Here is a 50,589-nt window from a genome sequence, read left to right on the forward strand (position 1 = left end):
CATCATCTCGCGATGGCGCAGCAACTCGCCGGCGCAATGAAGGGTTCGCCATGAACGCGATCCTGCCGCGGCCGGCCTATGAGGATTCCCTTATGCAGATTACTTTTTCCGACGACAAGCCGGTCTTCGACGGAGCGAATCTGACCGTGCGCTTCATGGCGCGGGTCGACGGCGAACCGGTCGTGTGCACGATTACCGCCGAGGCGCTAGAAGATCATTTCGGCGCCGATTCCGCTCTGGAAGCCGCGCTGATGTCGGCCTTCGACAAAGGCCGTCAGCGTATCCGTTCGGTTTGCGCTGAAGCACTCGACCAGAATGACGGTGAAGGCGTAGTGTTGCATAGCGGACTGTTCAGAGTGGAAGGCATGGAACCGGATCGCGGCACCACGGCGTAGGGCCGGCGCGTGCCGTCGCTCGCGCGCTGTGCAGCGCGGCGAAACGCGGCGGCATGGTCCGCAAACGCCATCCAACGATGCAAGGAGGCCTCATGTCGCTCATCGTCGCAGCACGCTTTACGACTTTCCCCGCCGCTGAAGACGCGGCGGCCAAGCTCTTCAACGCAGGGTTCGTCGAGGAAGACGTCACGCTGTTTTTCGTCAATCCACGCGGTCAGCACGCTCGTTATCCGATCGGCGGCGACACGGGCACCGATGCCGGTGCAAAGGATGCGCCCAAAGGCGCCGGAATGGGCGTCACGATCGGTGCGGTAGCGGGGGCCGTGGTGGGCGTGGGGATCTTCGCGGCTTTTTCCGCGCCGATCATCGTGTCGTTGATTGCCGCGGGCGTCGGCGCATATGTCGGCTCCCTGGTCGGGGCTATGTCGCGTACGCGCGACGCCGGCCACGCAGGGCATCGTTCGGCATTCCATGAAGAGACGCGCGATTCCGGTGTACTGGTTGCCGTGCACGTCTCGCCGGACAATCAGTTCGATGCCGCGCGCGTGCTGCGCGAAGCCGGCGGCACGGCGATCGAGCGCGCGAGCGGACGCTGGCAGCAGGGGCGCTGGGCCGACTTCGATCCGTTGAAAAAGCCGGTCCCGCTTGGCGAGTTCAGCGAGAAGAGTGCTTGAGCCGCTGGGTGATTAGTTGTAGTAGTTTTCGTTGCGGTAATTAGCAGAACGGCCCGACATCGATCGGGCCGTTCTTTTTGGGCGTGTCTGTCAACACTCAAATACTCAAGCAGTAGCCAAACATCGGTTCAAACCCAGATTTGCGGCGCACTGCGCTGCGGCTGGGGTGCGCGATCCACCTGACGTTTTTCGCGCGTCGGTTCGCAAGCTGCCGGCACCAATCCTTCATGCGTCACGCCACACGGAGGCGACATGGCCTGCGCGTTTGAAGCCGGCGTTTCCTGCGCCAGCACGTGTTCGCGAATCTGCATCACGGCCGCCGAGCTGATGATCGCGACGGCGGCCAGAAATTCTGCGCTCCTGATCTTCATGATGATTCTCCCTGTTGCTGTTGCCTGCCCATTGTTTTCAATCCGTTGGCACGTTTTGCAGTGTGTTGGTTGCTGCGTTGCACGCGTGCTGGGCGGAGCATATAAAGCAACCGCTGTGCCATCGAATGGAAGACCGCTGCACGGGGCTTTGCCGGCAATCACGGCGCATTGGAACGGGCAACATTTACGCGGATTGGCAAAGATTGGACGTGCGCGCCGATGCAGCGCGCAAACATCCATATTCATGTGCACCGGGCACGCCCCGTGCGAACAGATCCATGAACTCCGTCGCTGGAAGACGAGTGCCTCTCGTTTAGAGAAGCTCATCTCCATTGGCGGATTCCATGACTAACGAAACCCTTGGAGGTATTGAATGGCTACGAACGTTGTTTCCGTGCTGAACGATCTGGTCGAAACGTCGAAGGATGGCGAGAAGGGCTTTCGCAAGGCAGCCGAAGATGCGCACGACGCACAATTGAAAACGCTATTCCTGTCGCGTGCCGAGGACTGCTCGCGCGGCGCGCGTGAGTTGCAGGATGCGGTTCAGGCTTTGGGCGGCAAGCCCGAAACGGGTGGCAGCATGAGCGGCGCGCTGCATCGCGGCTGGGTCGACGTGAAGTCGGCCGTGACGGATCGCAGCGACCACGAAATTCTGGCCGAGTGCGAGAAGGGCGAGGACGTCGCGAAGAAGCGCTATCACGAAGCGCTCGAAAAGGAATTGCCGGCGGACGTGCGGGCGATCGTCGAGCGGCAGTATCAAGGTGTGCTGCAGAATCATGACCGCGTGCGTGATCTGCGCGATCAGTATGCGGCGGCGAAGCGTTAAAAGCAGGTCAGTGGCCGGCGCCCTGCGGGGCGCCGGTTGTTTGTTGCTCGTGTCCGATTGCAAGGGCTCTCTTCGCAAGGGTTCCATTCGAGAGCGAGCCGCACGTGAAAAAGCCATCCGCATTGCGGATGGCTTTTTCTCTGGCTTGCAGCAGTAGCATCGGAAAGCACCGACCGAAGTCGGCGCTCCCCGGACAGACCCGCCGCTGTTATTCGGCCGCGATCTTCAGATGGTTCTTCACGCTCGACACGCCCTTCACGGCTTCCACGACTTCGCCAGCCGCTGCCTTGTCGTCGGCCGAAGGCACCGTGCCCGTGAGCCACACCACGCCCTTGCGGGTCTTCACGTGGATATGCGTCGACTTGACGTTCTTCGCGGCCAGCAGGTCGGCCTTGGCCTTGGTGGTGATGGTGCCGTCGTCGACATGCTGGCCGATGGTTTCCGACGCCGCCGACGGAGCGCTGCTTTGCGCCATGGCGTTCGTCGCGTTCAGTGCGAAAGCGACACAAGCGATGCTACCTGCGGTCTTCAGAAGTTGGATGGTCTTCATGGTTTCTCCTTCGGGTGTTGATCAAAATTGCGGTCTTGTTGCCTGCGGTCGATCGCGGTCGAAACCGCTGATGACACGCGTGGGATCGTTGCCGCTACGGTTCCGTCAGGGCCCGTTATCGACACCGGCCGACGGCCGATGCATGCGTTTTTGCCTGAGCGTGGCTCCAGCGTCTCGCATGCATGGACCGGCGTCCGTCCACATAGTGCAAGCACGCAAGCGGTGTGCCCGGCATGGCGTCAAAAGCCTGGCGTCGCAGGAAAGCCGTTACAAGACAGGTATTTAGGCTGAGGAATAAGACGCAGCGATACGTCGACGTGAGGCTCGACGGCTCGCCGCGGCACGGACCGGAATTTGCCGGCTACTTGTAAAAAAGGCGCCGGGCGGCCTGCGCAATTGGCGGGCCTGAAAACACAAAGCGTAGAAAAAACAGGGGTTTGCGCGAGTTGGTACGACAGTTGCTCTAGACGGGCTACTCACCAATTTTCGGCTATCAACGGGACCTCACTACAATGCCTTCTATTGAACTACGCACAAGGCAGTCTCTCGCACTCACGCCACGTCTTCAGCAATCAGTGCGTCTGTTGCAGTTGTCGTCTCTGGAGTTCCAGCAGGAACTGCGCACCGCGCTCGACACCAATCCGTTCCTCGAGTACGACTCGTCGGAAACGGAAGACGTGGCGCTGGCAACCGCGACCTCCGGCGAAGACGGCGGCGCGCTGCCCGCCACCGACACGGTCGCGACCGCCGAACCCGATTCGCTGCCGGTTGAATCCGGCAACAACGACACACTGGAAAGCGCGGGCCAGGACGACATGCCCGGCGATTTCTCCGGCGACTACAGCAGCCGCAGTTCGACCCGCCAGAACGGCGACTCGGACAGCAGCGATCCCGCCGAATGGGCACGCTCGCAGCCGACCTTGCGCGAGCAGTTGCACGATTCGTTGCGCCTTTATCGACTCGACGACCGCGACCGCGCGGTGGCCCGCTTCATCATCGAAGCGCTCGACGACGACGGCTATCTGCGTCAGGAACTCTCCGATCTGGCGGACAGCGTCGATCTCGAACCCGAACTGACGGAAGAAGAATTGCTGGTGGCGCTGCGTCTCGTCCAATCACTCGATCGTCCGGGCCTGGGCGCGCGCTCGTTGTCCGAATGCCTCTCGCTGCAGTTGAATGCCTTGCCCGCCGACACGCCTGGGCGCGATGTCGCGCGGGAAGTCGTCGAGCATCATCTGGAACGGCTCGCGCGTCGCGAGCAAGCCGAACTGCAAAAGCAGATCGGCTGCAGCGCCGAGGAATTGCGCGTGGCCTGCGCGCTGGTGCGCAAGCTCGACCCGAAGCCGGGCAACAGCTACGGCCGCACCGAAGACAACTACGTGGTGCCGGACGTGATCGTACGTCAGGTCCGCAACAAGTGGGTCGTGACGATCAATCCGGCGGTGCAGCCGCGCGCTCGCATCCATCGCATGTATGCGGAACTGTTCGCGCAGTCGGCGGGCGCAAGCCGTTCGCCGCTCGCGCAGCAACTGCAGGAAGCGCGCTGGCTGATCCGGAACGCGCAGCAACGCTTCGATACGATTCAGCGCGTGGCTGAATGCATCGTCGCGCATCAGAAGGCCTTCTTCCAGTACGGCGAAATCGCGCTCAAGCCGATGGTGCTGCGCGATGTCGCCGACGAACTCGGTCTGCACGAATCCACCATCTCGCGCGCCACCGGCAACAAATATATGGCCACGCCGCGCGGTATTTTCGAGTTCAAGCATTTCTTCCCGCGCGAACTGGGCACGGAAAGCGGCGGCACCTGTTCGGCCGCAGCCGTGCGCGCGCTGCTCAAGGAAATGATCGCCGCGGAAAACACTCATGATCCGCTTTCGGACGTGACACTCGCCAAAATGCTCGCCGATCAGGGCGTGCTGGTGGCGCGCCGCACCGTGGCGAAATACCGGCATTTGATGAAGGTGCCGCCGGCGGAACTGCGCCGCCAGATTTAAACGCGCCGCGCCCCGCAAAAAAGGGGGCAGCGCCCGGGCGCCATGCGAGACTGTCTGTTCGCGTGGCGCTTTTTCGTATCTGGACGTTTCGCGCGCGCCCCTTTACATTGGCGGCTCCATAGGGAACGGGGCGCAGTCAATGAAGTACTCGAATCTGGTCGAACGCCTGCAAGGCCGGCGCACCTCCGCGTGGGAAATCCATCGTGTCGCGCAGCAGGCGGAGGCGAGAGGTGAAGACGTCATCGTGCTGAGCGTGGGCGACCCTGACTTTGCCACGCCCGCGCCGATCGTCGAACGTGCGATCGAGGCCTTGCGTGGCGGCGATACGCACTACAGTGCCGTTTCCGGCCGCGAGCCGGTGCGCGCGGCAATCGCCGCGGAACACACACGCATGACCGGCTGCGCCGCGAGCGCCGCCAACGTGATCCTGACCGCGGGAGCGCAGAACGGCGTGTTCGCCGCGTCGCTGTGCCTGCTGCAAGCGGGCGATGAAGTAATCGTCCCCGAGCCCATGTATCTGACCTACGAGGCCTGCGTGCGCGCGGCCGGCGCCACGCTCGTGACGGTGCCGGTCGATCCGGCGCGGGCATTTCACGTCGACTGCGACGCGTTCGAAGCCGCCGTTACGTCGCGCACCAAAGCCATCTTCTTCGCGACGCCGTGCAATCCGACCGGCGTGGTCATGCAACGCGCCGATCTCGAACTTATCGCGCGGCTCGCGTGCCGGCACGACCTATGGGTGCTCTCCGACGAGGTCTACGCGGAGCTGACGTTCGAACGCGAGCACGTGAGTATTGCTTCGCTGCCCGGCATGGCGGAGCGCACCGTGACGCTCGGCAGTCTGTCGAAATCGCATGCTATGGCCGGTTGGCGCGTCGGCTGGGCGATCGGTCCCACCGAGCTGATCGAGCACATGGGGCGGCTCGCGCTTGCCATGCTGTACGGCTTGCCCGGATTTATCCAGCAGGCCGCATTGACCGCTGTGCAGCACAAGGCGCGGATCGCCGCCGAGATGCGCGAGATCTACCGGCGCCGGCGCGACGTGGTGTTCGAGCGTTTGCATCGTGTGCCCGGGCTGCGATGTCTGCTGCCCGAGGCGGGCATGTTCATGATGGTCGATGTGAGCGGCACGGGCCTCGATACGGTCGACTTCACGTGGCAGCTGTTTCGCGCGCGTGGTGTGTCGCTGCTCGACGCGAGCGCTTTCGGCGAGACGGCGAATGGTTTCGTGCGGCTGGGTTTTGTCGTCGACGAAGCGCGTCTGATCGATGCGTGCGAACGTATCGCCGCATTCGTCGGCGGGTTGCCGGGTCGTTGAGTCTTTCGCCGACGTTTCGTTTGCTTTTCGATTGGCGTAACGCGGCGATGCGTCGTGGGAGGAATGCGTGTTCCCGCCAGTTTTCGATTGACGCCGCACATGCTTGCGTCAAAAATCGAGCGCCGAGTTCGTCTTCAGCTTTGACCTTAAGGACATCGGCGCCTATCGACTCCCGGTTGAAACCCCATGGGCCTTCGCTACATCTTCTGGTTGCGCCAATCCTTGATGGCAGGATCAATGGCGGCTGCGCTCGTGGCGATGGCGCTCGTGCTGCTCGCGCTCGCCACGTTCAGCACCATGTGCGCGGCGGCTGAACCAGACGACTCGCCGGAAGCCGCCGCGACCGCCGATACCGAGGCATCGGCGCCGGACGCGCCCCGCTTCGTGAGCGGCCAGCCCAATCAGCGCGCGGAGCCGAACGGCCAACCGCTGCAGGACTCGCACGCGGCGCAGACACGCGCGCCTCGGCAGTCGCGCCCGGCCGCGTCGGCGCAGAACGAAGCGTCGAGCAGCACGGCGCAGCGCAACGCGAAAGCGGAGCCGGCGGCGATTCCCGTACCGCCGGAAACCGCGTCGGTCACGCAGCATTCCATTCGGCTCGATGGCCGCAAGCTCGACTACACGGCCACCGCCGGCAACCTGCTGTTGCGCAACAAGACAGGACAGCCCAACGCGAGCGTTTTTTACGTCGCCTATACCGTCGCGAGTAAAACGCCGCGGACGCGGCCGGTGACGTTTCTGTTCAACGGCGGTCCAGGCGCCGGCACCGTCTTTCTGATGATCGGCTCATTCGGGCCGAAGCGGGTGCGCACCGCGAGTCCCGATATCACGCCGCCCGCACCGTATACGCTCGCCGACAATTCCGACAGCCTGCTCGATAGCACCGACCTCGTCTTTATCGACGCCGTCGGCGCGGGCTTGTCGCGCGTCGTCGGTCATGGCACGGGCAAAGACTTCTGGGGCGTCGACAAGGATGTCGACGCGTTCTCGCAATTCATCGACCGCTATCTGACGGTGAACCAGCGCTGGAATTCGCCGAAGTACCTGCTCGGCGAATCGTATGGGACCGCGCGCGCCGCGATGCTGGCATATCAGCTGGGGCAGAACAATATCGCGCTCAACGGCGTGATCCTGATGTCGTCGGTGCTCGATTCGGCCGCGTTTTCGGCGGGCTCGGATTTTAAGAGCGAAAGCTATCTGCCGAGCTTCGCGGCGATCGCCTGGTATCACGACAAGATCGTGCCGAAGCCGGCCAGTCTGCCCGCCTTTCTCGACGAAGCCCGCGCGTTCGCACGCGGCCCGTATGCGCAAGCCCTCGCACAAGGCGACGCGCTGCCCGAGGCCGAGCGCGACGCGATCGCCGCGCGCGTCGCGCAATTCACCGGCCTCGACGTCGCCTATGTGAAGCGCAGCCGCTTGCGTCTCTACCCGTCGCGTTATCGCAGTGAATTGCTGCGCGATCAGGCGCGCAGCGTTGGCCGTTACGATGCGCGCTTTGAAGGCATCGACTTCGACAGCGTCTCCGATCGCCCCGATTACGATGCGTCGGTGAGCAGCGTGTCGAGTGCATTCGACGCCGCGTTGCATCAGCATTTCGCCGAGGACCTGCACTTCACGCCGGCCGACCGCTACCGCGTCTTCAACGACGAAGCGTTGACGCAATGGGACTGGAAGCATCGCGAATGGTGGGGCGAGCGTTTGCCCGTACCGTATGCGGCGGGCGATCTGGCCGAAGCGATGCGACAGAATCCGCAATTACGGGTGATGTCGGTGAACGGCTATTTCGATCTGGCCACGCCGTTCTACGCGACCGAATATGCGCTCGCGCACCTGGGCGTGGACGGGCCGCTGCGCGCCAACGTGCGCATCGCCTACTATCCGACCGGTCACATGATCTATCTCGACGACGCGGCCTTGCACACGCTCAGGCGCGATCTGGCGAGTTTCTATGCGGCGAGTGCGCGCTAGCCGGTTCCGGACGACTCGCAGCGCGGCCGGGGCTTGCCTCGTAACCGGATTCGGCGTGTTCGGTTGAACGGTATAATTCGCTGCAACGTTCAAGCGTGACTGCAACGTCGCAACGCATCGTTTGGACACGCTCTTAGGGCCTGAAAACCGCTCGCTCAACCGGCTTTACCAACCGCTGCCCATGCCATTTCTACCGATCCAGTCCTTCACGCGCAAACGGCTCTCCGACGTGGTGTCCGACCAGATCAAGCAATTGATCTCGGACGGCACGCTGATGCCCGGCGACCGCTTGCCGGCCGAACGCGATCTGGCGACGCAGCTCGGCGTGTCGCGGCCGTCGTTGCGGGAAGCGTTGATTCGGCTCGAAGCGGACGGCTACATCGAGACATCGGGGCGGGGCGGCTTTACGGTGGTCGATGTCACGGCGCCGATCATCTCCAAGCCGCTCGCCGAGCTGTTGCTGCAGAATCCGCGCACCAGTGCCGATATTCTTGAATTGCGCCAGGGGCTCGAATCGATTTCGACGGTGTATGCCGCGGAGCGCGCCACGGCCGCCGACCTGAAAAACATCAGCGTGGCGTTCGAGGCTTTGAAGGCTGGCTCGCAGTCGCAAGATCGCGTGAACCTGGCGGAACTGGACGCCGCGTTTCACCTCGCGATCGCCGACTCCACGCACAACATCGCGCTCGCGCATGTGATGCACGGCATCCATACGCTGATTCGCGAGGGCATGCGCCAGTATCATCGGCTGATCGATTACGACGACGCGATGGAAAAGCAGCTGATGAGCCAGCATCAGGCCATCTACGACGCCGTCATGGCGCGCGACGCGCAAAAGGCGCGCAAGGCCGCCGAGCGTCATCTGACCTTCGTGCGCGAGATGTACAGGGAAGATGCGGCGAAGCCTTCGTCGAGCGCGGTTTCGTGATTGCGCGGGCGCCCGCGACTCACCGGCATCGGTTGTTTTCAGTCTTTGCCCTCAATCATCCTGGTCCCGCGCGGCGGTCCATCAACGCGCGAACTGACGCGTCGGGAGTCTTCCCTCTCTCCTGATGCATGACCGACACTCCGGCAATACCGCGCGCCTAGCTCGCGCCACTTGCGCTCAGTGCAAAAGGAAACCTGGACCGCCGTCACGACGGCTCAAGCGGTCCTGCGGCATCTTGATGTGTCGCATAAGACACATTAATGGACAAAATCCTTTTAATATGCACTATACGACACATTACATTGAACCCATAACGTATCTCTTGGAATACAATATCGGCTTGATCGCACTTAACGTATCGCAGGTGGCACATGGACCTCTTCGAACTTGGCGAAACTTTTCGCCTCGCCCGGATTGCCGCAAACAAGACTCAGCAGCAGGTTGCCGAGCAAAGCGGCATCACTCGCGCGCGCATTAGCCGGTTTGAGACCGGACTGCTTCCCGAACTCGGCACAGTCAAGCTGCTGAGTCTCTTCGAGGCGGTGGGGCTCGACCTTCTGGCTCGTCCTATAGGCCATAGGCGTACGCTCGACGACGTTCTGACCGAGCAGCGAACGCCTACTGTTTCCGTCGACGAAACCCGGCGGCGTGTTCGGCCCTCGCGCTCCGAGGCCAGCGTCAGGACTGCCGGAAAGCGCGAATAGCTCATGGCCGTACTCGATATCTACTGCAACACCACGTTGGTTGGGACGCTGGCGGAAGAGGCGCACAGTGGCGTTTTCACCTATCTGCCCGGTACGCCCACGGCCGACGTCGTCTCGCTTCTCATGCCGGTGCGAAACGGGTCGTACACCTGGCCCGGGGGCATCATGCCTTCGTTTCAGATGAATCTGCCGGAAGGCTTCAAGAAGGACCTCATTCGTCAACATCTCGGCCCTCACGCGGACGTGAGCGATATGGGGCTTCTCGCGCTGACGGGAGCAAACACCATCGGGCGGGTAAGAGCAATCCCGCACGGGGCGCCGCTCGATACCGCGAGATCCAGGTTCGATATGGCGACGCTTCTCGCAAGCCCGAACTCCAGAGATAACCTGCTCAAACACCTTGAAGCAGGCATCAGCGAGGGTGTGTCGGGGGTCATGCCCAAAACACTGGCTTCCGGTGAGGAGAAGGCGACTGTCTGGACGGACGAGTACATCCTGAAGACTGGGCCGGTCGACCTGCCGGGGCTCAGCATCAACGAATACCTCTGCCTCGAGGTCGCGAGAAACACAGACCTCAATGTTCCGGAAACACACCTTTCAGAGGACGGCCGTGTGCTCGCGATCCGGCGTTTCGATCTGCAAGCGGATGGCGCGCGCGTCGGGGTCGAAGATTTCTGCGCGTTGAAGGGCTTTGATCCTGTCCGCAAATACCAGGGCACCGTCGAAGACCTTGCGAAACTCTGTAATCAGTATCTCGGGGTGGATCACCGCAAAGACAGCAAGCGCAAGCTGTTCCAGCTGTTGCTGCTCAACTATGCGCTGCGTAACGCTGACGCGCACATGAAGAACTACGCGTTGACGTACACGAACGAACGGGACGCTCGCCTTTCTCCTGTGTACGACATCGTGACTGTCACCGCTTACCCTCGCTATCAGGATGACGCACCGGCGTTGTCGCTGAAGGGCAAAAAACTGTGGTGCGCCGGCAAGGCGCTGTTCGAATACGGCGGTGCGCGATTGAGTCTCTCGCCAACGGACATGAACGCAGCACTTGAGCAGGTGGTGGGCGCGGTGCAGAAGGTGCTTCCGCTGGTCAGCGTGTACACGGACCGTTATCCCGAGTTCAGGAATGTCGGCAAGCGAATGCTGGAGGCGTGGGCGCGAGGTCTCGAGGACATCAAGCCGGATGCGAAACCTGGAAAGGGGGTGCCCGCGCCTTTGCGGGAACAGGCGGGATTGTCCGAAACGCGTTCGGGCATGAGGCGAAAGGCCGATAACCCGTATATCGACCCGAACGGACCGTTTGGTCACAAGTCTCGATAGCTTGGCGTAGCGCATCCGGTTCCCGCGACGCAAGCTGTCATCCCTAGCCATCGCGCCATTGACACGCTTTCGTGACTTCCTTATATTCTTGGTCAGACCAACCTTACCAGTCTGGTTAACTCAGCTGAAACTCTGTCAATGGCCGGCGCCCACACCGCGCCACGCTCGTTCCACAACGCGATTCCGCAGTAGAGTAGGCTAATCGCCGGCTGTCGCTTTTTCTTTTTTAAAAGCTTATGAAAGTCGCCCTGTTCATCCCGTGTTTCATCGACGCGTTTTATCCTGAAGTAGGGATCGCCACGCTCGAATTGCTCGAACGCTTCGGCATACAGGTCGACTATCCGCAGGAGCAAACCTGCTGCGGCCAGCCGATGGCCAATAGCGGCGCGCATGCCGAAGCAGCCGGCACCGAGCGTGTGTTCACTCGCAACTTCGCGGGCTACGACTACATCGTCGGGCCGTCGGCGAGTTGCATCCATCACGTGCGCGAGCATCTGACCGCGCTCGAACAAACCGACGAAGTGAAGAAGGTCCGCGCGAACGCTTATGAACTCGTCGAATTTCTGCACGACGTGGTCGGCGCGCGTGAATTTCCGTGGGCCGAGTTTCCCCATCGCGTGGGCTTGCATAACAGCTGCAGCGCGTTGCGGCATCTGAAGGAAGCGTCGATTTCGGAAGTGGCGGGCATGCCGTTTTCAAAGCCGCGTACCTTGCTTGAAGGTGTGAAGGGCATCGAGTTCGTCAAACCGGCGCGGCCCGACGAATGCTGCGGTTTCGGCGGCACGTTCTCCGTTACAGAAGAGCCGGTGTCGGTGCGCATGGGACAGGACAAGGTGCGCGATCATCTGAATGCGGGCGCTGAATACATCGTTTCGGGCGACATGTCGTGTCTCATGCATCAGCAAGGCTGCGCGGAACGCATGAAAGCCGACGCGCGCTTCATTCATATCGCGCAGGTTCTCAACGGAGCACGCGCATGAGCAACCGGATCGATCACGCGAAAGCCGCGGGCGCTTTCATCGGCAAGACTGAGCACGTGGCGTTTCATGACAAACGTCTGTGGGATTTGCGTGAGAAGCGCGACGCACAGGCGCACGGCATCGCCGAATGGGAGACGATGCGCGAACTCGCGTCGGGTATCAAGGAACACACGCTGTCGAACCTCTCGCAGTATCTCGAACAGTTCGCGGCGGCGGCCGAGGCCAACGGCGTGACGGTTCATTGGGCCGCCACCGCCGAAGAGCACAACGCGCTCGTGCATCAGATCATGTCGGAGCGCGGCATGACCACGCTCGTCAAAAGCAAGTCGATGCTCACCGACGAATGCAAGATGCGCGAATATCTCGAACCGCGCGGCATCACCGTGATGGAAACAGATCTGGGCGAACGCATCCAGCAACTCGATCATCAGGACCCGAGCCATATGGTGGTGCCGGCGGTCCACAAACTGCGCGCCGATGTCGCCGAACTGTTCGGCCGCACCATCGGCACCGATCCGAAGAACAGCGACATCCACTATCTCGCGGAAAGCCAGCGGATGAACACGCGGCCGTACTTCGTGCGCGAGAAGACCGCAGGCATGACCGGCTGCAATTTCGCGGTGGCGGAGACCGGCACGGTCGTGGTCTGCACGAACGAAGGCAATGCGGATCTGTCGGCGAATGTGCCGCCTTTGCATATCGCGTCGATCGGGATCGAGAAGCTCATTCCGAAAGTGTCGGACCTCGGCGTGTTCATTCGCATGTTGTCACGCAGCGCGCTCGGCTCGCCGATCACGCAATACACCTCGCATTTCCGCGCGCCGCGTCCGGGCACGGAGATGCATTTCATCCTCGTCGATCACGGCCGCTCCGAGCGGCTCGCGATGGAGGACTTCTGGTATTCGCTCAAATGCATCCGCTGCGGCGCGTGCATGAATACGTGTCCCGTGTACCGGCGCAGCGGCGGGCTTTCGTACGGCGGCACGTACTCGGGGCCGATCGGCGCGATCATCAATCCGACTTTCGATCTGAAGCGCTATAGCGCTTTGCCGTTCGCGTCGACGCTCAATGGCAGTTGCACCAACGTGTGTCCGGTGAAAATCAATATTCACGAGCAGATCTACAAGTGGCGCACGGTGATCGCCGAGCGCCATGAAGTGCCGTTCGTGAAGCAGGAAGTGCTGAAGATGGCGGGGCGTTTGCTGGCGAGTCCGACCTTGTATCGCGCGACGGTGTCGTCGATGGGCAGCGCGCTGCGGCGGCTGCCGAATTTCGTGCTGTATAACCCGCTCAATATCTGGGGCAAGCAACGCGAGTTGCCGGAGGCGCCGAAGCTGACCTTCCACGCCTGGTACAAAAAGAATCGTGGAGACGGCAATGGCAACGCGTGAGGCTTTTCTGGACAAGGTTCGCCAGGCACAGCCGCCGTCGCGGCCGCGGCCCGAGGTGCCACTCTTCGACGCGGCGGGCGGCGATCTGCGCGCGCGCTTCACGGCCGCTTTGCAGGCAATGGGCGGCACCTGCGTCGAAGCCGTGTCCGCGACCGATGTGAGCGGGTTGATTCGCGAGCGCTTCGGCGCTGAGGCGTCAGTGGCCTCGGCGACTACTGAGGTGCCGGGCACGCGCGCGCTTACCGCCGATACGGAACCCGCTTCGTTGCAGGATATCGACGTCGGCGTGGTGCGGGCGCGCTTCGGCGTCGCCGAAACCGGCTCGGTGTGGTTCAGCGAACGCGAGTACGTGGTCAACGCGCTGGGCTACATCGTGCAGCATCTGGTCGTGCTGCTCGATCCGGCGCAATTGATCGACGGCTTGCAGGACGTGTACCGGCGTGACGATTTCCGCGACGCGCGTTACGCGGCGCTCGTCACCGGACCGTCGGCGACGGCGGATATCGAGGGTGTGCTGATTCGCGGCGCGCAAGGCGTGCGTTCGCTGACGGTGGTGTGGCTGGCGGCGCAATGAAAATGCAGTAGCGGCGGCACGATCGAATGGCACAATGCGGCATTCCGTTCGATAAGCCTGCCACTCTGCTGATATGGAACTCCGGCATCTCCGATACTTCGTCGCCGTTGCGGAGCACGCGAGCGTGCGCGGCGCCTCCGAACAGCTTCACGTGACCCAGCCGGCCATTTCGCGGCAAATCCAGGACCTCGAGGAAAGCTTGGGCGTCGCGCTATTCGAGCGCACGCCGCGCGGCCTCAAGCTGACGCTCGCGGGCGACGCCTATTTGCGCGAGGCGCGCGGCATTCTGCAGCAAGTCGAGCAAGCGGCGCGCGTCGCGCAGCGGATCGCGGCGGGCGTGTCGGGCCATGTGCGCATCGGGTTCGTCGAAAACGCCGTTTGGGGCGGGCTCGTGCCGAATGCGCTGCAAGCATTTCAGCAGACGGCGCCGCAGGTCGGCATCGAACTCACGCCGATGAACACGCCCGAGCAACTGGCCGCGATCGAAGCGGGCCAACTCGACGGCGGCTTCATCTATCACTTCGGCGCGCTGCCCGAGCAGTTCGTCAGCTTGTCTTTGCTCGAAAACGGCGTCGTGCTCGCCGCGCCGGCCGCATGGTCGTTTGGACGGCGCAAGGCGGTACGCGCCGCGCAACTGGCCGGCAAGCCCTTCATCACGTTTCCCCGCCATGTCTATCCCGCTTATTACGACCGCCTGATCGGCGCATGCGAGCGCGCCGGTTTGACGCTCAATGTCGTGCAGGAAGTGTCGACGGAAGCCGCGATTCTCTCGCTGGTTTCGGCGGGCGTGGGCGCGGCGATCGTCAACTCGGCCAATCGCGAGCGGCCCCCGGCGCTGGTGCAATTCCTCGCGCTGTCCGATCTGTCGATCGCGTTGCCGTTGCATTTTGCGTATCGCGAACGGCACCGCAATCCCGCGCTCGCGCAGTTTATCGCCTTGCTCAAGGCGCAGAAGTGAACGGCTCACAATGCCTCGCCGCGATGCCTTTAAGGCATCGGCTTCCCTAAAAATCGGCATTGGCGCTGGTTTTTTGCCTCGACGATATTGAATGCACAACCTCGACGCGTCATCGACGACAGCGCCGAGGCCCGCTTTCTTATCGGGAGACAACCATGCCGTCCACACAATCGCTGATTTCCACCGACATCGACTACGAGCGCCCGGGTTTGCAACACGGCACGTTGCGCGTGCCGTATTCGCACGACCGCTCCGCGTACGGGCACATTCCGATTCCGATCACCGTGCTCAAGGGTGGTGACGGCCCCACAGTGCTGCTTACCGGCGGCAATCACGGCGACGAATACGAAGGCCCCGTCGCGCTGATGAAACTGATCCGGCGTTTGCCGTCGATGTCGATCAAAGGCCGCTTGATCGTCGTGCCAGCGCTGAATTTCCCGGCTTTTATCAACGGCTCGCGCACCTCGCCGATCGACAAGGGCAATCTGAACCGCGTTTTCCCCGGCGCGCGAAACGGCCACATCACCGAGATGATCGCGCACTATGCGGACACCGAACTATTTCCACGCGCCGACGTGGTGATCGATCTGCACGCGGGCGGCGCGTCGTTCAATCATCTGCCGAGCTTGCTCGCTGCGCCGCCCGCCGACACCTCGCGCCGTGCCGAATACCGGCGCCTCGTGCAGGCGTTTGCCGCGCCGCAAACCATGCTGATGGATCTGCTCGGCGAGGACCGCACATATGGCGCGGCTGTCGAACGGCACGGAAAGCTGTTCCTGTGCGGCGAATTCGGCGGCTATGCGGCCTGCGATCCGGACGGCGTCGCGATCGTCGAGGACGGTCTGCGGCGTGTGCTGCACACGCTGGGTGTCACGCCTGACGATCGCCCGCCCGCGCCGCGGCACGACACGCGCTGGTTGAAAGTGGAGGGCGCGCGCCACTACGTGTTCGCCTCGCGGGCGGGCGTGGCCGAACCGGTGTTCGCGCTCGGCGAGCAGGTCAAAAAAGATCAACTGGCCGCGCGGGTATTCGATCCGTACGCGCCGTGGAGCGAACCGCAGGAAATCCGTTTTGCGGGCGACGGCGTGGTGGTGTGCATGCGTTCATTTGCACGCGTCGAGCCGGGCGACTGCATCGCCGTGCTGGCCACGGATGCGCAATGGCAATGACCCACTCTATCGAACCGAAGCCAGCCGGAGATTCGCCATGAATGCAGTCACCGCCGCATCCGATACCGACGACGCCGATGCGCGCCGCGGGCACAGTTACGTCGTCGTCCTGTTCTTTGTCTGCTTTGCGTTTTCGTATCTCGACCGGCAGATCGTGAGCATTCTCGTGCAACCGATCAAGGAGACGCTCGCGCTAACCGATACGCAAATCGGCTTGCTGCAAGGGTTTTCGTTCACGCTGTGCTACGCGACAGCGGGCGTGTTCATCGCGCGGCTGATCGACCGTTCCAATCGCGTGCGCCTGATCGCCGTGTGCGTGGCGATCTGGGCTGTGTCAACGGCGCTGTGCGGGTTCGCGCACAACTTCGGCGAACTGCTCGCGGCGCGCGCGGGCACGGCGATCGCGGAAGCGGGCCTGAGCCCGGCGGCGCTGTCGATCTTCAGCGACCTGTACTCGCCGCGCAAAGTCACGCGGGCCAGCAGCGTGTTCATGCTGGGACCGTATATCGGCGGTGGCGTCGCGTTGTTCGGCGGTGGCATGCTGCTCGGGTCGATCGAGCACGGCGCGGGCGCTGCGTGGCTCGCGGGCACCGGTTTGAACGGATGGCAGGCGGTATTCGTCGCGGTGGGTTTGCCAGGGCTGGCGCTTGCTGCGATCGTCGCGTTGTCGGTGCGGGAGCCGCAACGGCGGGGCGTGTCTTCCCCGGTTGGGGCGAGCGCCTTCGAGCAGGCTGCACGTGGTGTCGTTTCTCCTGACCATGTGTCATCGACAGCTCTCGCAGCCGAGGCCGCGCAGGACAGTACGCCGCCGCTGAAAGACGTGCTGCGCGAATTGTTCGTGAAGAACCGCTTCTGTCTCCCGTACTTCGCCGCTTACGTCGCGCTGATCACGCTGTTCTACTCGCACGCGGCGTGGTTTCCGACGTTGCTGATCCGTCATTTTCATCTGACGCCGCGCGTGGTCGGACAGATGGCGGCGCCGGCCTATATGTTCGGCGGCATACTCGGTGTGCTGAGCACGCGCTGGCTGGCCGGGCGCGTCAGCGATGCCGCCGCCGTGCGCAAGGTGCTGGCGCTGTCCGCGTCGGCGGCTGTATTGCTGGTGCCGGCCGCGATTGCGATGCCGCTCGTCGGCGACGTGCATATCGCCGTGGTGCTGTATGGCATCTGTGCGTTTGCGGCGAGTGTCGCCATGGCGTTGGCGCCGGTGCCGATCCAGGTCGCGATTCCGAATCGCATGCGCGGACGTTCGATTGCTTTGCTGGTGTTCCTCACCAACGCGATCAGCGGCGGAGTCGGACCGTTCGCGGTCGGTTTCATCAACGAGCGGCTCGGCGGGCAGAGCAGCGGCTTGGGTGTGGCGCTGGCGTGCGTCGGCGGCGTGGCGGCCGCGCTCAGCGCGCTGCTTTACGGCGTGGCGGCTCGCCGGACGCCTGGGTTGGCGCGCGCATAACGCAACTCGCATGGCGATGCCCGCAAGGCATCGCCATGCGCAGAAAACGGCATTGGCCGGCAAGCCATGGATTTGCGATAGTGAAGCTATTCATCGCGGCAGCCTGACATAACCCCCACTCGCTGCCGCGGCACTTTTCACGGAGTCACATCATGCCGACCGAGGTTGTTACGCACCGGGTAGGCGACGCGCGCATTACCCGCGTGAGCGAAACCCGTTTTCCGTTGGCGCCCGCCGTGCTTTATCCCGAGTGGGCGCCGTCCGCAGCCGATGAATTGAGCCGCCGTCTGTCGAAGGCAAGTCTCGATCTCGAACGCAACGAAGTGATGCTGAGCGTGCACACCTGGGTCGTGCAAATGGACGGCCTGACCGTGCTGATCGACACGGGTATCGGCAATTTCAAGGAGAGGCCGTTCAGCAAGCTGTTCCATCAACTCGACAACCCATACCTGGAGCGCCTCGCCGACGCGGGTATCCTGCCCACGCAGGTGGACGAGGTGCTGCTCACGCATCTGCACGCGGACCATGTCGGCTGGAACACACAGTGGCTCGACGGCCGCTGGCAGCCGACTTTCCCGAACGCTACATACGTGTTTCCGCAAGCGGAGCAGGATTTCTTCGCGACCCCGGCGGGCGACAGCCGCCGCATGGTCTTCGAAGACAGCGTCGTGCCGGTGATCGAATCCGGCCAGGCCGCGACGATTCCCGCCGAAGGCGGCACGTGGCGCGAAGGTATCGTGTTTCATCCCACGCCGGGGCATAGCGCCGGTCATATGTCGATTTCGATCCGCTCGCGCGGCGAGGAGGCGCTCTTTACCGGCGATGTGATGCATAACCCCATCCAGGTCTACCGGCCGGAATGGAACTCGACGTTCTGCTTCGACGCGGCGCCGGCGCGCGATTCGCGGCAGTGGGCGCTGAACTACGCGGCCGATCGCAACGCGATACTGTTCAGCGCGCATTTCCCGCAGACATCGGCGGGGCGTGTGACGCGGGCCGCCGACGGCTTCGAATGGGCGTATCTCGACGCCGCGCCATGACCTTGCCTTCGGGCAATCTGGCCGGGCTCGCCACGGATTTTGCTATCATCACTGTATAAACATACAGGTTTCATGAAAGTGCCGTGGCAACCGCTGCTTCTCCCTACGCTCTCTATTATCTGCTGAACTTCGAGCGCGCCCTGGCGTGGCTCGCGCAGCGTTACGACGATCTGTTCGACGCGCGTGAGCAAGCGTTTCTGCGCGAGTTCGCCGCGTTGCCTCAGTCATCGCGCGCGCTGCTGGTTCGCATGCTGATGCGCAAAGGCACGCTGTTTCGCGCAAGCCGCCTGTCTTACGACGAGATCGGCTGCCCGGTGCAGGCGACCGCGCCGATCGCGGCCCTCGGCTGGGTCGACACCGAACCGAAGCTCACGCTGGACGAACTGTTCGCGCTCACCACGCGCGCCGGGTTGATGGAGATATTCGCGGATGCCATCGCGATCATTCCGGGCGCGCGGAGCCTGCGCAAGCCGGATCTGCTGGAAACATTGCGCCCGTTTTGTGCAAGCGAAAGCGACGAGCAAGGCGCCACGGCGCGTCCGCTTTCGGCATGGCATAGTCGAACGGACGACCGCGTTTTTCATGTGGCGATCGCGCCACTTTGCGAACGCTTGCGGTTGATGTTCTTCGGCAATTTGCAGCAGGAATGGTCGGAGTTCGTGCTCGCCGATCTCGGTGTATTCCAGTACGAGAAAGTGGCGTTCGCGCCTTCATCGCGCGCGTTTCAGCAGCGCGCGGACGTCGACGTCTATCTCGCGCTGCACGCATGCCGTGAAGCGCTCGAATGCTTACCCGGTGACGAGACCGAAGCGGTTACGGTCGAAGAGATCGTCGCCACTGTCGCCGCCATTGAAACTGCCAACCCCTGGCTCGAAACACGGCGCGCGAAACTGTTGTTCCGCATCGGCTGCCTGTGCGAGCGTCGGCAGAATTGGGCGGCCGCGCTCGCCGTTTATGAGCGTTGCGCGTGGCCCGGCGCGCGTCATCGGCGCATGCGCGTGCTGGAACGCAGCGAGCGTTTCGACGATGCTTTCGCGCTGGCTTCGCAAGCCGCCGCCGCGCCGGAGAGCGAAGAAGAGGCGCAACGCGTCGCGCGCATGCTGCCGCGTTTGCAGCGCAAGCGCGGCGAACCGGTTGCGCGTGCGCGTGCCGCTCGGCCGGTCGAGCGCAGCACGCTCGTGTTGCCGCGACCCGAGACGCCGATTCCGGTCGAATACGTGGCCCGCGATCATCTGACATGCGATACCGCGCCGGTGCATTACGTCGAGAACGCGCTGATCAACTCGTTGTTCGGGCTGTTGTGTTGGGAGCCGGTTTTCGCGGCGTTGCCCGGCGCGTTTTTTCATCCGTTCCAGCGCGGTCCCGCCGATCTGCACGCGCCGGATTTTCATGCGCGCCGCGCTGAGCAGTTCGCCGCGTGTCTCGAACAACTCGATAGCGGTGTCTATCGCGAGACGATCGTGCGGCATCTGCACGGCAAGGCAGGGCTGCAGTCGCCGTTCGTGTTCTGGGGGCTGCTTACGCCGGAGCTGGTTGCACTGGCGCTCGACTGTCTGCCGGCCGCGCATCTGAAGCTGTGGTTCGTACGCTTGCTGCGCGATGTGCGCGGCAATCGGTCCGGCTTGCCGGATCTGATCCGCTTCTGGCCGGCCGAACGCCGCTATGAGTTGATCGAAGTGAAGGGCCCGGGCGACCGCTTGCAGGACAACCAGATTCGCTGGCTCGCGTATTGCGCGCAGCACGGCATGCCGGTGCGCGTGCTCGATGTGCGCTGGGCCGATGAAGCAGTAGTCGCGGACGGTGGCGCGGCGGAAGATGGCACCGTCGCCGCCGAGGCCGCCATCGAAGCTGTCTCTGAGGCCGCCTTAGAGGCCGCCATCAATACCACTATCGAGCTTGCTGCCGAGGCCGCGACAAAGGCCACTATCGAGGTCGCCGCCAAACCCGCCGCAAATACCGCCGCAACAACCGCCATCACCTCCACCACCGAGGCCCGCGCATGACCTACGTGGTCGCCGTACGGGCGATGTGCGAGTTCACCGCGAGGCGTGGCGATCTGGATCTGCGCTTCACGCCGGCGCCGACCTCGCTCGAAGGCATGGCGGGCCACGTGACCGTCACCGGCCGGCGCGCGAGCGGCTACGAAACCGAGATCACGCTGACCGGCACGCACCGCAATCTGACCGTGCGCGGGCGCGCCGACGGCTACGATCCCGTCGCGAACCGCGTGGAAGAGGTCAAGACGCATCGCGGCGATCTCGAACGCATGCCGGCCAATCACCGCACGCTGCACTGGGCGCAGGCGCTCGTCTACGGTCATCTGCTGTGCCGGACGCGGGAGCTAACGGAGCTGACCGTAGCGCTGGTGTATTTCGATATCGGCACGCAAAAAGAAGTGGTGCTGACGCAAACGCACACTGCGCGCGAACTGGAAATTTTCTTCGTCGAGCAATGCGAGTGCTTTCTCGATTGGGCGGTGCAGGAAGAAGCGCATCGGGCCGCGCGCAACGCGGCGCTCGGCGCGCTGCAGTTTCCGCACGGGCAGTTTCGCAGTGGGCAGCGCGAGCTGGCGGTCTCGGTGTATCGCGCGGCGCGCGACGGCAAGCCTTTGATGGCGCAGGCGCCGACCGGCATCGGCAAAACGCTCGCGACGATTTTCCCCTTGCTCAAGGCGTGCGCTGCGGACCAGATCGAGCGGATCTTCTTTCTGACCGCCAAGACGCCGGGCCGCGCGCTGGCCTTGGACGCGATCGAAACACTCCATCAAGGCGCCACGCGTCTGCCGTTGAGAACCCTCGAACTGGTGGCGCGCGACAAAGCCTGCGAGCATCCCGACAAAGCCTGCAACGGCGAATCCTGTCCGCTCGCGCGCGGCTTCTACGACCGGCTCGACGCGGCCCGCGGCGCGGCGCTGGCCGGTCCGCGCCTCGACCGCGCGGCGGTGCGCGAAGCGGCGCTCGCCAACGAGGTCTGTCCGTACTATCTGGCGCAGGAACTCGCGCGTTGGGCCGACGTGGTGGTCGGCGATTACAACTACTACTACGACAGCAGCGCGATGCTGTACGCGCTGACGCAGATCAACCAGTGGCGCGTCGGCGTGCTGGTGGACGAGGCGCACAATCTGCTCGACCGCGCGCGGCGCATGTACAGCACGTCGCTCGATCAGGCCGCGTTCCGGCTCGCGCGCAAGACGGCGCCGGCCACCTTGAAGAAGCCGCTCGAGCGGCTGCAACGCGAGTGGAGCGCGGTCAAGCGCGCGCAGACCCCGCCCTATCAGGTGTATGCCGAGGTCCCCGGCAAACTGCTCTCGGCCGCGCAGAATCTGATCGGCGCCGTCACCGATCAACTGGCGGAAGCACCGCTTTCCATCGACGAAGCGTCGCTGCGTTTTTTCTTCGACGCGATGCATTTCGTCGCGCTGGCCGAGCAGTTCGGCGAGCATTCGATCTTCGATATCACGCTCGCCACAGACCGTTACGCGCCGCGCGACAAAACGAATGCCACGCTGTGCGTGCGCAACGTGATTCCCGCGCCGTTTCTCGTGCCTCGCTACGCGGCCGCGCGCACCACGGTGATGTTCTCCGGCACGCTCAACCCGCATCATTTCTATCGCGACACGCTGGGCCTGCCCGAACAGACCCAGTGGCTCGACGTGGAAGGGCCTTTTCGCGCCAAGCAGTTGCAGGTGCGCGTGGCCGGCAACGTATCGACGCGTTGGCGCGACCGCGAGCGTTCCCTCATGCCGATCGTCGATCTGATCGCGAGGCAATACGCGGCGCAACCGGGCAACTACCTGGGCTTTCTGAGCAGCTTCGAGTATCTGCAGCGCGTGGTCGCGCTGATGCGCGAGCGGCATCCGGATTTACCGGTCTGGGCGCAGGAACCCGGCATGGACGAAACGGCGCGCGACGCTTTTCTCGCGCGTTTTCGCACCATGAACCAGGGCGTGGGCTTCGCGGTGCTCGGCGGCGCATTCTCGGAAGGCGTCGATCTGGTCGGCCAGCAATTGATCGGCGCGTTCATCGCCACGCTCGGTTTGCCGCAGATGAACGAGATCAACGAACAGATGCGTCGCACGATGGAGACGAGGTTCGGCAACGGCTACGACTACATGTATCTGTACCCCGGTTTGCAGAAAGTGGTGCAGGCGGCCGGGCGCGTGATCCGCACGGAGCAGGACCAGGGCGTGGTGCATCTGATTGACGACCGCTATCGGCGGCCGGAAGTGCGGCGTTTGCTGCCGCGCTGGTGGGACGTGCAATAGCGGCGGCGCGGGGCTTCGTCAGTGCGCTTCTTTACCTCACAGGTAATCGACCTGCCTACCGCCGCCCGGCACAGTGGCGGCACGGCATCACGATTCCCGCTTGAGGCCGCAACGATGCTGCACGGGACCAGAGTCAGCGCTACAGCGCCAACTCTGGCCGACAAAGGAGACTTCCATGAACGCCACCGCCCCGTATCTCGCCGACGAACCGAACACCATCCGCACCGCCGACAACACACGCCTTTTCTACCGCGACTGGGGGCAGGGCACGCCGCTCGTGTTTCTCTCAGGCTGGACGCTCAATTCCGACATGTGGGCGTACCAGATGGAACCGCTGTCGCGCCTCGATTGCCGCTGCATCGCGTACGACCGGCGCGGGCATGGCCGTTCGAGCGATCCGGGCCGCGGCTACGACTTCGACACGCTCGCCGCCGATCTGGAAAGCGTGTTGAGCGCGCTCGATCTGAGCGGCGTCACGCTGATCGCGCATTCGATTGCGAGCGGAGAAGCGGTGCGTTACCTGACGCGTTACGGTTCGGCGCGCGTCGCCCGGGTCGCGTTCGTTGCGCCCGCCGCCACGCCGTATCTGCTGAAGACCGAGGACAACCCGAACGGCATCGACGCCGCTTTGTTCGAGCAGGGCCGCCTCGCGCTGAGCCGCTCGTTTCCCGACTGGATCGAGGCGAACGCGGCGCCGTATTTCGGGCCCGGCGTGTCGCGCGCGCCGATGGACTGGACGATCCGCATGATGCTGCAAACCTCGCATCAAGCGATGCTCGAACTGGCCCGCGTGCAGACCATCACCGATTTCCGCGCGGAACTGGCGCGGATCGAGGTGCCGTCGCTGGTCCTGCATGGCGACCGCGATGCGTCGGCGCCGCTCGAACTGACCGGGCGGCCCACCGCCGCGCTGATACCCGGTGCGTCGCTGCATGTCTACGAAGGCGCCGGTCACGGCTTTTACTTCACTCATGTGGAGAGGTTGAACCAGGATTTGCTGGCGTTCCTGGGCCGCCAGCCGGCTTAGGATCGACGGGCAACTGGTCTTTCACCGGCGCGTCGGCCTGGGTGTGAGCATCGGCGGCATCGGTGGACGGCGCGGAGGCGGGCGGTTCGTTCTGCGTTGTGGTTGATGACCCCGGTGCGTCCTTGTGCACGTCATCCGCTTCGATCCTGGCCGGCGCGCTGTCCGGATCCCACGTCAACAGATTGCGCTGCGGGTTCGCGATCTCGATGCCGCGCTCCTGGAACTGGAACAGGATGCGCCGGTTGAATTCGCGCTGCACGCCCCAGCGCGCGCTGTCGCGGCACTGAATCTGGCCGGCCAGCGTGATGGCGGAGCCGTCGAGCGCATCGACACCCCAGAAGCTGAAGTCCGACAGAATGCCGTCCTTGAACTTGTCGTCCTCGCGCAAGGCGGCGCCGATTTCCTTCAAGGTGTCGATGGCGAGGTCAACATCCTGGCCGAACACGATGTTGACCTTCACCGCCGCGTTGCCGATGCCGCGATTCGTGTTGTTCACCGTCGACACCGAACTGAACGGCACGGTGTAGAGCGAGCCGTCGCCGCCGCGCAGCCGCACGGTGCGGATCGACAGATATTCGACGGTGCCGGACACGCCCGCGAGCGTGACCCAGTCGCCGACCTGCATCGCGTTCTCCATCAACAGGAAAATGCCGGTGATGAAATCCTGCACCAGTTTTTGCGAGCCGAAACCGAGCGCCACGCCGAAAATACTCGCGCCCGCCAGCAGCGGCCCGATGTTCACGCCGAGTTCGCTCAAACCGGTCAGCACCACCACTAGCGCGATCGCGCAAAAGAGCGCGCTGCGCAGCATCGGCAGCAGGGTGCGCAAGCGCGCGGCGCGCACGAGGTCGCCGCTGGCGGTCCAGCGGTCGAGCCGCTGTTCGACGGAGACGTTGACGCCTTCCCACACCAGCAGCGCGATCACGGCGGCCACGCCGATCGTGATGATCGCCGATGCGAGCCGGTGCCCGATCGTGCCCGTACGGAACAGGTCGATCACGTGCACGCCCCACACCTGCAGCAGCGCGAGCGCGGTCACGACGCCGATCACCCACGCCACCACACGGCGCAGCAGCGGGTAATAGCGGTACGCATGCAGATGCACGAGCGACTTCGTTGCGTCGTCCTGCACATTGAAGAGCCGGGCCAGCGCTCCGAACACCACGATCGACACGACCCGCGCGCCCACCAGCACCGCCAGCGAAATGCCGCCGAGGTGCAGCAGCGTGTGATAGCCGTTCTGCACGTCGAGTGCCCAGACGAACCACAGCGCCATCACGACGAACACCGCGGCCCACGCCCAGACCTCGGCGAAGACATTGCCGGCGATCTCCAGCGATTTGCGCTCGGCGACGCGCTTACGGATCAGTTCGCCGACCGGGTTCGCGCATTGCAGCAGCAGAATCGAAATCAGGACGTGGCCAGCGAGCGCGACCACTTTCATCAAGGCGAGATGCGCCGCGTCGTTCAGGCCGAGCGACTGCGCGATCTCCGCGACCGCGGAACCCGCGCCCACCACGCTGACGATCCGCACCACCCAGCGCTGCATGAAAACGGCCCACGCATCGCTCATGCGCAGCAGGCGCAAACGCGGCGCGGCCGGCTGCAGGAAGAAACCGCTGACGATCACGATCACGCGGCACAGCACGTAGATATCGACCAGCGAATCGAGCGCGCGGTCTTGCGGCGTGCCGTCGTCGGTGAAGATCGACATGAGCGCGCTTGCCGCGCCGACGAACACCACCAGTGGCAATAGCCGCAGCACCATCGTCAGGAGCGCGCGCGGCAGGCGGCGCAGGAGCGTCCAGTGGTGTTTGGCGTTCTGCTTGCCTTTGGCTTCGGTGAGCTTGCCGTTGGCCTTCGTGGCAGCCGAGGTGCCTGCCGGCACGGCTTCGGCTTGTGCCTGCGCCGCGCTTACCGGCGAAGCCGGCGAAACGGGCAGGGGCGGCGCGGCGTTCGGCGCGTCGGCGGGTTGGGGCGCGACGTCCACGGGCAGGTCGGCGCCCGCGGTGTCGTCTTCCTCTTCCAGTTCGCGGCGCGCGGCCAGCGCCCGGTAGGCGCGGCGCAGCAGGCGGCGCGCGAGCCATTCGAGCACGAGCGCGGGAATCAGCGCGGCCAGCAGCGACCAGGCGACATGACCGAGCACGGCGCGCGCTTGCGGGTTGGTCGATTGCCAGTTCCACCAGGCGCGGACCGAGGCGACGTCGAGCAACGCGGCGACCGAACTGCGCAACGACGTACCGAGGTGGACGGCCCAGTGCGCGCCCTGACGGGCCAGTTGCGAGGCTAGGCCGTTCGACTTGAACGCCGCCGGCACGAGCGCGGCGGCGCCGCTTGCCGCGGCGGGCGATGAGGTGGCCGCAGGCGCGGAAGCGGGCGGCGCGCTCAGCGCGCCGGCGGCGGCGATAGCCTGCAGCGTGTCGGCGACTTGCGCGCGCCGCTTGGGATCATTGAGGACGGCGAGCGCCTGGCGGGCCTGCTCGGGTGTCAGCGTGACGCCGACGCCGGAAGCCGACGATGCGGACGCGGCCGGCGCTGCGGCGGCGAAAACCGGCGCGGCGATGAAAGCGAGGAGGAGGAAAAGCCAGATTGGGAATAGTTTGCGCATAGGGTGTAAAGCGGGGGACAGATGCGGAAGGCTGTGCCGACACATACGGACCGGTTCGGCGGCGTGACCATGAACCGACTCGCGTCGTGTCGCACAAGTTCCTTGGGCGGCCTTGGCACGAGGCAACGGAAAGCCGGCAAGCCCCGTGCGGCGGCATCTTGCGGTAGCAAAAAACCTGCCTGTCGAAAAGAACCGCATTGTCCCATGCTGAGCGGGACGCGCCGGAATTCCCGCTCATCTTGCCTGCGCGAGTGCTGGCGCGACTGCAGACGTCTCTGCAATCACAATCGCACCGAAACCCGCTCCGCCCGCGCAAACGCCCTTGCCGCCGTTACACCCACCGCCGCGCCATCACTCCGTCGCCGCCGCCCTGCGCACCGGCGGCACACCCAAGGTGCCTTCCACGACTTCGGTGAAGGTGCGCTCCTCGCGCAGAATGAAGCGCTTCGTTTGAGCCAGCTTGAAATTGTCGCGAGCCTCGGCATCTGCGCGCAGTCTCGCCCGATACGCTTCATAGGCCGCGAGACTGTCGAACGCGATCAAGCCCCACGCAATGTCGTTAGTCCCCTCGTGCGGCAGGAAATAGCCGATCAGATGGCCGCCGCAGCGCGGAATAATGCGGCCCCAGTTGCGGGCGTATTCGTCGAAGGCATCGCGCTGGAACGGATCGATCTGATAGCGGATGAAGCAGGTAATCGCCATGTGCAAGCTCCCGGTTGAGTCGAAGGTCGTGGTGTGAAGCACCGTGACTGCAGTATGAAGCGCGCCGGGCAGCGATGTTTCAGCGCGGTCTGAACTATGGATGGTGACCGTGCGCGAGGCGTAATTCAGGCGCCGCGCATCTAAAGCGGCCGTTGCGAGCGAATCGTCGAAAACGCCAGCGCCGCACCGGCCAGCGCGCACAACGCCGACACCAGCGCCACCGCGCGCAATGCCGCGCCGAGGGCGTCGGCTTGTGCCCGCGCCACCTCGGCCTGCGCTCGCGCCGCATCCACGTTTGGGTGGGCCGCGTCGGTTTTGGGGTGCGCCGCAGTCAGATCCGCCGCGCCCGCTTTCCCTTCCGGCGCACCGGTTCCGGTAGCCGGCGACGCCGCGCCCGCGTCCGTGCCGACCTGCGCTAGGCTCGCTGCGTCGCGCGCTGCCTGCGGCACATGCAGCGCATCGAGCCGCGCACGGAGTGCCGCGTCGTGCGACCAGACGAACACGATGCCCAGCACCGCGATCGCCAGCAGGCTCGCCACCCGCGCCACCGCGTTGTTGATGCCCGAAGCGACCCCCGTGCGCGCGGCTGACACCGAGGTCATCACGGTCGTCGTCAGCGGCGCGACGGTGACGGTCATGCCGAGCCCGAGCACGGTCAGCGCGGGCAGAAAGCCGCGCCAGTAGCCGCCGCGGACCCATGGCAGCGCGAGCATCGCGAAGCCGGCCGCGGCGACCACCGGCCCCGCCGTCAGCAAGGCCCGCGCGCCGTAGCGGCTCGTCAGGCCGCCGGTGAAGCGCGACAGCAGGCCGATGGTCACCGGCACCGGCAGCAACGCCGCGCCCGCCTGCGTCGCGCTGTAACCATAAGCGCGGATGAGCGTGAACGGCAGGAAGAACAGCGCGCCGCCCAGGCCGAAGTAGAGCAGCAGCGTGACGAGATTGGCGCCGACGAAGTCGCGTGAGCGGAACACGTCGAGCGGCATCATCGGATTGCGGGTTCTCGCTTCGAGCGCGACGAAGGCGATCAGCACCAGCAAGCCGCCGAAGACCGATGCCAGCACCCAGCGGTCGCCGAAGCCGCGCGCCGAGGCTAGGGTCAGGCCGTACGTCAGGGCTGCGAGTCCGGCGGTGGCCGTGGCGGCACCCTGCCAGTCGAGGCCGCCCGCCGCGTGTCCGGTGGTGCCGCCGGCAAACGCGGACGAATTTCCCTCATCGTCCTGCCGGCTATCCGGCACGGCCATGACCGCCAGCGCGACCGTCGCGCACGCAATCGGCACGTTCAGGAAGAAGATGGCTCGCCACGAAAACGCATCGACGAGCCAGCCGCCCGCGACCGGCCCGAGCGCCGAGGTGATCGCGCCGACGCCGGCCCAGGTGCCGATTGCCTGGCCGCGCTCCTTGTCGTCGAACACCGCGCCGATGATCGACAGGCTGCTCGGCACCAGCAGCGCCGCGCCCACGCCTTGCACAGCGCGCGCCGCGATCAGGGCGGCGGCGCCCGGCGCGAGGCCGCAGCCGATCGAGGCCAGCGTGAACAGCCCGATTCCCGTGATGAACACCGTGCGCCGGCCGAGCGTGTCGCCGAGCGAGCCGCCCACCAGCACCAGCGCGCCGAGAAACAGCAGATAGGCGTCGACGACCCACTGGATCGCCGCCACGCTCGCGCCCAGTTCGCTCTGGATGGACGGCAAGGCGACATTGACCACGGAGCCGTCGATGAAGGCCATGCTCGAACCGAGGATGGTCGCGGCCAGCGCGAGTTTTTTACGCCGGCACGGGTGGACGAGACTGAGAGGCTGCGCGCGGATGACGAGCGCGTCGCACGGGCTGGCCTGAGCGGGCAGGACGGACGAGGAAGGGCGCTCGAGCGCCGGTGCGTGCGGGTCGGCCAAGTCCGCTCCCGGAGGATGGATGAACGGCCTTCAGCATAGCAATGCCGGGGCGTCGGCGAAAGGCGCGAGGGGTGCGGGCGACGCCGCTGACGCATCGAGTCACGTCATTGCGCGCCATGGTGCGCGTGGAGTGGCGGCGTGCGCGGCCCTCGACTTCCAGCCGGCGAGGTCCGGACCGGACCCGCAAACAGGCAACGCGAAAACCGACGCCGAACTTATCCGCTCACACCAGCGAAGGCGCCCGCCGCTCCGCCTCGCCATCGGCATCCGCACCGCCGGCCGTGCTGGAAGCGCGCCCGCTCGCCGGCTCCTGATGCAGCCGGTTGGCATGCATCAGCCGATACAGCGTGGCCCGCGAAATGCCGAGTTCGGCCGCCGCTTCGGACAACTTGTAGCCATGCCGCTGCAGAGCGTGTTCGATCGCGTCTTTCTCGGCCTTGCTGCGGATTTCGGCGAGCGTCACGGCCGGCCCGTTGTCGGCTTCCGGCAGGCCCAGATCGCTGGCCGTGATAAAGCGGCCCTCGCTCATCACCACGGCGCGGCGCACGCAATTGATCAGCTCGCGCACGTTGCCCGGCCACGGATAGTTCGACATGGCGACGATCGCGTCGCTCGACAGGCCGCGCAGTTTGCGCGCGCCGTCCTGTTTGTACATGCTCAGTGCATAGTTGGCGAGCAGCTTGATGTCGCCGCCGCGCTCGCGCAACGGCGGCTCTACCAGACGCAGTACGCATAGGCGGTGATACAGGTCGGAGCGGAAGCGCCCGTCTTCGACCGCCTTGTCCAGATCGACGTGAGTCGCCGAAATCACCCGCGCATCGACGTTGATCGGGCCGTTGCCGCCCAGCCGTTCGATCGTGCCTTCCTGCAGGAAGCGCAACAGGACCGCCTGGCATTCATGCGGCATATCGCCGATTTCATCGAGAAACAGCGTGCCCTCGTGCGCGCTCTCGATCCGGCCGATCTTGCGCTGGAGCGCGCCGGTAAACGCGCCGCGTTCATGGCCGAACAGTTCGGCTTGCAGCAGGCTCGGCGGAATGGCCGCGCAATTGATCGCGACGAAGGGGCGGCCGGCGCGCGGCGAGCGTTCGTGAATCGCCTTGGCGGTCAGTTCCTTACCCGTGCCGGATTCACCCGCGACGAATACCGGCGCGTCGGTCACGCCGCATTTGTCGATGCGCCGGTACAACTGCTGCATCGCCTCGCATTGCCCGACCATGCCGTGCCGGCCGGCTGAAGGCTCCGGCGCGACTTCCACATGCCGCAGGCTCGACAGGCCATGCGCATGGCCGAGCGCGAACACGAGCCGCTCGTTGAGCCACGGCCGGGTCACGAAGTCGAAGCAGTAGTCGAGGATAAAGCGGCTGACCAGTTCGTTTTCCGCCTGCCCCGGCGCGATCTGGGCGACCCAGTTGGTTTCGACGCGCCGCATGCAGGACGCCAGCGCGGAAAGATGTTGGGACGTGCATTCGCCAGGCAGTTCGACCAGGCCGACCTTGATGTTGCCGCGCTCGAGCATACGCTCGGCGACGGCCGTGCTTTTGGCATGCACCGCTTGCCAGCCAGAAGCCGCCAGAAAAGCGGCGAGTTTCTGATCCGGCGAATTCGACACATACAGAACGGTGCGTTCCGTGTCGACAGGCGTGCAAGTCGTATTCATGTTACCCCCGGTTTGATGCAGCTCTCAGGACTGTTCTGCGACGAACTCGACAGACCGGCAACATGCCGGCTTCCGGCCAACGGAGCCAGCCGGTCCGCTTGCGCGAGCCCGGACATGGATTGATCCACCGCTTTGGGGTTCTGCTCCTCCCAGCCCGGCGGTCACGATTCACGGTAGCGGCAATCTCGGGGGCATGGAGCAGGCGGCGCGAACCGCGAGGTGCTACATATCGGACGAATGACGGAAACAGTGTTCACCGTTGTAACCGTCACGCGATCTTTTCCCCGAATCACTCAAACCGTTTCTAACCTCGTTGGCCTGATACAGGCGCTCTTATTGGCGCATGGGCTTAACGATAAGCGAAACCGCTTTCGAGCGCCATACAAACAAGTGTGGATTCAGAAACGTTTTTTACGTTACGCCGATGTCCTTGCGAGTCAAAAATGGTCGGTCAAGTCCTGCTATGCGTGGCATCACACATAGCGCCTCAATTCGTTTTACGGCAAATGTCAAACGGAACTGTAGGTCCAGATTTGCCTTGTCTCACGCTTGCGACACATTGGGCATACGTATGGATGCCACCAGGTAGGGTTCCGAAGCGTCGGCCTATTCAGCCGGGATGCGACTCAACTCCCGGCCACGCATGGAGCGTGCGGCCTGCCCGGCATGCGGACCACCGCGAATATCTTGCCGCGGCGCATCGCCGGGCGCGCGAATACGTGTCGAATTCGAATCAACGCGTGCTGCGAAGCAGGCCCCAACCCTTATGGCGCCGCGACGATCGCGGCGCCATAAGGGTTTGAGGGTGCATGGCATAGCCGTTGCAATATGCTCTGCACAGCGAAAGCTGGTGTCGCCCGGTCCAGGGTTCAGGGAAGCCAGAATAACAAGGGACCGGCGGCAAGAAACTTCGTAGGCGCGGCCGGGGAAGCCAATGTTCTACGAGGGTGCGGCGGGGCCACTGAAAAACAGATGTCATAAAAAAGAACGGCGCAATGATCGGTACAACGTACCGGTCATTGCGACCGGACGATGTAAAGGTTGACCTCGCCACTTTTTCCGTCTGGTCCGGCGGATGTGAAGGGGATGGCAATAACAACACGTACCGCGCCAGCGGAGTTGCGAGCGAACGGTACGCATAACAACAAGAAAACAGCAAAAGAACAGCGACGGGGCAGCGCGCGGTCGAGGATCAGCCGGGCGTGATGAAGCGGGGAGAAATGGCCGGAGCCTCCATAGAGAGGCGGGGTTACGAGGTGGACCGGGCGCCGTGTCCGCGAAGTTGCGGACACGGCTCACCTGGACAGGGCAGTAGAAGAAGCACATCTTTACGGGGGTTGTCATGACCAGACAGATCACCAAACCGGCCGGCACAGCACGGTCGGATCGTCAAACCACGACTCGTTCAGTGGGCGTCTCATATCAACGGCATAACGCCGCGCCGCGTGCGTTGTTCGCCACGCCGCCGGTCGATCTGACGACGCTGGTGATCGCCGAGGCGATCAAGCGCCGGGCGCAAGCGGAACTTCAGCGCGAGGCGCTGCGCGACTCGGTGTATGAAATGCCGGTGTCGCGGGAACGAAACTACGAACGCGGTGCGGACGTTGACCCGTCCGATGCCGACGAATAAAAAGAACATCGACCGCTATCGAGGTGGCCTCGCCAACCGAACGGCGTCAGACCGGCGGAGAGCCGACATGATCGACATCTTCCTGATTTCATCCAGCACGGAGCGTGCGCCGCAAATCGTCGCTCGCCTCGAAGCAAGCGGCGTGGCTTACCGGTTGCGCACCGCTCACGGCACTGCCCGGCAAGTGCGGGCGCACGACCGTGCGATTCGGAGCGCCGATATGCTGATCGTCGACGACGCCGATCTGGGCACGCGCGATCTGGACGGCGTCGAGGAAGCGCTGGCCTGCACGCCGGCCCTGCATTGCGTGCTGATGACAGCGGCGCCGTCCACCGCTTTGCTGGGCGTGGCGATGCGCGTCGGCGTGCGGCACGTGCTGTCGTGGCCGTCCGACGCCGACGAGATCACCACCATTCTCATCCAGGCCGACGCGCGGAAAAACGCCACCAGCCGCCGCACGGGCCGCGTGGTCTCGCTGGCTTCGAGCAAGGGCGGCAGCGGCACCACGCTGATCGCCGTGAATCTCGCGTATTCACTTGCCGCGCTGAGCAACCGGCGTGTGCTGCTGATCGACCTGAGCCAGCAATTCGGCGACGCCAGTCTGCTCATGGCCGACAAACCGCCGCCCACCACGCTTGCCGATCTCTGCTCCCAGGCGGAGCGCCTCGACGCCGCACTACTCGAATCATGCGTGATGCACGTCCACGCAAATCTCGATGTGCTGGCGGGCGCGGGCGATCCGCTCAAGGCCGCCGAACTGCTGCCCACGCAGTTGGAGCGCATTCTCGCGCTCGCGCGCGAGCGCTATGACGCGGTGCTGATCGACGTGGGGCAGAGCCTGAATCCGATGACGATCCACGCGCTCGATCGCAGCGACGCGATCTGCATGGTCGTGCGTCAGAACCTGCTCTACCTGCACGGCGGGCGCCGCATGCTCGATATTTTCAGGGAACTGGGCTATCCGGCCAGCAAGGTGCGGGTGGTGGTGAATCACTACGACAAGAACGCCCAGATCAACCTGTCGAAGCTCGAACAGACGCTTGGCGCGAAGGTGGCGCATCAGCTTCCGCACGACGACAAGCAGGCCAACGACGCGCTCAGCCGCGGGGTGCCGCTGGTGACGTCGGCGCGAGACAGCACGCTTGCGCAAGGCATCAGCCTGCTGGCGGACATGCTGTGGCCGTGCAGCGCCGAGCGCCGCAAAGGCGTGCTCGGCCGGCTGTTCGCGTCGCGGCCGAACGTGCCGCCGCAGCTCAAGCCAGGGCATTGAACCCATCCAGTCAAGCGGGATAGACTCGTTGAAAGCGAATCCGCACGTCCATGTCCTGATCTGGACAGCGGACCCGTGCCGCTGCTACGCTGCGGCACTGGGAGGCCGGCAGCCCGTGGCGTAGCCGGCTCGAATAATAATTCGCATATCGAAACGAGTCTGCAATGACATGGACCACTCCGCCGCCGGAGCGTCATGGCGAGCATTGTCCTGCGAAAAACAAGAGCGGTGAAACGGGCAGTGTGACGGATCGCGTCGACGCGCAGCCGCGCGCTATCACGGCGAGCGGCATGCGCGCGGCTTCGGTGGAAGTGCTCGCGCGTTGCGCCGCCGCGCTCATGTTCAGTCTCTTCGCCTATGCGGCGATCAAGCGCTGGCAGCAAGAGCCGGATCGCATCACGTTGTTGCTGCTGGTGGTGGGTGCGTTCGTCACGCTAGGCTTGTCGCTATTTGCGCGCGTGCCGGTGCGGCGCGACTGGACGCCGTTCGCTTTCATCTGCGCGGTAGGCGGCACGTTCTATTTTCTGGCGGTGCGGCTCGCACCCGGCGTGCAACTGGTTCCCGAAATGGCCGGCGCGGCGCTGCAGGTGTTCGGCATTTTCTGGGAGTTGTTCGCCAAGGCCTCGTTGCGCAGGTCGTTCGGTATCTTGCCGGCCAATCGCGGCGTGGTGTCTCGCGGCGCGTACCGCTTCGTGCGTCATCCCATGTATCTCGGCTACTTCGTGATGGACATCGGTTTTTTGCTGGTGAACTTCGGGATTCAGAACATGATCGTGTATGGATGCCAGTTCGCCTTGCAGGTGGGACGCATCTTGCGCGAAGAAAAGCTGTTGTCCGATGACGAGCGCTATCGCGCCTATCGAAGCAAGGTGCGATTTCGCGTGATTCCCGGCGTGTTTTGACGGTGTATCGTGTTGTTGTGGCCGCCTGGATGCGCGGTCCGTCTGCTTACTTTTCAGCGCGCCCTTGAGCGCGGCATTGCCCCATGCAAAACGAGTCCAGCGGTTTCAACGATATCGCGTCGATCCTGTCCAATCCGATTCTCAACACGGATTCGTACAAGGCGTCGCACTACCTGCAATATCCGCCCGAAGCGTCGGCGATGTTTTCATACATCGAATCACGTGGCGGGCGCTACGACCGCACGCTGTTCTTCGGCCTGCAGATGCTGATCAAGGAATACCTCTGCCGTCCGATCACGCCGGCCATGATCGAGCAGGCCAGGGCGTTTTTCACGGCGCATGGCGAGCCGTTCAACGAAGCGGGCTGGCGCTACGTCGTCGAACATCACGGCGGTTATCTGCCGGTGCGCATCTGCGCGGTGCAGGAAGGCTCGGTCGTGCCGACGCACAACGTGCTCGTCACCGTAGAATGCGACGACCCGCAGGTGTTCTGGCTGGCGTCGTATCTGGAGACCATGTTGCTGCGCGTGTGGTATCCGATTACGGTCGCGACACAAAGCTGGCATCTGCGCGGGACGATTCGCGGCTATCTGCTGAAGAGCAGCGACGACCTCGCGCAATTGCCGTTCAAGCTGCACGACTTCGGCGCGCGTGGCGTGTCGAGCGCGGAGTCGGCGGCGATCGGCGGCGCGGCGCATCTCGTCAGCTTCATGGGCTCGGATACCGTGCTCGGCGTGGTCGCGGCGAACCATTACTACAACGAGACGATGGCGGCGTTTTCGGTGCCGGCGGCGGAGCACAGCACGATCACCTCGTGGGGCCGCGAGCGCGAAACCGACGCGTTTCGCAACATGATCGCGCGCTTCGGCAAGCCGGGCGCGATCGTGTCGGTGGTATCCGACTCCTACGATCTGTTCGCCGCGCTGAACGCCTGGGGCACGGAGTTGAAGCAGGCGGTGCTCGACTCCGGCGGCACGCTGGTGATCCGGCCCGACTCAGGCGATCCGCAAACCATCGTGCTGCAAACGCTGCGGGCATTGGAGGCGTCGTTCGGATCGGTGGTGAACGGCAAAGGGCGGCGCGTGCTCAACAACGTGCGCGTGATCCAGGGCGACGGCGTCAATCCCGATTCGATCGAAGCAATTCTCGCCGCCATAGATGAAGCCGGTTTCGCCGCGGACAACATCGTGTTCGGCATGGGCGGCGCACTGTTGCAGCAGATCAACCGCGACACGCAGCGCTTCGCGATGAAGTGTTCGGCGATCCGGTTAGGCGACGAGTGGCGCGATGTGCTCAAAGATCCGGTCACGGACGCGGGAAAGCGCTCAATGAAAGGGCGACTGACACTGCTGAAGAATCGCCGCACGGGCGAGTATCGAACGACGACGCTGCCCGTTGAGGTAGAAGGCGATTGGGAAGAAGCGTTGGTGACAGTGTTCGATTCCGGCAAGCTGCTGGTCGATATGTCGCTTGCTGAAATCAGGAGCCGCGCTCACGCGCACGAAGGCTAATGCGCCGCCTTGCTCGCCGGCCAGACCGCCACGCCCGAAGCGCGGATATCGATCCGGCACGGTGCGCCTTCGCGCAAGCGGTTATCTTCATTGGCAATGTCGAAGCGGACACCGGCGATATTCACGCGGACATAGCGCTCGCCGCGCCGTAGTTCGACTGCGTCGACCACACCGGCGTGCGTGCCGTCCAGCTCGACAACAATCGCATGCGACGATACACGCCACATGACGCGTTCGCCGGCGCGCAGATCGAGCCCACTGTCGCCGGTTCCGATCACGAAGCCTGGCGCGATCTCGACCTGGCCCGACGCGTTCATCACGCCTTCGCCGACGTTATGCAAGCCGAGCAGACCGGCCACGCGCATCGACGCCGGGCGTTCGAACACGGCGTCGATAAACCCCGCTTGCAACACGCGGCCCTGTTCGGCCACCAGGACTTCATCAGCCAGAAACGCGGCTTCATCCGGATCATGCGTGACGATGATCGTGACCGCGGCGATCTCACGTTGCAACGCGCGCAGCGACTGCTGCAAGCGGCGCCGCCGCGGCGTGTCCAGCGCGGCGAAGGGCTCGTCGAACAGCAGCAGTTCGCTATGCCGTGTCAGCGCACGGGCAAGCGCGACGCGCTGCCGCTGGCCGAACGATAGTTGATGCGGCAGTCGCGCGACCAGTTGCGCGAGGCCCAGATGATCGAGCCAGTAACGCGCGCTCGCCGGATCGGCATCGACGGGAAAGGCCAGTTGCTGCGCAACCGTCATGTGCGGAAACAGGCCGTAGTCTTGCGGCATATAACCGATCTGCCGGCGCTCGGGCGGCAAAGTATTCAACGGCGTCGCGCCGAGCGTCACGCTGCTCGTCGCGTTGGATTCGAGTCCCGCGATCAGACGCAGCGCCAGCGACTTGCCCGAGCCCGACGGCCCGATGATCGCGAGACGCCGCGTGGCCGGCGTCCATGCGAGGTCGAGATCGAATGCGCCCAGTTGTCGTTGCAGATGGAAAGCGAGGCGCAGGCCCGCTGTTTCGCTGCCACTCGAAGCCGTCAGATTCGCGCCGGGTTCGAGCGCGTCGTCGCCGTTTTCGGTCTGCTCGAGCGCGGTTTTTTGTCGAATGCTGTAGATCGACAGCGCCGCGCAGACGATCGCGATGGCGAGTGTCGGCAGCAGCAGGGGCATCATCGCCGGCAGCCCCTGGCCGCCGAATACGACGTACGTATAGACCGGCAACGAATACGGGTGATAGGCGACCATCACGGTCGCGCCGAATTCGCCGAATGCGCGCAGCCACGCGAGCGCGAGTCCCGCGCGAATCGCCGGCCACGCGACCGGCAGCATGACGCGGAAAAAGCGGCTCCCGGCGTGATGGCCGAGCGTCGCGGCGACGTCGTCGAGCACCGGATCGACGGCGGTAAACGCGGACTTGGCGGCAATGATCAGAAAGGGTGCGGCGACGAAGACTTCCGCGAGCACGATGCCGGCGAACGAATCCGTCAGCACGCCGTTGGTGAAGCGGCCGATCCAGCTATACGGGCCGAGCAGAAACAGCAGCAGCACGCCGCTGGTGAGCGGCGGCAGCGCCAGCGGCAGTTGCACGACAAAGCCGAGCAGCGCGACTTTGCGCGACTGCGAACGCGCCAGGAAATAACCGAGCGGGACGCCGCCCAGCAGGATCGCGAGCGAGGCGACGCTCGCGCTCGCGGCGGAGACACCGACCGCCGACCACGTCGCGCGCCAGTCGACATTCGCCCAGTCCGCCGCGCCGAGCTGCGGCACGCTCGCGACAAACGGAGCGCACAGATAGACGGCCAGCAGCGCCGCCAGGCACAGCAGCGGACGCGCCGCGGTACGATTCATCGCGCTTATTGCGCGGCGGCGTCGATCACGGCTTGCACCGAAGGCGGCATGGCTTGCACGTTGCCCTTCACCGTCGGTTTGACGACGTCCACGCCATGTTGCTTGAGCAACGCGCGGCCTTGCGTGCTCAACAGGAAGTCGACGAAGCTGCTCGCGCCTTCACGATTCGGCGCGTCGCTGAGAATGGTCAGCGTGTAGCTGGCCTTGGCCTGCAATTCGGGCGCGGGGCGGATCGCCGGAATCTTCAGGTCGGACGTTTCGGTGGAATAGAAAAAGCCGGCGTCGAGCTGGCCGGATTGCAGACGGCCCACCAGCGTTTCCTCGGGTAACACCTGTTCGGGGTTTTCCGCGGCGCCGAGCGTTTTTTCCACGAGGTCCGGCTGATGGTAGAGCTCAGCCGCCTTGGTCACCATCTCGACGGTAAACGCGCCCTTCGGGTCGAGCTTCGGATCGGTGCGGCCGATGCGGATGCCCGGTTCCTGCAGCACCTGGTCCCAGCGCTTGCTCTTGAACTGCGGGGCGAATTTGCTCTGCGGGTTGTAGCCGATCATCAACGGCGATTCGGCGAAATTCACGTACCACGTGACGTGATCGCCGTTCGCCGCGCCCGTCAGGCTGTCATTCACCTTGGGGCTTGCGCTGATGAACACGTCGCCGCGGCGCAGCTTGCCCTTGATTTCGTTGGCGATCTTGTTCGAGCCGGCCGCGTAGCCGCGGAAATGCTGGCCGGTGGCTTTCTCGAATGCCGGGCCGATGCTGCGCTCCATCAGATTGACGAGCGAGCCGGCGTACAGCACGTTGACCGTATTGTCCTGTGCGAACGCGGGCACGGCCGTCACGATGCCGGCAACGACCATTACAGGAGCGACGAGAGAAGCGAGCAGCTTGCGAATCATGCGATAACCCCGATACGTTATTAAGAGCGCTATATTACGACGTCATCGCGCTGTCTTGTGTGACGACGTCGCTGCGCTTCAGTTGAGTGGGAAGCTGCGCACGTAGCTGGTGCCGCTCGCGCTGGCGGCGCGGTCGATTGCGTTGAGCTTGCCGCGTGGCGTGTCCACGGCCACGTCGCGGGCGTCCTGAAAATCGTTTGCAAGCAGGCTGATCGTGCCGTCCGCATGGCCGATTCGTCCAATATGTCCGGCGATATAGTGCGTATCGGCGCAGTTTTGTGCGCGAGCCGCGGTTGCATCGTAATATACGCATAGATATAACGTGCGAACAGGCCGTTCAGGCACGCATGCTGGAGATAATCGGAAATGGATAGTGTGAATGTGATCAACCCGCCCGCCGTCGACTGCGCGCTCGTCCTGAGCGGACGATTCCAGCGGCCGCTTTCATTCAGCCTGGACGACCTCAGACGCTACGAAAGCATGACAGCGACGCCGTTCGATCTGCGTTGCTATACGACCAACCGCTTTATCCGCAGCGTCGAACCGTACCGCGGCGTGCGCCTGATGACGCTCATCAAGGAAGCCGGCCTGCCGGATAGCGTGCCGGGCGAATTCAAGCGCACGGTGTTTGTCGCGGTCGGGCACGACGGCTATGTCGTGACGTTTTCGTGGCACGAACTCTTCAACACGCCGATCGGCGAGAACGTGATGGTCGCCTATGAATGCGGCGGCCGCGCGCTCGACGCTGAAGACGGCGCGCCGATTCTGTTTTCAGGTTCGGACATCCTGCCTGCGCCGCGTCATGTCAAACGGCTCGCGCGGATCGAGGCGCATGTGTTGGGACCGTTGATGTAAGCGGACGCGAGACGCGGCCGGCAGGCGTAACATGATCCGCTGGTTCACACTGCATTGCCGCCATGTCCATGTCTGACGATCCGCTTGCACGCGCTACGGGTATTGCCGCATCGGACGCGGGCGCGCCGCTGTGGGCGCTGTCGTTGCCGCGGGACGTGCAAACCTCAGCGCACATGGCCTATTGGTTGAACGCGGCAGCCAACCCCGCGTCGCCCGATACGCAACTCTTCGCCAAACTGATCGCGGAGCGCGACGCGCGCGACGAACTCGCGCTGCTCGGACTCAAACAAACGGAGTGGCGCGCACTGCTGGCGCGGCACTTTGCGCGCGGCGCCATTCCTGCCGCGCTGCCGTTCGTCGTTACTTCAAGCGAACACGCTGAATTTGTCCGCACGCTCCACGCGCTGTTGCTTACGCACGCAAGCGCCACGGTCCATGGGGACGACGCGCAGTGTCTCGCGGCGATCATCGCTCATGCCTGCTTGCGCCCGGATCATCTGTGGCGCGATCTCGGTCTCGCCGGCCGAGACGAAGTCACATGGATGCTGACGCGTTATTTCCCCACACTCGTCGCATTGAACACCGCTAACTTGCGATGGAAGAAATTCCTCGCTGAACAGCGCGCGCTGTCATTGGGTCTGGAACCCGGCCCGGCGCCAGGTTGTCCAGGCTGCGAAGACTACGCGCACTGCTACCCAGCGCTTCAACGAGTACCGTGACGGCCATTCGGCCAGGATGGCAGCGCGAGACGGTTCGTGTATGCTTTCGCGCATGGCTGACACCCCCAAAACCACACCCGCGCACGCGGCAAAAAAAGCCGCGAAGACGCGCCCCGAAGTGCGCTTCAGAATGCGCATCCGTAGCGGAGACGCGGTCGCGCTCGGGCCGGGCAAAGTCGAACTGCTCGAAGCCGTGCGCGAATTCGGCTCTATCTCGGCGGCGGCGCGCAGCCTCGATATGTCGTACCGCCGCGCGTGGCTGCTGATCGACGAACTGAACCGTTCGCTCAAGTCGCCTGCCACGCATTCGGAGCAGGGCGGTCAGAGCGGCGGCGGCTGCACGCTCACGCCGGTGGGCGAAACCATCATTCGCCTTTACCGCGACGTCGAAGTCGAGGCGCAGCGCAGTTGCGCGAAACAGATCGCCGAATTGACCAGGCTGATCCGCGCCTGATCCGCCCCGTTCCTAAAGAGCGCGCTTAGCCGTGCCGCAGGCAGAATGCCGACGGCGGCGGATTGCCCAATTGCGCAAGATTCTCCGGATGCAGGCGGCCCATCAATTCGACGAAGCTCGCCATGCTCGCCGTGCGCAGCGGGTAATAACCGATCTGATGGCGCTCGCAGACGCGCTTGAGCGTATTCATCGAATCGTGGGCGATGCAGTCGACCGGAAACACGACGACATCCGCGCCCGGCAACGCCGCGGCAAGCAGGCCCTTGCGATCTTCCACGCCGCCGTCGTGCACGATGAGTTCGCCGCCCGCGGCTTCCACCAGCCGTTTGAGCGCGGCGTTCGAGCCCGGCCTGCCGCCCACGTACACGATCCGTTTGCCTTGCACGCTGTCGAGGCTCGCGCGGTGCGTGCCGGTTGCGCTCGCCGCGTCGGCTGCATCCAATGTCGCGCGTTCGAGGGCGTCGCATTCGCTTTGCACCAGCTTGAGCAGCGTCAGCATCTGATCGTGGCTCCGGCGTAGCGCGAGTGCCGCCTCCTGTTCCTGCAGCGCGCGCTGTTCCGCGGCCTCGCGGCGGCTCGTGTGCAGAGCGACGCGCTGATCGGCGTCGGCTAGTTTGTCGCGCAGCCGTTGCGCTTCGGCTTCGAGGCGGGCTGCGTCGGCTGGGATCTGGCGGGTTGTCTGCGCCGTGAGCTGGGCAATCTGTTCGTTGAGCGCGGCGATCGACGCGTCGCGTTGCACGCTGAGTTCGTGCAAGCGGCTTTGCTGACGCTCGATCTTTTCTTTCAGTGCGGCGTTTTCCTCTTCCAGCGCGACCAGGCGGCGAATGTCCGCGCGATTGGCCGCGCCCACCAGATGCGACAGCATGTGCAATTCGCCGAACGCTTTCTGGCGCACGGGCATGGTCGCGAACGGATGCGTCATCAAGGCCCAGTAGGCGGGCGGGATGTCGCCGCTCTTCAGCGCTTCGTCCCAGAGCTTGAGCAGGGCGCCATCGTCGGCGGCTTTGTCGAAGCGGCGGATCGCGCCCGCATAGTGTTCGTCGAGCAGTTTGTGCAGCGCCTTGGCGGCCGCGCCGCCTTCGATCGCGAGTTCGACCGCCGCGTGATGAATCTCGAGATCGCTCGCGTCGTGGCGGTCGAGTCCCTTGAATTTGGGCACCAGCTTGCGCAATTCATGCGTGCTCAGACACGTGCCGATGATCGAGCAATGCAGATGGCTATCGAGTTCGGCGAGACGCGCGCGCCGTTTGGTGTTCGAGAACGATACTTTGGCGGGCGCGCAGCACGCGTCGGCGGCGTGCAGGCCGGTGCCGGCAAGCTCGTCGCCGGACAGTTTCAGACGCATGGGCTGGGCGAGACGGAACGGGGGCGTGTGCATGGGAATCTCGAATCCGGTTCGGTGTCAGGCGGGTTGAACGTGTCGGTTAAGCGCATGGCGCACGTTCGCCGCGCGAGCGCGGTCGTCGATGTATTCGGAGAGATATAGCGGTGGACGAGAGCGAACGTTCATCTGCGGTTGTCGCGAATCAGTCGTTGGAAGGGGCGAGGGCGGGCTCGGCGACGCGCGCTTTGCGCTGGGGCGCCGTGCCGCCCGCCGGGCTTCGAACAGTGGCGGCGCGCTGGCCGGCCACCGCGTTCGTCTCGCTCGCCACGCGTGCGTGCGTTTCGAGCACATGCCCGACGCACAGGCCCACGAACGCCGCGTCGAGCCCTTCGAGTTCCGCGACCACCTTGCGCAGCGCGGCCAGGTCATTGCTGAACGTGTCGGAAAAGATCGCGTCGCGCAGTTGTTCGGCGCAGCGCGCTTCTTCGATCGCCGCTTTCAGGTCGCGCAGACGTGCGAACCCTGCGGCTCTCGCCCGCTCGGCGAGGATCGACAGCAACTGGTTCAGCGAGTGCGAGCCGGACGTGCCGACCGAGGCGAAATTCAACTGGTCGTCGGTCAGCATCAGCACGAACCGCTGCACGCTGCCGTAGAGACGCCGGTAGGCGTCGACGACATCGCGGATCGATTCGGCGCGGCCGCGCTCGGACGCCGACTTCACCGCGACGATGGTCGACGAAAGCTCGGTCGGCAAGCGTCCGAGACGTTCTGCCGGGGCGGATGAAATGGATCGGCTGCGCACTGCTGCTGGCTCCTTAGGCTTCATCGGGCGCGGTTCGCGAAGGCACCAAAAGACGCATCGCCACGCACCACGAAGCCTACCGTGATATTCGGCAGGATATAACGAAACGCGACCCGCGTGTTGAACAGGAGCCGTTTCCGGCCCTTCGCGCCGCCGTCAGACCGCTGTCATTTGCGCCTCGCAAAGTCGAGAAACGCCTTGACGGCCGGGGCCCGCTCGTACTTGCGGAAGGCAATCGCGATCTCCGACGCGATGGATGGCCCGGCGATGTCGCGGTACACCACGCCCGGCAACGCGATGCAGTCAGCCAGCGTATGCGGCACGACGGCGACGTAGCCGCCCAGCGACACGCAGGCCAGCACCGAGGCGAGCGTGCCGGGGCGCGGTCCGAGGCGGGCGGAGAAGCGTCCGCGGCGCGCGACTTCGAAGGTGCCGGCTTCCTGTTCCGGCAGCACGAAGCACTGGTCGCGCAGTTGCGCCGGTTTGACGCTCGCCGAGGCCGCCAGCGCGGAGTCGGCCGGCAGCGCGAGCACGAACTGGTCGCGATGCACGGTCGTGGCCTGAATGCCGTCGGCGAGCAGCATCGGCGGGCGCACGTAGGCGGCGTCGAGGAGGCCGTCGCGGAGCATGGCGGCAATGTTGTCCATCGGCACCTCGCGGATCGAGATATCGACGCCCGGATGCGTGCCGCGAAATCCGCCGACGTCGCGCTGCAGCACGCCCGCATACGCCGCCGACGCCACATAACCGACTTCGACGCGCCCAAGTTCGCCACGCTCGGCCAGCACGGCGCGCTCCTCGCCGCGCGCGAGGTGATCGAGCGCGGCCAGCGCTTCGGCGAGATAGGCGCTGCCCGCCGCGCTCAGCGCCACCGAGCGCTTGGTGCGATGAAACAGCCGCACGCCGAGCAGCCGTTCCGCCTCCTGGATCAGCTTGGTCAGCGACGGCGCGGCGATCCCGAGTTCGTCCGCGGCGCGCGAGAAATGAAGCTGTTTCGCGACGCAAACGAAGGCGTGGATGTGACGGAGTTCGAGTTGCCGCATGGTTTTCTGTATTTCCATTCAGGCTAATTATTTTGTGATTCTATGCCAATGACAGGCAATACACGGGTCGCTACGATGACATGACTTCGACTCACCGCCATTTGCCTTCCTATGCCGCCTTCTTCGCCAGCTCAGCGCCCGAAACCCGTCAATCCCGCATTCGTGCTGGCCACCGCCTCGGCCACCTGCGCGCTGATCGTGCTGGACACCAATGTCGTGGCGGTCTCGCTGCCGTCGATCGCACGCTCGTTCCACGCGAGTTTCGCCGACGTCGAATGGGTCGTCAGCGCGTACATGGTCGCGTTCGCGTCGTGCCTGCTGCCCGCGGGCGGTCTCGCGGACCGCGTGGGCCGCAAGAAAATGCTGCTGCTCGGGCTGGCGGTGTTCTTTCTGGCGTCGCTCGGTTGCGGCGCGGCGCCCACTGCGACGGCGCTGAACCTCGCGCGAGCGCTCAAGGGCGTCGGAGCCGCAATGCTGCTCACCGCCGCGCTCGCCGTGATCGCGAACACGTTTCACGAAGGTCCCGCCCGCGTGCGCGCGTGGGCCGTGTGGGGCACCTGCATGGGCCTTGCGACCACGGTGGCGCCGCTGGTCGGCGGCGTCATCACGCAATGGTTCGGCTGGCGCTGGATCTTTCTGCTGAATCTGCCGGTGTGCGCGGTGCTTGCGTGGTGTGCGTCGCGCGCGATCGTCGAGTCGCGCAATCCGCAACCCGGTCCGCTCGATCTCGCCGGCAGCGTGCTGTTCGGCAGTGCGCTCGCGCTCGGCATCTGGGCGTTGATCGAAGTGCCGGCCGACGGCCTCGCGGGCTGGCCGACCGTCGCGCGGCTCGTGGCCTGTGTGCTGTTGTTCGCCGCTTTCGTCCAGGTGCAACGCGCACGGGCACATGCGATGGTCGATCTCGCGCTGTTCCGGCAGCCGCGCTTTGTCGCCGCCGTGCTCGCCATGTTCGGCTACGCCGCCTGCGCGCAGGTGATGATGACGTTCCTGCCGTTGTATCTGCAGAACGCGTTCGGTCTGTCCGCGGTGGCGGCCGGCGTCGGCATGCTGCCGTTCGCGCTCTCGATGGTGGTCGGGCCGTACATCGGCGCCGCGCTCGGCAGGCGTGTGTCGAGCATGGCGGTGCTGTCGGCGGGCCTGGTGCTGATCGCCCTCGGCAATCTGCTGACGGCATGGGTGGCGGGCGACGAACGCTATGTGCTGGTCGCGCTCGGCATGATCGTGACGGGGCTCGGCGCCGGGATTCTGAACGGCGACACGCAGAAGGCGATCATGGCCTGCGTGCCGCCGGATCGCACCGGCATGGCCTCCGGCATCAGCACGACGACGCGCTTTACCGCCATTGTCACCTCGGTCGGGGGGCTCGGCGCGGTGCTCGCGGCGCGCACGCACACGGCATTTCTTGCGGCGACGCCAGTGACGCTCGAGGTGAAAACCGCGCTCGATGCCGGTTTCATGTCTCGCGTGCTGGCCGGCGATACGGCGCAGGCCACGGCTGGTTTGCCGGCCGCCGTACGCGCCACGCTGATGTCGGCCGCGCACGCGAGCTTTGCGAGTGGTTTTGCCGCCGCGCTGGGTCTGGCCGCTGTCATTGCGGTGTCGATTGCGGCGGGCGTGTGGTTGCTGGCCGGCAAAAGCGAGGCTGCGCGGATGCGTGGCGCGGCGTCGAACGGCTAGGCGCGCCGCGTCGCCCGCTGGGCCCGGTTTTCCGATATCGTGTGCGGCGTGCCCGCCGTCGAATGATCGCCGGGCGCTTTTGCGGATCGACTTCAAACGCGGCCAACACACCCCATCAAAACAATGAGCCATCCCAACGCCAACACCAACATCGAACTGATCCAACGTTTCTATACGGCGTTCCAGCAACGCGACGCCGAAACCATGGCGGCCTGTTACGCGGACGACGTCGTCTTCAGCGACCCCGCGTTCGGCGAGCTGCGCGGCGAGGAAGCGCGCGATATGTGGCGCATGCTGGTGGCGCGAGCACAAGACTTCTCGCTGACGTTCGAGGGCGTCGAAGCGGACGACCGCAGCGGGCGCGCCCGCTGGGTCGCAAGTTATCTCTTCAGCCAGACCGGCCGCGCGGTGGTCAATCGCATCGACGCCCGCTTCGTGTTCCGCGACGGCCGCATCGTCGAACATCGCGACAGCTTCGATTTGTGGAGTTGGACGCGCCAGGCGCTGGGCCTCAAGGGGACGTTGCTCGGCTGGTCGCCGCTCGTGCAGCGCGCTATCAGAACGCAGGCAAGAAAGGGCCTCGAACTCTACCGGCGCCGCCAGCAGCGCACTTGAGCCGCGTGCCGCGCAGTCAGGCCTAAGACCGCCTGCTTGCTATCATTCAGCCACGTGATGCTGAATTTCTTCAAGCGGACGAACAAGGAATGCTATGCCAGTAGTGGATGCCGCATGGGAAGAGTGGCTGAGCAGCAACGTGGCGCGCGGCTGCAGTCCCGATTCGATGGTCGACGCCATGGTGCAGGCCGGTTTTGCCACCGACGCCGCGCGCGCCGCCGTGCACAAGACGTTCGGGCAAGACCCGGCTAAAGCGGCGAATCCGGCCTTTGCCGCGGCGGCCGCGACCGAAGCGGCGCTGGCTAAAGCCGCGCCGCAAATTTACCAATACGACGATCCGCCCGTCGCGCGCGGCAATCTGATCCGCGCGCACGATCGCGACGTGCGTGTGCTGATGCGTTGCGAGCGTCCCCAGGTGATCGTGTTCGGCGATGTGTTGTCGCCAGATGAATGCGCCGAGATGATCGAGCGTTCGCGTCATCGGTTGAAGCGCTCCACCACGGTCAATCCCGAGACCGGCAAGGAAGACGTGATCCGCAATCGCACCAGCGAAGGCATCTGGTATCAGCGCGGCGAAGACGCGTTCATCGAACGGATGGATCGGCGCATTTCGAGCCTGATGAACTGGCCGGTCGAAAACGGCGAAGGGCTGCAGATTCTGCACTACGGCACGACCGGCGAATACCGCCCGCATTTCGACTACTTCCCGCCCGATCAACCCGGCAGCGCGGTGCATACCGCGCAGGGTGGCCAGCGCGTCGCCACACTGGTGATCTATCTGAACGACGTGCCGGACGGCGGCGAAACCATCTTTCCCGAAGCGGGCATGTCGGTCGCGGCGAGACAGGGTGGGGCGGTGTATTTCCGTTATATGAACGGCCAGCGCCAACTCGATCCACTGACCTTGCACGGCGGCGCGCCGGTGCTCGGCGGCGACAAATGGATCATGACGAAGTGGATGCGCGAACGCGCTTACGGCTGACGACAACCGATCCCAGGCGCTATTCAGCCGGCTGGCCGGCGGTGGCAGTCGCAGTCGCGTTGCCCGGCGAGCCGGCGAATAGCTGCTTCAGCGCGCCGCGCGCGCTCATGTAACCCATCCGCATGATCATCAAGCCGATCGCCGCGCCGGCAATGTGATCCAGCATCGGCATGCCGGCCAGACTGCCGGCGAGTCCCAACGTCGCCACCAGCGCCGACACCGCGTCGACGCGTGCATGCCACGCGCTGGCCAGCAGAATCGCCGAGCCGGTGCGGGCGCCTTCGGCGCGCATATAGCGAAACAAGGCTTCTTTGGCGAGCATCACGAAACCGCTCACGGCCAGCGCACCGAGATGCATCGCGATGCCGCCGCTCAACGTGGAGGTTTGCGCGACGCTGGTCCAGAGCATTTCGGCGGCGGTGATCATCAGTACGGCGGCGATGAATAGCGTGGCCAGCACCTGTTCGATGCCGGTATCAGTGCTGGATTTGTCAGCGCGCGGGTGTCTCGTGGCGAGGTACAGCACGATCAGCACGACGCCGTCGGCGGCGAGGTCGCTCAAGGTGTGGACGCCGTCGGCGAAGAGCCCATCCGAATGCGCCATCAGGCCGATGGCGATCTGCATCGCCGAAAGGAACGCGTTGAGCAGCGCGCTGGCGGAGGCGGCCTTAAACAAGGCGCCCGCCGTCGACCGAATCGCTGCGGGGCGCGCGCGCGGAATACTGTGGCATGGGCTGGGGACGGTTTTTGCTGTTGTGCGGTTTCTGTTCCCGCAGCAAATTAACCGTCCAACGTGGCACGCCGATGACAGTGCCATGAGGGTTCGCGGCGCCGGCGCGACGTGGTCTGCCCGTTGGGATTCGCTATAGGTTCTTTCGTCTGGGAGCGTCACATGCGTGACGCGAGTTTGCGTTTGCCCTCAGCCGCTATCGCTGTACTTCGCGTGCGCCGCGCTCAGGTCGTTTTATAGACGTCGGGGTTGTGCACCTGCATGAAAAGCTCCGGATTCGCGAGTCCCTCGAAACCATGCGATGCATATACGTGATGCGCGTCGGTCGTCGCCAACATGATTCTTCGCAGGCCCTGCAGCGAAGGGCTGGCGAAAACGTGCGTCATTAAAGCGGACGCGTATCCCTTACCGCGATACGCCGGCAGCACGAACACGTCGCACAGGTAAGCGAAGGTTGCTTCGTCGGTAATCAGACGCGCGAACGCGATCTGTTTGCCTTCGATATAGCCGCCGAAACACAGCGAGCCCGCGATGGCCCGCTCGAACGTCTCGCGCGGCATGCCCTTCGCCCACGGCGTTTCTTGCGACAGGAACGTGTAGACCATCTCGATGTCGAGGTCGGCCTTGTCATGCGAAATCGTGAGTTCTTGTGCTTGCACCGCGTATCTCCGCCCGTTTTATCAGAGTGCTGCGCCGTCAACCCTTGGCCGGATCTTCGCTGCCGCGCGAGCCGCCGCCGATGCTCTGGCCGGCATCGCGCGCGAGACCCATGTAGCCGATCACGGATGCCAGCGTCACTACGCCCGCGAACAGAAACGCAAGACGGAAATCGTCGAGCGTGAACACGCGGCCCGTGATCTCGCCGTTGAAGAACGCCGCCGCGCGCAGCGACACCGCGCCGAACGCGATGCCGAGGCCGATCGTCATCTGCGCGGCCGCGCTCCATAGCGTGCTGGCCGCGCTCATCTGCGGTTGCGCGACGTCGGCGTAGGCGAGCGTGGCGAGCGTCGAAAATTGCATCGAGCGCGCCACGCCGTAGATGAACACGACGAACAGCACCAGCGCGAGCGGCACATTCGGGCTGAGCAATCCGCACGCGATGATGAACACCCCGGCCACCGTCACGTCGACAATCGACACCATGCGAAAACCGTAACGCTGCAGGATGCGTGTGGTCAGCGCCTTCATGCCGAGGTTGCCGAGCGCGCTCGCGAGCAGCAGCAGCCCCGACTTGAACGCCGACAAGCCGAAGCCCACCTGGAACAGCAGCGGCATCAGATAAGGCACCGCGCCGATGCCGATGCGCGTGAACGAGCCCGTCACCACGGTCACCGAAAAAGTGGGGATTTGCAGCGTCGAGACGTCGATGAGCGGATGCGGATGACGCTTCGCATGCTGGAACGCCACCATGCCCGCCAGCAAACCGCCGAGGATGATCGCCCCGGCGATCCACGGATTCTCGCCGGGCTGGCTTGCCAACTCCGCGCCGTAGAGAATCGCCGTCAACGCCACGCCGCTTAGCAGCAGGCCGATCACGTCGAGCGGCTTGCGTTCGGCGCCGCGCAGGTTCGGCACCAGCGCGAGCGCAACGGCCATGGCCGCGAGGCCGAACGGCACGTTGAGCAGAAAGATCCAGCGCCACGACGCGTAAGTCGTGATGAAGCCGCCGATCGGCGGCCCGACCACCGGCGCGGCAATCGCCGGCCACGTGATGGTCGAGATCGCCTGCATCATGCGGCTTTTTTCGGTGCTGCGGACCACGATCAGCCGGCCCACCGGCACCATCATCGCGCCGCCTATGCCTTGCAGCAGACGGGCGGCGGTGAACTCGGCGACGTTCTGCGACAGGCCGCACAGCACGGAAGCCACGGTGAACACGCCGATTGCGCTGAAGAACACCGTGCGCGAGCCGCAGCGGTCGGCGACCCAGCCGCTCGCGGGGATGAAGATAGCCAGCGCCAGCATGTAGGCCGTCATGCCGAGACTGAGGCTGTTGGGACCGACGCCGAACGAGTGCGCCATCTGCGGCAACGCGGTGGCGATTACGGTGGTGTCGAGGTATTCCATGAAGAAGGTAGCCGCGACGATATACGGCAGCCAGCCGACGTGCGCGTTGCGTGCCTCGCTGCCGCTCATTGGGCGGCTCCGGTCGCGCTGCTTGCGGTGTCGTGCGGGGGCCGGTCAGCGCCGCTGCGGTGCCGGCGCTTCGCGCGCGATGGTTGGGCCTTCATGTTCTTGCGACTACCTTTTGAAAACGTGTTTGCGGCATCCGGACGGGCGGACGCGCGCGGGATCGTGGCCGCGGTCGGCGCGTCGGCGAAGCTATCGAGGATGGTTTTGCCGAAGAGGGCCAAACGATGGCTGGCCCTGAATCCTAACGCAATATGGGACGCCATATTGGTGACGATGGCAGGTGGGGTAGGTGGGGCTTCTGCGGGGTGGAAGGTCGGCGGGGCCGTGAGGCAGCGAGGTCGGAAGTGCGCAGTTCGCGAAGCCGCGCCTCCGGGGCCTGTCATAAATTTTGTGTGTAAGGCATAACATGTAGCTCAAGGAGCATGTA

At 64.5% G+C, this 50,589-nt stretch carries 45 protein-coding genes (1 of these 45 running past the window's edge); 30 read left to right on the top strand and 15 right to left on the bottom strand.

Translation table 11 applies throughout. The annotated features are described in order from the left end of the window. The 3 genes from ACFSNN_RS30580 to ACFSNN_RS30590 form a co-directional block, all read left to right on the top strand. A protein-coding gene (locus ACFSNN_RS30580; protein ID WP_134464225.1) for a DUF4142 domain-containing protein crosses the window boundary here: on the top strand, positions 1-54 show its 3' portion. 510 nt of this gene lie to the left of the window's left edge; the window shows 54 of its 564 coding nt (coding positions 511-564); the start codon falls outside the window, past its left edge; the stop codon is at positions 52-54. Next, positions 51-395, top strand: a complete 345-nt coding sequence (locus ACFSNN_RS30585; protein WP_012427306.1) for a DUF1488 family protein — start codon at positions 51-53, stop codon at positions 393-395. The genes ACFSNN_RS30580 and ACFSNN_RS30585 overlap by 4 nt, the downstream gene beginning before the upstream one ends. A 92-nt stretch (positions 396-487) precedes the next feature. Next, positions 488-1,069, top strand: a complete 582-nt coding sequence (locus tag ACFSNN_RS30590) for a hypothetical protein (RefSeq protein ID WP_377689257.1) — start codon at positions 488-490, stop codon at positions 1,067-1,069. Positions 1,070-1,197: 128 nt separating this feature from the next. Here the strand turns inward: ACFSNN_RS30590 and ACFSNN_RS30595 are convergent, their stop codons facing one another. After that, a complete protein-coding gene (locus ACFSNN_RS30595; protein ID WP_134464227.1) occupies positions 1,198-1,440 on the bottom strand; it encodes a hypothetical protein in 243 nt (80 codons plus the stop codon). A 373-nt stretch (positions 1,441-1,813) separates the two neighbouring features. Here ACFSNN_RS30595 and ACFSNN_RS30600 point away from each other — a divergent pair, with 373 nt between their 5' ends. Further along, positions 1,814-2,266, top strand: a complete 453-nt coding sequence (locus ACFSNN_RS30600; protein WP_134464229.1) for a PA2169 family four-helix-bundle protein — start codon at positions 1,814-1,816, stop codon at positions 2,264-2,266. A gap of 208 nt (positions 2,267-2,474) precedes the next feature. On the opposite strand, the gene ACFSNN_RS30605 is transcribed toward ACFSNN_RS30600, so the two are convergent. Beyond that, positions 2,475-2,816, bottom strand: coding sequence for a BON domain-containing protein (locus ACFSNN_RS30605; RefSeq protein ID WP_012427302.1), 342 nt, complete (start codon positions 2,814-2,816; stop codon positions 2,475-2,477). A 512-nt stretch (positions 2,817-3,328) separates the two neighbouring features. On the opposite strand from ACFSNN_RS30605, the gene ACFSNN_RS30610 reads away from it, so the two are divergent. The 16 genes from ACFSNN_RS30610 to ACFSNN_RS30685 all read left to right on the top strand — a co-directional run bounded on the left by ACFSNN_RS30610 (position 3,329) and on the right by ACFSNN_RS30685 (position 23,907). Beyond that, positions 3,329-4,810: an RNA polymerase factor sigma-54 gene (locus tag ACFSNN_RS30610; RefSeq protein WP_134464231.1), complete on the top strand. Its 1,482-nt coding sequence runs from the start codon at positions 3,329-3,331 to the stop codon at positions 4,808-4,810. 139 nt (positions 4,811-4,949) lie between these two features. Continuing rightward, positions 4,950-6,128 carry a pyridoxal phosphate-dependent aminotransferase gene (locus tag ACFSNN_RS30615; protein ID WP_134464233.1) on the top strand — a complete coding sequence of 393 codons (1,179 nt, stop codon included), beginning with the start codon at positions 4,950-4,952 and terminating at the stop codon, positions 6,126-6,128. Positions 6,129-6,365: 237 nt separating this feature from the next. Next, positions 6,366-8,096 carry a S10 family peptidase gene (locus ACFSNN_RS30620; protein ID WP_377689572.1) on the top strand — a complete coding sequence of 577 codons (1,731 nt, stop codon included), beginning with the start codon at positions 6,366-6,368 and terminating at the stop codon, positions 8,094-8,096. Positions 8,097-8,277: 181 nt separating this feature from the next. After that, positions 8,278-9,024: a FadR/GntR family transcriptional regulator gene (locus tag ACFSNN_RS30625; protein ID WP_012427298.1), complete on the top strand. Its 747-nt coding sequence runs from the start codon at positions 8,278-8,280 to the stop codon at positions 9,022-9,024. Positions 9,025-9,395: 371 nt separating this feature from the next. Further along, complete coding sequence (locus ACFSNN_RS30630) at positions 9,396-9,728, top strand: helix-turn-helix domain-containing protein (protein ID WP_134464237.1); 333 nt, start codon at positions 9,396-9,398, stop codon at positions 9,726-9,728. A gap of 3 nt (positions 9,729-9,731) precedes the next feature. Continuing rightward, positions 9,732-11,051 (top strand): type II toxin-antitoxin system HipA family toxin, encoded by a 1,320-nt coding sequence (locus ACFSNN_RS30635; RefSeq protein ID WP_377689574.1) that lies wholly within the window; start codon positions 9,732-9,734, stop codon positions 11,049-11,051. A gap of 236 nt (positions 11,052-11,287) precedes the next feature. Further along, positions 11,288-12,031: a (Fe-S)-binding protein gene (locus tag ACFSNN_RS30640; RefSeq protein ID WP_134464239.1), complete on the top strand. Its 744-nt coding sequence runs from the start codon at positions 11,288-11,290 to the stop codon at positions 12,029-12,031. Continuing rightward, positions 12,028-13,422, top strand: a complete 1,395-nt coding sequence (locus ACFSNN_RS30645; protein ID WP_012427294.1) for a lactate utilization protein B — start codon at positions 12,028-12,030, stop codon at positions 13,420-13,422. Before ACFSNN_RS30640 ends, ACFSNN_RS30645 begins: the two co-directional genes overlap by 4 nt. Beyond that, the gene (locus ACFSNN_RS30650) at positions 13,409-13,996 is read left to right on the top strand and encodes a LutC/YkgG family protein (RefSeq protein WP_134464241.1); all 588 of its coding nucleotides are present in this window, start codon (positions 13,409-13,411) and stop codon (positions 13,994-13,996) included. Before ACFSNN_RS30645 ends, ACFSNN_RS30650 begins: the two co-directional genes overlap by 14 nt. Before the next feature lie 73 nt (positions 13,997-14,069). Then, positions 14,070-14,954, top strand: a complete 885-nt coding sequence (locus ACFSNN_RS30655; RefSeq protein ID WP_134464243.1) for a LysR family transcriptional regulator — start codon at positions 14,070-14,072, stop codon at positions 14,952-14,954. A gap of 155 nt (positions 14,955-15,109) precedes the next feature. Further along, on the top strand, positions 15,110-16,123 hold the full coding sequence (locus ACFSNN_RS30660; RefSeq protein ID WP_134464245.1) for a succinylglutamate desuccinylase/aspartoacylase family protein: 1,014 nt from the start codon (positions 15,110-15,112) through the stop codon (positions 16,121-16,123). A gap of 37 nt (positions 16,124-16,160) precedes the next feature. After that, complete coding sequence (locus ACFSNN_RS30665; protein ID WP_134464247.1) at positions 16,161-17,576, top strand: MFS transporter; 1,416 nt, start codon at positions 16,161-16,163, stop codon at positions 17,574-17,576. A 152-nt stretch (positions 17,577-17,728) separates the two neighbouring features. Further along, positions 17,729-18,616 carry an MBL fold metallo-hydrolase gene (locus tag ACFSNN_RS30670; protein WP_134464249.1) on the top strand — a complete coding sequence of 296 codons (888 nt, stop codon included), beginning with the start codon at positions 17,729-17,731 and terminating at the stop codon, positions 18,614-18,616. 83 nt (positions 18,617-18,699) lie between these two features. After that, entirely contained in the window at positions 18,700-20,619 is a 1,920-nt protein-coding gene (locus tag ACFSNN_RS30675; protein WP_134464251.1) for a VRR-NUC domain-containing protein, read from the top strand. Then, positions 20,616-22,880: an ATP-dependent DNA helicase gene (locus tag ACFSNN_RS30680; protein WP_134464253.1), complete on the top strand. Its 2,265-nt coding sequence runs from the start codon at positions 20,616-20,618 to the stop codon at positions 22,878-22,880. The genes ACFSNN_RS30675 and ACFSNN_RS30680 overlap by 4 nt, the downstream gene beginning before the upstream one ends. Before the next feature lie 175 nt (positions 22,881-23,055). Next, the gene (locus ACFSNN_RS30685; protein ID WP_134464255.1) at positions 23,056-23,907 is read left to right on the top strand and encodes an alpha/beta fold hydrolase; all 852 of its coding nucleotides are present in this window, start codon (positions 23,056-23,058) and stop codon (positions 23,905-23,907) included. Here the strand turns inward: ACFSNN_RS30685 and ACFSNN_RS30690 are convergent. The 4 genes from ACFSNN_RS30690 to ACFSNN_RS30705 form a co-directional block, all read right to left on the bottom strand. Continuing rightward, on the bottom strand, positions 23,846-26,515 hold the full coding sequence (locus tag ACFSNN_RS30690) for a mechanosensitive ion channel family protein (protein ID WP_134464257.1): 2,670 nt from the start codon (positions 26,513-26,515) through the stop codon (positions 23,846-23,848). The genes ACFSNN_RS30685 and ACFSNN_RS30690 overlap by 62 nt on opposite strands. Before the next feature lie 351 nt (positions 26,516-26,866). Continuing rightward, positions 26,867-27,217, bottom strand: a complete 351-nt coding sequence (locus ACFSNN_RS30695; protein WP_134464259.1) for an NIPSNAP family protein — start codon at positions 27,215-27,217, stop codon at positions 26,867-26,869. Between the two features lie 140 nt (positions 27,218-27,357). Continuing rightward, positions 27,358-29,109, bottom strand: a complete 1,752-nt coding sequence (locus ACFSNN_RS30700) for an MFS transporter (protein ID WP_134464261.1) — start codon at positions 29,107-29,109, stop codon at positions 27,358-27,360. Between the two features lie 223 nt (positions 29,110-29,332). Next, positions 29,333-30,769 (bottom strand): sigma-54-dependent transcriptional regulator, encoded by a 1,437-nt coding sequence (locus tag ACFSNN_RS30705; RefSeq protein WP_134464263.1) that lies wholly within the window; start codon positions 30,767-30,769, stop codon positions 29,333-29,335. Positions 30,770-32,111: 1,342 nt separating this feature from the next. Between ACFSNN_RS30705 and ACFSNN_RS30710 the strand changes: the two genes are divergently transcribed. The 4 genes from ACFSNN_RS30710 (at position 32,112) to ACFSNN_RS30725 (ending at position 36,082) form a co-directional block, all read left to right on the top strand. Further along, positions 32,112-32,399, top strand: coding sequence for a hypothetical protein (locus tag ACFSNN_RS30710; protein WP_134464265.1), 288 nt, complete (start codon positions 32,112-32,114; stop codon positions 32,397-32,399). A gap of 67 nt (positions 32,400-32,466) precedes the next feature. Continuing rightward, positions 32,467-33,669, top strand: a complete 1,203-nt coding sequence (locus ACFSNN_RS30715) for an AAA family ATPase (RefSeq protein ID WP_134464267.1) — start codon at positions 32,467-32,469, stop codon at positions 33,667-33,669. Positions 33,670-33,959: 290 nt separating this feature from the next. Next, on the top strand, positions 33,960-34,571 hold the full coding sequence (locus tag ACFSNN_RS30720) for a methyltransferase family protein (RefSeq protein ID WP_244323084.1): 612 nt from the start codon (positions 33,960-33,962) through the stop codon (positions 34,569-34,571). 83 nt (positions 34,572-34,654) lie between these two features. Continuing rightward, on the top strand, positions 34,655-36,082 hold the full coding sequence (locus tag ACFSNN_RS30725; protein ID WP_134464271.1) for a nicotinate phosphoribosyltransferase: 1,428 nt from the start codon (positions 34,655-34,657) through the stop codon (positions 36,080-36,082). On the opposite strand, the gene ACFSNN_RS30730 is transcribed toward ACFSNN_RS30725, so the two are convergent. The 3 genes from ACFSNN_RS30730 to ACFSNN_RS30740 form a co-directional block, all read right to left on the bottom strand. Beyond that, on the bottom strand, positions 36,079-37,932 hold the full coding sequence (locus tag ACFSNN_RS30730; RefSeq protein ID WP_134464273.1) for an ABC transporter ATP-binding protein/permease: 1,854 nt from the start codon (positions 37,930-37,932) through the stop codon (positions 36,079-36,081). The two genes, ACFSNN_RS30725 and ACFSNN_RS30730, sit on opposite strands and share 4 nt — an antisense overlap. Before the next feature lie 5 nt (positions 37,933-37,937). Beyond that, positions 37,938-38,828 carry an extracellular solute-binding protein gene (locus tag ACFSNN_RS30735; protein ID WP_134464275.1) on the bottom strand — a complete coding sequence of 297 codons (891 nt, stop codon included), beginning with the start codon at positions 38,826-38,828 and terminating at the stop codon, positions 37,938-37,940. A gap of 78 nt (positions 38,829-38,906) precedes the next feature. Beyond that, a complete protein-coding gene (locus ACFSNN_RS30740) occupies positions 38,907-39,173 on the bottom strand; it encodes a hypothetical protein (protein ID WP_134464277.1) in 267 nt (88 codons plus the stop codon). A 21-nt stretch (positions 39,174-39,194) separates the two neighbouring features. On the opposite strand from ACFSNN_RS30740, the gene ACFSNN_RS30745 reads away from it, so the two are divergent. From ACFSNN_RS30745 to ACFSNN_RS30755, 3 genes are all read left to right on the top strand, one after another. Beyond that, positions 39,195-39,683, top strand: a complete 489-nt coding sequence (locus tag ACFSNN_RS30745) for a molybdopterin-dependent oxidoreductase (protein WP_134464279.1) — start codon at positions 39,195-39,197, stop codon at positions 39,681-39,683. A gap of 173 nt (positions 39,684-39,856) precedes the next feature. Then, the gene (locus ACFSNN_RS30750; RefSeq protein ID WP_134465610.1) at positions 39,857-40,402 is read left to right on the top strand and encodes a nitrogen fixation protein NifQ; all 546 of its coding nucleotides are present in this window, start codon (positions 39,857-39,859) and stop codon (positions 40,400-40,402) included. 52 nt (positions 40,403-40,454) lie between these two features. After that, the gene (locus ACFSNN_RS30755) at positions 40,455-40,856 is read left to right on the top strand and encodes a winged helix-turn-helix domain-containing protein (RefSeq protein ID WP_208949585.1); all 402 of its coding nucleotides are present in this window, start codon (positions 40,455-40,457) and stop codon (positions 40,854-40,856) included. A gap of 25 nt (positions 40,857-40,881) precedes the next feature. Here the strand turns inward: ACFSNN_RS30755 and ACFSNN_RS30760 are convergent, their stop codons facing one another. The 3 genes from ACFSNN_RS30760 to ACFSNN_RS30770 form a co-directional block, all read right to left on the bottom strand. Continuing rightward, complete coding sequence (locus ACFSNN_RS30760; RefSeq protein ID WP_134464281.1) at positions 40,882-42,234, bottom strand: DUF2325 domain-containing protein; 1,353 nt, start codon at positions 42,232-42,234, stop codon at positions 40,882-40,884. A 148-nt stretch (positions 42,235-42,382) separates the two neighbouring features. Next, complete coding sequence (locus ACFSNN_RS30765) at positions 42,383-42,982, bottom strand: hypothetical protein (protein WP_134464283.1); 600 nt, start codon at positions 42,980-42,982, stop codon at positions 42,383-42,385. Positions 42,983-43,149: 167 nt separating this feature from the next. Beyond that, positions 43,150-44,025 carry a LysR family transcriptional regulator gene (locus ACFSNN_RS30770; protein WP_134465612.1) on the bottom strand — a complete coding sequence of 292 codons (876 nt, stop codon included), beginning with the start codon at positions 44,023-44,025 and terminating at the stop codon, positions 43,150-43,152. Positions 44,026-44,136: 111 nt separating this feature from the next. Between ACFSNN_RS30770 and ACFSNN_RS30775 the strand changes: the two genes are divergently transcribed. The 3 genes from ACFSNN_RS30775 (at position 44,137) to ACFSNN_RS30785 (ending at position 47,299) form a co-directional block, all read left to right on the top strand. After that, positions 44,137-45,702 carry an MFS transporter gene (locus ACFSNN_RS30775; RefSeq protein WP_134464285.1) on the top strand — a complete coding sequence of 522 codons (1,566 nt, stop codon included), beginning with the start codon at positions 44,137-44,139 and terminating at the stop codon, positions 45,700-45,702. Between the two features lie 123 nt (positions 45,703-45,825). Further along, a complete protein-coding gene (locus ACFSNN_RS30780) occupies positions 45,826-46,317 on the top strand; it encodes a nuclear transport factor 2 family protein (protein ID WP_134464287.1) in 492 nt (163 codons plus the stop codon). 94 nt (positions 46,318-46,411) lie between these two features. Continuing rightward, entirely contained in the window at positions 46,412-47,299 is an 888-nt protein-coding gene (locus ACFSNN_RS30785; RefSeq protein WP_134464289.1) for a 2OG-Fe(II) oxygenase, read from the top strand. Positions 47,300-47,318: 19 nt separating this feature from the next. Here ACFSNN_RS30785 and ACFSNN_RS30790 read toward each other — a convergent pair whose 3' ends face one another. The 3 genes from ACFSNN_RS30790 to ACFSNN_RS30800 form a co-directional block, all read right to left on the bottom strand. Continuing rightward, a complete protein-coding gene (locus ACFSNN_RS30790; RefSeq protein ID WP_134464291.1) occupies positions 47,319-47,975 on the bottom strand; it encodes a cation diffusion facilitator family transporter in 657 nt (218 codons plus the stop codon). A 278-nt stretch (positions 47,976-48,253) separates the two neighbouring features. Beyond that, the gene (locus ACFSNN_RS30795; protein WP_134464293.1) at positions 48,254-48,688 is read right to left on the bottom strand and encodes a GNAT family N-acetyltransferase; all 435 of its coding nucleotides are present in this window, start codon (positions 48,686-48,688) and stop codon (positions 48,254-48,256) included. Between the two features lie 37 nt (positions 48,689-48,725). After that, a complete protein-coding gene (locus tag ACFSNN_RS30800) occupies positions 48,726-50,165 on the bottom strand; it encodes an MFS transporter (protein WP_134464295.1) in 1,440 nt (479 codons plus the stop codon). Positions 50,166-50,589: the final 424 nt, after the last annotated feature.

The sequence above is a fragment of the Paraburkholderia dipogonis genome (genome assembly GCF_042680985.1).
GTDB classification, from domain to species: domain Bacteria; phylum Pseudomonadota; class Gammaproteobacteria; order Burkholderiales; family Burkholderiaceae; genus Paraburkholderia; species Paraburkholderia phytofirmans.

Excerpts from the sequence above, each read along its gene's own strand:
- ACFSNN_RS30585 (WP_012427306.1), top strand. The coding sequence starts at position 51 with ATGAACGCGATCCTGCCGCGGCCGGCCTATGAGGATTCCCTTATGCAG.
- ACFSNN_RS30590 (WP_377689257.1), top strand. The coding sequence starts at position 488 with ATGTCGCTCATCGTCGCAGCACGCTTTACGACTTTCCCCGCCGCTGAA.
- ACFSNN_RS30595 (WP_134464227.1), bottom strand. The coding sequence starts at position 1,440 with ATGAAGATCAGGAGCGCAGAATTTCTGGCCGCCGTCGCGATCATCAGC.
- ACFSNN_RS30600 (WP_134464229.1), top strand. The coding sequence starts at position 1,814 with ATGGCTACGAACGTTGTTTCCGTGCTGAACGATCTGGTCGAAACGTCG.
- ACFSNN_RS30605 (WP_012427302.1), bottom strand. The coding sequence starts at position 2,816 with ATGAAGACCATCCAACTTCTGAAGACCGCAGGTAGCATCGCTTGTGTC.
- ACFSNN_RS30610 (WP_134464231.1), top strand. The coding sequence starts at position 3,329 with ATGCCTTCTATTGAACTACGCACAAGGCAGTCTCTCGCACTCACGCCA.
- ACFSNN_RS30615 (WP_134464233.1), top strand. The coding sequence starts at position 4,950 with ATGAAGTACTCGAATCTGGTCGAACGCCTGCAAGGCCGGCGCACCTCC.
- ACFSNN_RS30620 (WP_377689572.1), top strand. The coding sequence starts at position 6,366 with ATGGCGGCTGCGCTCGTGGCGATGGCGCTCGTGCTGCTCGCGCTCGCC.
- ACFSNN_RS30625 (WP_012427298.1), top strand. The coding sequence starts at position 8,278 with ATGCCATTTCTACCGATCCAGTCCTTCACGCGCAAACGGCTCTCCGAC.
- ACFSNN_RS30630 (WP_134464237.1), top strand. The coding sequence starts at position 9,396 with ATGGACCTCTTCGAACTTGGCGAAACTTTTCGCCTCGCCCGGATTGCC.
- ACFSNN_RS30635 (WP_377689574.1), top strand. The coding sequence starts at position 9,732 with ATGGCCGTACTCGATATCTACTGCAACACCACGTTGGTTGGGACGCTG.
- ACFSNN_RS30640 (WP_134464239.1), top strand. The coding sequence starts at position 11,288 with ATGAAAGTCGCCCTGTTCATCCCGTGTTTCATCGACGCGTTTTATCCT.
- ACFSNN_RS30645 (WP_012427294.1), top strand. The coding sequence starts at position 12,028 with ATGAGCAACCGGATCGATCACGCGAAAGCCGCGGGCGCTTTCATCGGC.
- ACFSNN_RS30650 (WP_134464241.1), top strand. The coding sequence starts at position 13,409 with ATGGCAACGCGTGAGGCTTTTCTGGACAAGGTTCGCCAGGCACAGCCG.
- ACFSNN_RS30655 (WP_134464243.1), top strand. The coding sequence starts at position 14,070 with ATGGAACTCCGGCATCTCCGATACTTCGTCGCCGTTGCGGAGCACGCG.
- ACFSNN_RS30660 (WP_134464245.1), top strand. The coding sequence starts at position 15,110 with ATGCCGTCCACACAATCGCTGATTTCCACCGACATCGACTACGAGCGC.
- ACFSNN_RS30665 (WP_134464247.1), top strand. The coding sequence starts at position 16,161 with ATGAATGCAGTCACCGCCGCATCCGATACCGACGACGCCGATGCGCGC.
- ACFSNN_RS30670 (WP_134464249.1), top strand. The coding sequence starts at position 17,729 with ATGCCGACCGAGGTTGTTACGCACCGGGTAGGCGACGCGCGCATTACC.
- ACFSNN_RS30680 (WP_134464253.1), top strand. The coding sequence starts at position 20,616 with ATGACCTACGTGGTCGCCGTACGGGCGATGTGCGAGTTCACCGCGAGG.
- ACFSNN_RS30685 (WP_134464255.1), top strand. The coding sequence starts at position 23,056 with ATGAACGCCACCGCCCCGTATCTCGCCGACGAACCGAACACCATCCGC.
- ACFSNN_RS30690 (WP_134464257.1), bottom strand. The coding sequence starts at position 26,515 with ATGCGCAAACTATTCCCAATCTGGCTTTTCCTCCTCCTCGCTTTCATC.
- ACFSNN_RS30695 (WP_134464259.1), bottom strand. The coding sequence starts at position 27,217 with ATGGCGATTACCTGCTTCATCCGCTATCAGATCGATCCGTTCCAGCGC.
- ACFSNN_RS30705 (WP_134464263.1), bottom strand. The coding sequence starts at position 30,769 with ATGAATACGACTTGCACGCCTGTCGACACGGAACGCACCGTTCTGTAT.
- ACFSNN_RS30710 (WP_134464265.1), top strand. The coding sequence starts at position 32,112 with ATGACCAGACAGATCACCAAACCGGCCGGCACAGCACGGTCGGATCGT.
- ACFSNN_RS30715 (WP_134464267.1), top strand. The coding sequence starts at position 32,467 with ATGATCGACATCTTCCTGATTTCATCCAGCACGGAGCGTGCGCCGCAA.
- ACFSNN_RS30720 (WP_244323084.1), top strand. The coding sequence starts at position 33,960 with ATGCGCGCGGCTTCGGTGGAAGTGCTCGCGCGTTGCGCCGCCGCGCTC.
- ACFSNN_RS30725 (WP_134464271.1), top strand. The coding sequence starts at position 34,655 with ATGCAAAACGAGTCCAGCGGTTTCAACGATATCGCGTCGATCCTGTCC.
- ACFSNN_RS30730 (WP_134464273.1), bottom strand. The coding sequence starts at position 37,932 with ATGAATCGTACCGCGGCGCGTCCGCTGCTGTGCCTGGCGGCGCTGCTG.
- ACFSNN_RS30735 (WP_134464275.1), bottom strand. The coding sequence starts at position 38,828 with ATGATTCGCAAGCTGCTCGCTTCTCTCGTCGCTCCTGTAATGGTCGTT.
- ACFSNN_RS30745 (WP_134464279.1), top strand. The coding sequence starts at position 39,195 with ATGGATAGTGTGAATGTGATCAACCCGCCCGCCGTCGACTGCGCGCTC.
- ACFSNN_RS30750 (WP_134465610.1), top strand. The coding sequence starts at position 39,857 with ATGGCCTATTGGTTGAACGCGGCAGCCAACCCCGCGTCGCCCGATACG.
- ACFSNN_RS30755 (WP_208949585.1), top strand. The coding sequence starts at position 40,455 with ATGGCTGACACCCCCAAAACCACACCCGCGCACGCGGCAAAAAAAGCC.
- ACFSNN_RS30760 (WP_134464281.1), bottom strand. The coding sequence starts at position 42,234 with ATGCACACGCCCCCGTTCCGTCTCGCCCAGCCCATGCGTCTGAAACTG.
- ACFSNN_RS30770 (WP_134465612.1), bottom strand. The coding sequence starts at position 44,025 with ATGCGGCAACTCGAACTCCGTCACATCCACGCCTTCGTTTGCGTCGCG.
- ACFSNN_RS30775 (WP_134464285.1), top strand. The coding sequence starts at position 44,137 with ATGCCGCCTTCTTCGCCAGCTCAGCGCCCGAAACCCGTCAATCCCGCA.
- ACFSNN_RS30780 (WP_134464287.1), top strand. The coding sequence starts at position 45,826 with ATGAGCCATCCCAACGCCAACACCAACATCGAACTGATCCAACGTTTC.
- ACFSNN_RS30785 (WP_134464289.1), top strand. The coding sequence starts at position 46,412 with ATGCCAGTAGTGGATGCCGCATGGGAAGAGTGGCTGAGCAGCAACGTG.
- ACFSNN_RS30800 (WP_134464295.1), bottom strand. The coding sequence starts at position 50,165 with ATGAGCGGCAGCGAGGCACGCAACGCGCACGTCGGCTGGCTGCCGTAT.